The organism is Variovorax sp. GW821-FHT10D07 (assembly GCF_059415325.1).
Genome location: NZ_JBWKMZ010000004.1, coordinates 334,725 through 389,377, shown reverse-complemented (window position 1 = coordinate 389,377; position 54,653 = coordinate 334,725). Strand labels below are relative to the sequence as shown.

56 protein-coding genes (2 of these 56 cut by a window edge) are annotated in these 54,653 nt (G+C 70.7%); 27 read left to right on the top strand and 29 right to left on the bottom strand.

The features are described from left to right. From AC07PU_RS16265 to AC07PU_RS16245, 5 genes are all read right to left on the bottom strand, one after another. Nucleotides 1-46, bottom strand: partial view of a D-alanyl-D-alanine carboxypeptidase family protein gene (locus AC07PU_RS16265; RefSeq protein WP_093355333.1) — the 5' end (the start) only. Its footprint begins 1,124 nt before the window's first position; 46 of the gene's 1,170 nt are visible here — the first part of the coding sequence; its start codon is at nucleotides 44-46; its stop codon lies beyond the left edge, outside the window. A 45-nt stretch (nucleotides 47-91) separates the two neighbouring features. Next, a complete protein-coding gene (locus tag AC07PU_RS16260) occupies nucleotides 92-730 on the bottom strand; it encodes an alpha/beta hydrolase (protein WP_093355331.1) in 639 nt (212 codons plus the stop codon). A gap of 88 nt (nucleotides 731-818) precedes the next feature. Next, the gene (locus tag AC07PU_RS16255) at nucleotides 819-1,175 is read right to left on the bottom strand and encodes a (2Fe-2S) ferredoxin domain-containing protein (protein ID WP_495318788.1); all 357 of its coding nucleotides are present in this window, start codon (nucleotides 1,173-1,175) and stop codon (nucleotides 819-821) included. A 38-nt stretch (nucleotides 1,176-1,213) separates the two neighbouring features. Beyond that, nucleotides 1,214-2,332: a VanZ family protein gene (locus AC07PU_RS16250; protein ID WP_093355326.1), complete on the bottom strand. Its 1,119-nt coding sequence runs from the start codon at nucleotides 2,330-2,332 to the stop codon at nucleotides 1,214-1,216. Nucleotides 2,333-2,337: 5 nt separating this feature from the next. Then, entirely contained in the window at nucleotides 2,338-2,766 is a 429-nt protein-coding gene (locus tag AC07PU_RS16245; protein WP_093355324.1) for a CopD family protein, read from the bottom strand. 343 nt (nucleotides 2,767-3,109) lie between these two features. Between AC07PU_RS16245 and hemB the strand changes: the two genes are divergently transcribed. Together hemB and AC07PU_RS16235 are read left to right on the top strand one after the other, a co-directional pair. After that, the gene (gene hemB / locus AC07PU_RS16240) at nucleotides 3,110-4,126 is read left to right on the top strand and encodes a porphobilinogen synthase (RefSeq protein ID WP_208510573.1); all 1,017 of its coding nucleotides are present in this window, start codon (nucleotides 3,110-3,112) and stop codon (nucleotides 4,124-4,126) included. Nucleotides 4,127-4,185: 59 nt separating this feature from the next. Next, nucleotides 4,186-5,343, top strand: a complete 1,158-nt coding sequence (locus AC07PU_RS16235; protein ID WP_093355320.1) for a magnesium transporter CorA family protein — start codon at nucleotides 4,186-4,188, stop codon at nucleotides 5,341-5,343. Between the two features lie 100 nt (nucleotides 5,344-5,443). On the opposite strand, the gene AC07PU_RS16230 is transcribed toward AC07PU_RS16235, so the two are convergent. Both AC07PU_RS16230 and AC07PU_RS16225 read right to left on the bottom strand, forming a co-directional pair. After that, nucleotides 5,444-5,812: a DUF4148 domain-containing protein gene (locus AC07PU_RS16230; RefSeq protein ID WP_093355317.1), complete on the bottom strand. Its 369-nt coding sequence runs from the start codon at nucleotides 5,810-5,812 to the stop codon at nucleotides 5,444-5,446. A 230-nt stretch (nucleotides 5,813-6,042) separates the two neighbouring features. After that, entirely contained in the window at nucleotides 6,043-6,417 is a 375-nt protein-coding gene (locus AC07PU_RS16225; RefSeq protein WP_495318784.1) for an alpha/beta hydrolase, read from the bottom strand. Nucleotides 6,418-6,533: 116 nt separating this feature from the next. Here AC07PU_RS16225 and AC07PU_RS16220 point away from each other — a divergent pair, with 116 nt between their 5' ends. Beyond that, nucleotides 6,534-7,436 (top strand): LysR family transcriptional regulator, encoded by a 903-nt coding sequence (locus AC07PU_RS16220; RefSeq protein ID WP_093355315.1) that lies wholly within the window; start codon nucleotides 6,534-6,536, stop codon nucleotides 7,434-7,436. A gap of 42 nt (nucleotides 7,437-7,478) precedes the next feature. Here AC07PU_RS16220 and AC07PU_RS16215 read toward each other — a convergent pair whose 3' ends face one another. Both AC07PU_RS16215 and AC07PU_RS16210 read right to left on the bottom strand, forming a co-directional pair. Continuing rightward, nucleotides 7,479-8,162, bottom strand: a complete 684-nt coding sequence (locus AC07PU_RS16215) for a dienelactone hydrolase family protein (protein ID WP_495318783.1) — start codon at nucleotides 8,160-8,162, stop codon at nucleotides 7,479-7,481. Nucleotides 8,163-8,231: 69 nt separating this feature from the next. After that, a complete protein-coding gene (locus tag AC07PU_RS16210) occupies nucleotides 8,232-8,843 on the bottom strand; it encodes a 2-hydroxychromene-2-carboxylate isomerase (RefSeq protein WP_495318782.1) in 612 nt (203 codons plus the stop codon). Nucleotides 8,844-8,982: 139 nt separating this feature from the next. On the opposite strand from AC07PU_RS16210, the gene AC07PU_RS16205 reads away from it, so the two are divergent. Then, a complete protein-coding gene (locus tag AC07PU_RS16205; RefSeq protein WP_495318780.1) occupies nucleotides 8,983-9,732 on the top strand; it encodes an SDR family oxidoreductase in 750 nt (249 codons plus the stop codon). Next, a complete protein-coding gene (locus tag AC07PU_RS16200; RefSeq protein ID WP_093355304.1) occupies nucleotides 9,732-10,379 on the top strand; it encodes a MarC family protein in 648 nt (215 codons plus the stop codon). The genes AC07PU_RS16205 and AC07PU_RS16200 overlap by 1 nt, the downstream gene beginning before the upstream one ends. Nucleotides 10,380-10,400: 21 nt before the next feature. Here AC07PU_RS16200 and AC07PU_RS16195 read toward each other — a convergent pair whose 3' ends face one another. From AC07PU_RS16195 to purT, 10 genes are all read right to left on the bottom strand, one after another. Beyond that, a complete protein-coding gene (locus tag AC07PU_RS16195; RefSeq protein WP_495318778.1) occupies nucleotides 10,401-10,862 on the bottom strand; it encodes an EVE domain-containing protein in 462 nt (153 codons plus the stop codon). A gap of 64 nt (nucleotides 10,863-10,926) precedes the next feature. After that, a complete protein-coding gene (locus AC07PU_RS16190) occupies nucleotides 10,927-12,087 on the bottom strand; it encodes an ABC transporter substrate-binding protein (protein WP_296781548.1) in 1,161 nt (386 codons plus the stop codon). A gap of 61 nt (nucleotides 12,088-12,148) precedes the next feature. After that, the gene (locus AC07PU_RS16185) at nucleotides 12,149-14,032 is read right to left on the bottom strand and encodes an AMP-dependent synthetase/ligase (protein WP_495318776.1); all 1,884 of its coding nucleotides are present in this window, start codon (nucleotides 14,030-14,032) and stop codon (nucleotides 12,149-12,151) included. 5 nt (nucleotides 14,033-14,037) lie between these two features. After that, on the bottom strand, nucleotides 14,038-14,811 hold the full coding sequence (locus tag AC07PU_RS16180) for an ABC transporter ATP-binding protein (RefSeq protein WP_203203900.1): 774 nt from the start codon (nucleotides 14,809-14,811) through the stop codon (nucleotides 14,038-14,040). Beyond that, nucleotides 14,808-15,629, bottom strand: coding sequence for an ABC transporter ATP-binding protein (locus AC07PU_RS16175; RefSeq protein ID WP_093355292.1), 822 nt, complete (start codon nucleotides 15,627-15,629; stop codon nucleotides 14,808-14,810). The genes AC07PU_RS16180 and AC07PU_RS16175 overlap by 4 nt, the downstream gene beginning before the upstream one ends. Next, on the bottom strand, nucleotides 15,626-16,702 hold the full coding sequence (locus tag AC07PU_RS16170; RefSeq protein WP_093355289.1) for a branched-chain amino acid ABC transporter permease: 1,077 nt from the start codon (nucleotides 16,700-16,702) through the stop codon (nucleotides 15,626-15,628). The genes AC07PU_RS16175 and AC07PU_RS16170 overlap by 4 nt, the downstream gene beginning before the upstream one ends. 3 nt (nucleotides 16,703-16,705) lie before the next feature. Continuing rightward, complete coding sequence (locus tag AC07PU_RS16165; protein WP_203203897.1) at nucleotides 16,706-17,581, bottom strand: branched-chain amino acid ABC transporter permease; 876 nt, start codon at nucleotides 17,579-17,581, stop codon at nucleotides 16,706-16,708. 19 nt (nucleotides 17,582-17,600) lie between these two features. Then, entirely contained in the window at nucleotides 17,601-18,476 is an 876-nt protein-coding gene (locus AC07PU_RS16160) for a helix-turn-helix domain-containing protein (RefSeq protein ID WP_495318773.1), read from the bottom strand. 122 nt (nucleotides 18,477-18,598) lie between these two features. Beyond that, nucleotides 18,599-19,552 carry a LipP1 family hormone-sensitive lipase gene (gene lipP1, locus AC07PU_RS16155; protein ID WP_495318771.1) on the bottom strand — a complete coding sequence of 318 codons (954 nt, stop codon included), beginning with the start codon at nucleotides 19,550-19,552 and terminating at the stop codon, nucleotides 18,599-18,601. Between the two features lie 172 nt (nucleotides 19,553-19,724). After that, nucleotides 19,725-20,927: a formate-dependent phosphoribosylglycinamide formyltransferase gene (gene purT / locus AC07PU_RS16150; protein ID WP_495318769.1), complete on the bottom strand. Its 1,203-nt coding sequence runs from the start codon at nucleotides 20,925-20,927 to the stop codon at nucleotides 19,725-19,727. 179 nt (nucleotides 20,928-21,106) lie between these two features. Between purT and AC07PU_RS16145 the strand changes: the two genes are divergently transcribed. From AC07PU_RS16145 to AC07PU_RS16115, 7 genes are all read left to right on the top strand, one after another. After that, nucleotides 21,107-21,955 (top strand): 3-hydroxybutyryl-CoA dehydrogenase, encoded by an 849-nt coding sequence (locus AC07PU_RS16145; protein WP_490878080.1) that lies wholly within the window; start codon nucleotides 21,107-21,109, stop codon nucleotides 21,953-21,955. A 31-nt stretch (nucleotides 21,956-21,986) separates the two neighbouring features. Then, nucleotides 21,987-22,802 carry a crotonase/enoyl-CoA hydratase family protein gene (locus tag AC07PU_RS16140; protein ID WP_203203892.1) on the top strand — a complete coding sequence of 272 codons (816 nt, stop codon included), beginning with the start codon at nucleotides 21,987-21,989 and terminating at the stop codon, nucleotides 22,800-22,802. Nucleotides 22,803-22,840: 38 nt separating this feature from the next. Next, on the top strand, nucleotides 22,841-24,178 hold the full coding sequence (locus tag AC07PU_RS16135) for a serine hydrolase domain-containing protein (RefSeq protein ID WP_495318766.1): 1,338 nt from the start codon (nucleotides 22,841-22,843) through the stop codon (nucleotides 24,176-24,178). 95 nt (nucleotides 24,179-24,273) lie between these two features. After that, nucleotides 24,274-24,723 carry a MarR family winged helix-turn-helix transcriptional regulator gene (locus AC07PU_RS16130; RefSeq protein ID WP_057595125.1) on the top strand — a complete coding sequence of 150 codons (450 nt, stop codon included), beginning with the start codon at nucleotides 24,274-24,276 and terminating at the stop codon, nucleotides 24,721-24,723. Nucleotides 24,724-24,832: 109 nt separating this feature from the next. Beyond that, a complete protein-coding gene (locus AC07PU_RS16125; RefSeq protein ID WP_057595126.1) occupies nucleotides 24,833-25,258 on the top strand; it encodes an organic hydroperoxide resistance protein in 426 nt (141 codons plus the stop codon). A 205-nt stretch (nucleotides 25,259-25,463) separates the two neighbouring features. Continuing rightward, nucleotides 25,464-26,582 (top strand): DUF2855 family protein, encoded by a 1,119-nt coding sequence (locus AC07PU_RS16120; protein ID WP_208510565.1) that lies wholly within the window; start codon nucleotides 25,464-25,466, stop codon nucleotides 26,580-26,582. Between the two features lie 35 nt (nucleotides 26,583-26,617). Next, nucleotides 26,618-27,667, top strand: coding sequence for a serine/threonine protein kinase (locus AC07PU_RS16115; protein ID WP_495318762.1), 1,050 nt, complete (start codon nucleotides 26,618-26,620; stop codon nucleotides 27,665-27,667). Here the strand turns inward: AC07PU_RS16115 and AC07PU_RS16110 are convergent. The 3 genes from AC07PU_RS16110 to AC07PU_RS16100 all read right to left on the bottom strand — a co-directional run bounded on the left by AC07PU_RS16110 (nucleotide 27,658) and on the right by AC07PU_RS16100 (nucleotide 29,965). Further along, a complete protein-coding gene (locus AC07PU_RS16110) occupies nucleotides 27,658-28,053 on the bottom strand; it encodes a hypothetical protein (RefSeq protein ID WP_093355269.1) in 396 nt (131 codons plus the stop codon). The two genes, AC07PU_RS16115 and AC07PU_RS16110, sit on opposite strands and share 10 nt — an antisense overlap. A gap of 55 nt (nucleotides 28,054-28,108) precedes the next feature. Then, complete coding sequence (locus tag AC07PU_RS16105) at nucleotides 28,109-28,852, bottom strand: AP2 domain-containing protein (protein WP_495318760.1); 744 nt, start codon at nucleotides 28,850-28,852, stop codon at nucleotides 28,109-28,111. A 216-nt stretch (nucleotides 28,853-29,068) separates the two neighbouring features. Continuing rightward, nucleotides 29,069-29,965, bottom strand: a complete 897-nt coding sequence (locus AC07PU_RS16100; protein WP_093355264.1) for a LysR family transcriptional regulator — start codon at nucleotides 29,963-29,965, stop codon at nucleotides 29,069-29,071. Between the two features lie 90 nt (nucleotides 29,966-30,055). On the opposite strand from AC07PU_RS16100, the gene AC07PU_RS16095 reads away from it, so the two are divergent. The 3 genes from AC07PU_RS16095 (at nucleotide 30,056) to AC07PU_RS16085 (ending at nucleotide 34,027) form a co-directional block, all read left to right on the top strand. Next, complete coding sequence (locus AC07PU_RS16095) at nucleotides 30,056-31,744, top strand: acyl-CoA dehydrogenase family protein (RefSeq protein ID WP_495318758.1); 1,689 nt, start codon at nucleotides 30,056-30,058, stop codon at nucleotides 31,742-31,744. 43 nt (nucleotides 31,745-31,787) lie between these two features. After that, nucleotides 31,788-32,774 carry a Bug family tripartite tricarboxylate transporter substrate binding protein gene (locus AC07PU_RS16090; RefSeq protein WP_495318756.1) on the top strand — a complete coding sequence of 329 codons (987 nt, stop codon included), beginning with the start codon at nucleotides 31,788-31,790 and terminating at the stop codon, nucleotides 32,772-32,774. 104 nt (nucleotides 32,775-32,878) lie between these two features. Then, complete coding sequence (locus AC07PU_RS16085) at nucleotides 32,879-34,027, top strand: CaiB/BaiF CoA transferase family protein (RefSeq protein WP_495318754.1); 1,149 nt, start codon at nucleotides 32,879-32,881, stop codon at nucleotides 34,025-34,027. On the opposite strand, the gene AC07PU_RS16080 is transcribed toward AC07PU_RS16085, so the two are convergent. Further along, complete coding sequence (locus AC07PU_RS16080) at nucleotides 34,010-35,347, bottom strand: UDP-glucose dehydrogenase family protein (RefSeq protein ID WP_495318752.1); 1,338 nt, start codon at nucleotides 35,345-35,347, stop codon at nucleotides 34,010-34,012. The genes AC07PU_RS16085 and AC07PU_RS16080 overlap by 18 nt on opposite strands. Nucleotides 35,348-35,461: 114 nt before the next feature. Here AC07PU_RS16080 and AC07PU_RS16075 point away from each other — a divergent pair, with 114 nt between their 5' ends. The 4 genes from AC07PU_RS16075 to AC07PU_RS16060 are packed head-to-tail and all read left to right on the top strand — an operon-like array spanning nucleotide 35,462 to nucleotide 39,399. Next, a complete protein-coding gene (locus AC07PU_RS16075) occupies nucleotides 35,462-36,484 on the top strand; it encodes a glycosyltransferase family 2 protein (RefSeq protein ID WP_495318750.1) in 1,023 nt (340 codons plus the stop codon). An 11-nt stretch (nucleotides 36,485-36,495) separates the two neighbouring features. Beyond that, nucleotides 36,496-37,485 (top strand): hypothetical protein, encoded by a 990-nt coding sequence (locus tag AC07PU_RS16070; protein WP_495318748.1) that lies wholly within the window; start codon nucleotides 36,496-36,498, stop codon nucleotides 37,483-37,485. After that, complete coding sequence (locus AC07PU_RS16065; RefSeq protein WP_495318746.1) at nucleotides 37,475-38,239, top strand: hypothetical protein; 765 nt, start codon at nucleotides 37,475-37,477, stop codon at nucleotides 38,237-38,239. The genes AC07PU_RS16070 and AC07PU_RS16065 overlap by 11 nt, the downstream gene beginning before the upstream one ends. Nucleotides 38,240-38,253: 14 nt before the next feature. Further along, nucleotides 38,254-39,399: a glycosyltransferase family protein gene (locus tag AC07PU_RS16060; RefSeq protein ID WP_495318745.1), complete on the top strand. Its 1,146-nt coding sequence runs from the start codon at nucleotides 38,254-38,256 to the stop codon at nucleotides 39,397-39,399. Here AC07PU_RS16060 and AC07PU_RS16055 read toward each other — a convergent pair. The 4 genes from AC07PU_RS16055 to htpG all read right to left on the bottom strand — a co-directional run bounded on the left by AC07PU_RS16055 (nucleotide 39,375) and on the right by htpG (nucleotide 45,022). Then, the gene (locus AC07PU_RS16055; protein WP_495318743.1) at nucleotides 39,375-41,063 is read right to left on the bottom strand and encodes a hypothetical protein; all 1,689 of its coding nucleotides are present in this window, start codon (nucleotides 41,061-41,063) and stop codon (nucleotides 39,375-39,377) included. The two genes, AC07PU_RS16060 and AC07PU_RS16055, sit on opposite strands and share 25 nt — an antisense overlap. Nucleotides 41,064-41,260: 197 nt before the next feature. Further along, nucleotides 41,261-42,316 (bottom strand): Bug family tripartite tricarboxylate transporter substrate binding protein, encoded by a 1,056-nt coding sequence (locus AC07PU_RS16050; RefSeq protein WP_495318741.1) that lies wholly within the window; start codon nucleotides 42,314-42,316, stop codon nucleotides 41,261-41,263. A 4-nt stretch (nucleotides 42,317-42,320) separates the two neighbouring features. Next, a complete protein-coding gene (locus AC07PU_RS16045; protein ID WP_495318739.1) occupies nucleotides 42,321-42,989 on the bottom strand; it encodes a hypothetical protein in 669 nt (222 codons plus the stop codon). Then, the gene (gene htpG, locus AC07PU_RS16040) at nucleotides 42,986-45,022 is read right to left on the bottom strand and encodes a molecular chaperone HtpG (protein ID WP_495318737.1); all 2,037 of its coding nucleotides are present in this window, start codon (nucleotides 45,020-45,022) and stop codon (nucleotides 42,986-42,988) included. Before htpG ends, AC07PU_RS16045 begins: the two co-directional genes overlap by 4 nt. A gap of 278 nt (nucleotides 45,023-45,300) precedes the next feature. Here htpG and AC07PU_RS16035 point away from each other — a divergent pair, with 278 nt between their 5' ends. From AC07PU_RS16035 to AC07PU_RS16005, 7 genes are all read left to right on the top strand, one after another. Next, nucleotides 45,301-47,559: an SdrD B-like domain-containing protein gene (locus AC07PU_RS16035; RefSeq protein ID WP_495318735.1), complete on the top strand. Its 2,259-nt coding sequence runs from the start codon at nucleotides 45,301-45,303 to the stop codon at nucleotides 47,557-47,559. 94 nt (nucleotides 47,560-47,653) lie between these two features. Beyond that, nucleotides 47,654-48,241, top strand: a complete 588-nt coding sequence (locus tag AC07PU_RS16030; RefSeq protein ID WP_495318733.1) for a hypothetical protein — start codon at nucleotides 47,654-47,656, stop codon at nucleotides 48,239-48,241. An 80-nt stretch (nucleotides 48,242-48,321) separates the two neighbouring features. Further along, a complete protein-coding gene (locus tag AC07PU_RS16025; RefSeq protein ID WP_495318731.1) occupies nucleotides 48,322-48,864 on the top strand; it encodes a hypothetical protein in 543 nt (180 codons plus the stop codon). Between the two features lie 5 nt (nucleotides 48,865-48,869). Continuing rightward, the gene (locus AC07PU_RS16020) at nucleotides 48,870-49,352 is read left to right on the top strand and encodes a hypothetical protein (RefSeq protein ID WP_495318729.1); all 483 of its coding nucleotides are present in this window, start codon (nucleotides 48,870-48,872) and stop codon (nucleotides 49,350-49,352) included. Beyond that, nucleotides 49,349-50,179, top strand: coding sequence for a COG1470 family protein (locus AC07PU_RS16015; protein WP_495318727.1), 831 nt, complete (start codon nucleotides 49,349-49,351; stop codon nucleotides 50,177-50,179). The genes AC07PU_RS16020 and AC07PU_RS16015 overlap by 4 nt, the downstream gene beginning before the upstream one ends. Further along, entirely contained in the window at nucleotides 50,176-50,817 is a 642-nt protein-coding gene (locus tag AC07PU_RS16010; RefSeq protein WP_495318725.1) for a hypothetical protein, read from the top strand. The genes AC07PU_RS16015 and AC07PU_RS16010 overlap by 4 nt, the downstream gene beginning before the upstream one ends. 179 nt (nucleotides 50,818-50,996) lie before the next feature. Continuing rightward, on the top strand, nucleotides 50,997-51,509 hold the full coding sequence (locus AC07PU_RS16005; protein WP_495318723.1) for a DUF3761 domain-containing protein: 513 nt from the start codon (nucleotides 50,997-50,999) through the stop codon (nucleotides 51,507-51,509). A gap of 116 nt (nucleotides 51,510-51,625) precedes the next feature. Here the strand turns inward: AC07PU_RS16005 and AC07PU_RS16000 are convergent, their stop codons facing one another. Continuing rightward, nucleotides 51,626-52,666, bottom strand: coding sequence for an ABC transporter substrate-binding protein (locus tag AC07PU_RS16000; protein ID WP_495318721.1), 1,041 nt, complete (start codon nucleotides 52,664-52,666; stop codon nucleotides 51,626-51,628). Nucleotides 52,667-52,718: 52 nt separating this feature from the next. Then, nucleotides 52,719-53,627, bottom strand: a complete 909-nt coding sequence (locus AC07PU_RS15995; protein WP_495318719.1) for a LysR family transcriptional regulator — start codon at nucleotides 53,625-53,627, stop codon at nucleotides 52,719-52,721. A gap of 97 nt (nucleotides 53,628-53,724) precedes the next feature. On the opposite strand from AC07PU_RS15995, the gene AC07PU_RS15990 reads away from it, so the two are divergent. Continuing rightward, nucleotides 53,725-54,653, top strand: partial view of a zinc-dependent alcohol dehydrogenase family protein gene (locus AC07PU_RS15990; protein WP_495318717.1) — the 5' portion only. The gene runs 79 nt beyond the window's last position; only the first 929 of its 1,008 coding nucleotides appear in the window; it begins with the start codon at nucleotides 53,725-53,727; its stop codon lies off the right edge, out of view.

Sequence of the window (54,653 nt, the reverse complement as noted above, 5' to 3'; positions counted from 1 at the left end):
CGGCGGCGAGCAACAGCGCGCGGGCACCGTGGAAGAAACGATTCATGGGAGCAATGGGAAAGAAACGAAGACGTGCCTGCAAGCCAGGCTTTCAGGCGGCCGGGTTGTCTGCGCGCAGATGGCGCACGACCAGGCTCTTGAGCAGCGGCAATTGTCCGTGAAAGAAATGGCCGCCCCCGGGGACGACTGTGACAGGAAGTGACTGCGGCCGCGCCCAATCCATGACGGCCGACAGCGCCACCGTGTCGTCGGCCTCGCCGTGGACCACCAGCGTGCGCTCGTGGGCCTCGGGCGGCAGCACGGCCACCGTGTTGCGCGCGGCTGCCGTGCCGACCAGCACGATCTGGCGAACGTCGCGCGCGGCCCAGAGCTTCTCGACCGCGCCGCTTGCGACGAAGGCGCCGAAGGAGAAGCCGGCGATCGCCAGCGGACCCTCGGGCGCAAGCTGGCCGACCACATGGAGCATGTCCTCGAGCTCGCCACGGCCCTCGTCGTGCACGCCCTGGCTCGCGCCGACACCGCGGAAGTTGAAGCGCACCGCGGTCCAGCCGCAGGCGATGAAGGCACGCGCGAGGGTCTGCACCACCTTGTTGTCCATGGTGCCGCCGAACAGCGGATGGGGATGCGCGATGACGGCGATGCCGCGCGCGGCCTCGGCCGGCTGGTCGCGCTGCACCTCGATGACGCCGGCGGCGCCCTGGAGGCTGATCTTTTCGGTCTGGGAATTCATGAGGCTCGGAATGGAACGGGCCGGCAGGCCGACGGTGGAGGGGTTGCCTGCGGCGAGCACGGTACGAGCGCAGGCCCCGGCTGAAAGTTCAGCGCCCGACGTCGGGCGGCAGCAGCAGGCGCTCGACGATCTCGCCCTTCTTCAGGTGCGAGTCGACGATCTCGTCGATGTCGTCGGCATCAACGAAGGTGTACCAGACCGCCTCGGGATAGACCACGGCGACCGGTCCGCCGGCGCAGCGGTCGAGGCAGCCGGCCTTGTTGACGCGCACCTTGCCGGGCCCCGAGAGCCCCTCTTCCTTGACCCTGGCCTTGCAGCGGTCGAAGCCCTGCTGGGCGTTGTGCATGGAACAGGAATCCTCGCCGTTCTTGCGTTCGTTGAGGCAGAAGAAGATGTGGCGGCCGTAGTAGCCCGAAGGCACGGCGTGGCTGGCGGGGGTGAGCATCGGCGGATTCTAGGACCGCCGTCCGCGTGGCCGGCGCTTCAGGCTGCCGGCGGCCGGCTGCGCCGCGACAGCAGGAAGATCACGTAGGCCAGCACCCCGAACGGCCAGAGCCAGCCCAGCCACTGGGCCAGCCCGTGGAAGCGGATGAAACGCCCCTGCTCCCAGGTCGCGAGCGTCTGCGCGAAATAGGCGCTCTCGGGCGCCTGGTTCAACAGGCTCAGTTGGAGCACCAACGCCACCAGCAGCAGCGCGCCGCACAGACGGCGCGGCGCGAACAGCAGCAGCACGCCGGCGAACAGCGCCGCCGCCATGCCGACCTGCGCCGGCAGCTCGAGCCAGGCCCAGGCATGGTCGGGGCCGTAGCTCAGCGCCGCCGACAGCGCCGAGGCCGCCACGCCCGTCAGCAGGATCAACGGCAGCAGCACCGCGCGCTGCACCACGGTGCGCGCCACGAGATAGCCCAGCAGGCAGGGCACCAACGCGCCCAGCATCACGCACAGCAGCTCGACCGCCGGCACCAGCGGCTCGAGCTCGAACTGGCGCACCGGCAGCCAGTCGATGAACGGGGTGTCGAGCAGCCATTCGGAGATCGCCGCCTCGAGCCGCTCGAACACCTGGCCCAGCCCGAAGGTCACGGCGGCCGGGAACAGCAGCGCGAACGGCCACAGCGCCAGCAGCACCAGCGCGCCGCGGGCCTCGTCGACGAACCATTGCGCCCGGACCCGCCCCCAGTGGGCGACCGCGCCGAAGCGCTCGAGCGCCACCGCCAGCACCGCGCCCAGCAGCGCGCCGGCGCTGTTCAGGCCCAGGTCGACGTTCGAGGGAATGCGCGCCGGCAGGTAGCTCTGCAGCGTCTCCATCGCGAAGGACACGGCCACGCCCGCCAGCGTGGCGCGCAGCACGGCGCGGCCGATGCTCGAGGTGCTGCGGGTGCGCAGCACCGACAGCGCGCAGAGGAACCCGAAGGGCACGTAGCCCGCGACGTTGATCGCGAAGTCGAAGCCGGTCCAGTACTTGGGCCAGGGCGCCGACAGGTAGGCCCAGGGCGCGATGCCCTGGTCGCGCCAGTCGGAAAAGGGATAGAGACTGGCATAGACGATCAGCGCCGCATAGGCCAGCGCAAGGGGCAGCGCGGCGGACTTGTGCTGCGTCGCCACCGCCGTCAGAAGGGCTTGACCACGACCAGGATCACGATCGCCAGCAGCAGCAGCACCGGCAGCTCGTTGAACCAGCGGTACCAGCCGTGGTTGCGCCGGTTCTCGCCGGCGGCGAAGCGGCGCAGCAGCACCGCGCAGCCGTGGTGGTAGCCGATCGCCACCAGCACCAGCGCCAGCTTGGCGTGCATCCAGCCGTTGCCCGGGCCGCGCCCGATGCCATAGCCCAGCCACAGCCAGAGGCCGAAGCCCAGCGCCGGCACGGCCAGGAAGGTGGTGAAGCGCAGCAGCTTGCGCGCCATCAGCAGCAGGCGCTCGCGTTCGGCGAGCGACTCGGGCGGCACCATCGCGAGGTTGACGAAGATCCGGGGGAGGTAGAACAGGCCGGCGAACCAGCTGGCGATGAAGACGATGTGGAAGGACTTGACCCAGAGCATGGCGGTCAGTTTAGTGGCCGGCCCCCGCTGACTGCACCCGGTTTCATCGGCCCCCACGAAAGCGACGGACAAAAAAAAGCCCGACGTCTTCACGTCGGGCTGGGAAGCCCTTTTGCTGTCACACATCAAGGCACCCGCTCAGGGAGGAAAAGCGGGGGACGGCAAGCCGTCCGGGGCAGAATTTAACAAAGACGAAACAAGGTTTCAAGCGACCGGTGCGCTTTAATTAACAATCTAGGGTAAAAATTTATTACTTTGGTACTACTAATTTCCGTAGTTGTCGGACAACTGCCCCCATCCATGGCAAAAGTTCGGGAACTTTAGTTCGGGCACAATTTTCCGCATGAGCTCCACCCTTTCCTCCTTCGCCGCCTTCCCCGCCGGGCGCCCGCGCCGCCTTCGCCGCGACGCCTTCACGCGCAACCTGGTGCGGGAAAACGCCCTGACCACGCACGACCTGATCTACCCGGTGTTCGTGCAGGAAGGCAGCGGCCGGCGCGATGCGGTGGCCTCGATGCCCGGCGTGGAGCGCCTGAGCCTCGACCTGCTGCTGCCCGTGGCCGAGCAGTGCGTGGCGGCCGGCATCCCGGTGATGGCGCTGTTCCCGGTGATCGATGCGAGCCTCAAGACCCCGGCCGGCGACGAAGCCTTCAATCCCGACGGCCTGATCCCGCGCGTGGTGGCGGCGCTCAAGGCGCGCTTTCCCGAACTGGGCGTGATGACCGACGTCGCGCTCGACCCCTACACCAGCCACGGCCAGGACGGCCTGCTCGACGACAGCGGCTACATCCTCAACGACCCGACCGTCGAGGTGCTGGTGAAGCAGGCGCTCACACAGTCGCAGGCCGGCGTCGACATCGTGGCGCCCAGCGACATGATGGACGGGCGCATCGGCGCGATCCGCCAGGCGCTCGAGGCGCGCGGCGACGTGCACACGCGGATCATGGCCTACAGCGCCAAGTACGCGAGCGCCTTCTACGGCCCGTTCCGCGACGCGGTCGGCTCGGCCGCCAACCTCGGCAAGAGCAACAAGAAGGTCTACCAGATGGACCCGGGCAACAGCGACGAGGCGCTGCGCGAGGTGGCGATCGACATCGCCGAGGGCGCCGACATGGTGATGGTGAAGCCCGGCATGCCCTACCTGGACATCGTGCGCCGCGTGAAGGACGAGTTCCGCGTGCCGACCTTCGCCTACCAGGTCAGCGGCGAGTACGCGATGCTCAAGGCCGCGGCCCAGAACGGCTGGCTCGACCACGACGCCGTGGTGCTCGAGAGCCTGCTGGCCTTCAAGCGCGCGGGCGCCGACGGCATCCTCACCTACTTCGCGCTCGACGCTGCCCGCCTGCTACAAACTAAGTAGCACAATGGGTCCGTCCGGCCTTCGGTCCGGGCCATCTTGAGCAAGCACGGGGGCGCGCGATGCGAATCTTCGAAATCAACACCTCGCAGGTCAGCGAGCATGCCGCGCTGGCGCCGCTGGCCCTGCCCGGCTCCTGCAGCGCCGCCAGCTATCTCTGGATCTCGCTCACGCGCGACGAATTCCGCGCCTCGCTGCCCGAGGTGCAGCAGATCCTGCAGACGCTGTGCCAGACCCAGTTGGTCGACCTGCACGTGGCCGACCTGCTGAACGACCAGCTGCCCTCGCACAGCGACTACACCTCGCAGTACGACGTGCTGGTGTTCCGCCGGCTCGCGAGCGGCGGCAACGGCCAGCCGGCGCCCGCCACGCCACCGGCGGCCACGCCCGCGGCCCCCGCCCCGCGCCCGCGCGGCGGCCCGCCCGTGCTGCGCCGCATCGACACCCGCCCGGTCGGCTTCGCCGTGTTCGACCGCGTGCTGCTGTCGGTGCATCCCGAGGACGGGGCGGTGCGCGACGTCTTCGCCGCGCGCCTGCTGGCCGCCGCCGCGCCTGGCGACCGCGGCACGCCGGCGCTCGACGTGCGCGCGGTCACGAACCGCGTGCCCACCAGCCCGGCCGACCTGATGCTGCGCGTCATCAACCAGATCGTCGACGGCTACCTCGACCTGCGGCGCGAGCTCACGAAGCAGCTCGACCACTGGCAGGCCGAGCTCATCGACCCGCGCAGCCGCTTCACCAACTGGGGCGCGCTGATGGAGTCGCGCCAGTCGCTGCACCACCTCGACGAGATCTGCGAGGACCAGCGCGCCGCCATGCAGGACTGGCTCGACAACCTCGAGACCCTGCCGCCGCCCAAGGATGCGGCCGAGGGGCGCGAGCGCGAGCTGGTGATGATCCGCAGCCGCGACGTGCTCGAGCACATCGAGCGCGTGGTGCACCACGTGCGCCGGCTCGAGCAGAACGCCGAGACCGCGGTGCAGATGCATTTCAGCGTGCAGGGCCACCGGGCCAACGACATCATGCGGGTGCTGACGGTGCTCACCGCCGTGTTCCTGCCGCTGAACCTGATCGCCGGCATCTTCGGCATGAACTTCGAGTTCATTCCGCTGGTGCACAAGGCCGACGGCTTCTGGATCGCCATGGGCTCGATGCTCGCGATCGCGGTGCTGCTGGTGCTGATCTTCTGGCGCAAGCGCTACCTCGCGCGCACGCGCTGAACGAACGCGCATGAAAAAAAGCCACGCGGAGCGATCTCCGCGTGGCTTTTTCTTGTCCGGGTGCGAACGGCCCGAAGGCCGCCCGGTGCCGTGCGACAGCTTACTTGGCGGTGGCGCCGGAGCCTTGCTGGGCCTGGACGCGTGCGTCGAGCGGGTGTTGCATGGTCGAGATGACCTTGCTGTTCACGCGCGAACCCGAGGTCACGTTCTGGTCGGGAGCGGAAGCGGTGCGGATCGCTTCGGCTTCGACCAGGGCGCGGTCCTTCGACACGGCGACCGTTTCCGGGCCGCGCGAGCCGCGGGTCACGTTCTGGTTCGGAGCGGCGGCGGCGCGCACGGCTTCGGTGTTGACTTCGTCGCGGCTCTTGCTCGAGACGGCCTGGGTCACGCCTTCATAGGTTTCGGCTTGGGCGCCAACGGCGGCAAACAGGGTCAGTGCGGCGGCGGCGATGATGTGCGAGGTCTTCATTTCGGTTGTCCTTGATACGGTACGTCGGAGGGTTTAGCCACCAGGCGCGCACGGATCGGCTCGCCTGTGCGGCGAGTTTCAAGGCGAAACCCCTCGGGAAAACACCCGGTTCAGAGACACGGTGTTTCCGGTATTGAAACAATGTCAGGTCGACCGTTCAGTCATTAACCTGGGTGCGCGGCGGGCCATTCCGGCCTCGGCGAACACCGAAGCATTCAGCCGTCCGGGCCTCAGCGCGCGGTGCGCGGCGTGCCCGGCACGGCCTTGATCTGCGGCGGGATCTCGCTGTTGACGAAGGCGCGGCGGTCGAGGTTCAGGCTCGGGTCGTGCGAGGTCGCCACCGCCTCGGCGCGCACCGCCGCGCGGTCGCGCCCGCCGGTGCGCGGCGCGGCGAGCGGCGGCTCGGCCTCCACGTCGCCATACACATTGCCGGCGCGCGCGGCCGCGGCGGCTTCGGCGGCCAGCGCGGCGCGGTCGGTGCCAGGGCCCATCGGCCGGATCGGATCGAAGGCCTGGGCCGTTGCCGCGCCGGCCGGCAGCCACAGGGCCGCCAGCGCCAGCGTCCACGGCGCGAGGGCCGCATGAAGTCGAAAAGTGCGTGTCATCGAATGCATCCTCTGCCTGCTTGCGAGTCGCGCTGCGTCACGAAAGTGCCGCGCGGCCTCGCTAAGAAAAACCCCTGAGAATCGCGCCATCGCCCAGCGCTACCGGCACGACCTCCATGGACAGCCTCGACCTGATCAGAACCTTTCGCGAAGTCGCGTCGCACGGCAGCTTCTCGCAGGCCGCCAAGCGGCTCGACATGTCCAAGGCCACGGTCAGCAAGTATGTCGCCGAACTCGAAACCCGCTTCGGCGTGCGCCTGCTCAACCGCTCCACGCGCTCGGTGAGCCTGACCGACGCCGGCCAGCTGCTGCTGGAGCGCAGCACGCCGGTGCTCGAGATGGTCGAGCTCACGCAGGCCGAGCTGCAGGAGCGCGCGAGCCAGCCCGGCGGCCGCCTGCGCATCTCGGCGCCGCACGGCATGGGCAACGGCGAATTCCCGAACCTGCTGGCCGACTTCATGCGCTACTACCCCGACGTGCGCATCAGCCTGCAGCTGACCAACCGCACGGTCGATCTCGCCGAGGAAGGCATCGACGTCGACATCCGCAGCGGCCCGGTCGAGGACGCCAACCTGATCATGCGCAAGCTGCGGCTCATGAACATGGTGGTCTGCGCCTCGCCGGTCTACTGGAAGAAGCACGGCAAGCCCGAGCATCCGCGCGACCTGGCGGACCACGAGGCGCTCACCCATTCGCTGCTCGGCGCCCAGCCGGTCTGGCGCTTCGACGACGGCGGCGAGCCGCTCGACGTGCACGTCAAGAGCCGCATGGACTGCACCGAGGGCGCGCCGCTGATCCGCATCGCGATGCGCGGCTTCGGCGTGATCTACCTGCCCTCGATCCTGGTGCAGTCGCACATCGACCAGGGCGAGCTGGTGCCGGTGCTGCAGGACTATGCGCGCAAGGACATGTGGCTGTCGGCCGTCTACCTGCAGCGGCGCCACAACAGCGCCGCGCTGCGCGCGCTGCTCGACTTCCTCGAGACCCGCGTGGGCGACAAGCCCGGCCTCAAGAAATGAAAAAGCCCGGCGGCGCCGGGCTCCCATGCGAAGCGGATGCGCTCAGCCGATGTGCTGCGCGAAGAAGGTCAGCACGCGCTCGCGCGCCAGCTTCGATGCTTCGGCGTCGTACGAGCCGCGCTGGTCGCAGTTGAAGCCGTGGCCCACCGGGTACACGTGCACCTCGACCTCGGGATGGGCCTTCTTGAAGCTCTCGATGGTGTCGAGCGGAATCCAGTGGTCCTGGTTGCCGAAGTGAGCCTGCACCGGCACCTTGGGCTGGCGCGCGGTTTCCTCGGGCGAGGTCATGCCGCCACCGTAGTAGGGCGCGGCGGCCGCGAGGCCGGGCACCAGGGCGGCGGCGCGCCAGGTCAGCAGGCCGCCCCAGCAGTAGCCGACGATGCCGACCTTGCCGGCCTTGGCCGCGTAGGCCACGGCGGCCTCGATGTCCTGCAGCACGCCGGGCGCGGGCAGCGCCTCGACGGCCGTCTTCAGGCCGAAGCCCGTCTTCATGTCGTCCTCGCTGTAGCCGAGCTCGACGCCCGGCTTCACGCGGTGGAAGGTCGCGGGTGCGACGGCCAGGTAGCCCGCGGCCGCGTAGCCGTCGGCCACCGAGCGGATGTGCGAGTTGACGCCGAAGATCTCCTGCACCACGACGACGGCGCCGCGCGGCGTGCCGGCGGGTTCGGCCACGTAGGCGGGAAAGCTGAAGCCGTCCTTGGCGGTGAGATCGATGAATTGACCCATGATGTGTTGCTCCTTTGATGGCAATGGGAAGGATGGAGGGAATGCGTGTCCGGTGCGTGTCGGCGGCGTTCAGCCCGCCGCCCCGGGCCGCAGCGCGCGTTCGACGAAATCGAGCCGGTCCTGTCCCCAGAAGATCTCGCCGTCGATCACGTAGCTCGGCGCGCCGAAGACCTGGATGTCGATGGCTTCCTGCGTGTAGGCCTCGTACTGCTCCTGCACCGTCTGGCTCTGCGCCTGGTCGGCGCGCTTGGCCGGCAGGCCGCATTCGGCCACCAGCGCCTCGAGCACCTTGGGGTCGCCGATGTTGCGCTCCTGCGCCCACAGCGCGGCGAACACCGCCGCGCACATGCGCATCGCGGCCTCGGTGCCGTCGTTGAGGTCGACCGCGATGATCAGCCGCGCCGCGTCGTCGCCCGAGACCGGGAAGAACTTCGGCTTCGGATGCAGCGGGATGCCCAGGTGCTTCGAGAAGCGCGCCAGCTCGACCAGCCGGTAGGCCTGCCGCTGCGGCGCGCGCTTGCCCAGCGGCAGCCCGCCCGAGACCGGAAAGATGCTGCCCATGTCCACCGGACGCACGCGCACCGTGGCGCCGGCCGCCGCCGCGATCGCGGCGAAGCGGGCATGGCCCAGGTAGGTCCAGGGGCTTTGGGGGGGGAAGTAGTAGTCGATGGTCTTGCTCATGAATTCACCTCCGCGCACGAAGCGCCGCCGGAACATCCCGGTACTGCGGGTAAGGCCCGCAACTTGCGAGCCACCCTCGGTGATGTAATCCGGACCGACGGTTTTAACTGACGCGCAGCTTTTGTGCAGGAGATCGGAATTGAACCAGCAGGTGCTCTTGGTCACGGGGGGCGGACGCGGCATCGGCGCCGCCACCGCCTTGCTGGCGGCGCGGCGCGGCTATGCCGTGGCGGTCAACTACGCGAGCAACTCGCTCGCGGCCGACGAAGTCGTGCGCGCGATCCGCGCCGCGGGCGGCAAGGCGATCGCGGTGCAGGCCGATGTCGGCGATGAAGCGCAGGTGATGGCCATGTTCGAGCAGGTCGATGCCAAGCTCGGCCGGCTCACGGCGCTGGTCAACAGTGCCGGCGTGGTCGACGTGCGCGCGCGCGTCGACGAGATGAGCGCGGCGCGGCTGGAACGCATGTTCCGCATCAACGTGGTCGGCAGCTTCGTCTGCGCGCGCGAGGCGGTGCGCCGCATGAGCACGCGCCACGGCGGCGCGGGCGGCGTGATCGTCAATCTCTCGAGCGCCGCCTCGCGGCTGGGTTCGCCCGAGCAGTACGTGGACTACGCCGCGAGCAAGGGCGCGATCGACACCTTCACGCTCGGCCTGGCCAAGGAAGTGGCCGACGAGGGCATCCGCGTCAACGCGGTGCGCCCGGGCCTGATCGACACCGAGATCCACGCCTCGGGCGGCATGCCCGAGCGCGCCGCGCAGCTCGCGCCCTCGGTGCCGATGAAGCGCACCGGCAGCGCCGAGGAGGTGGCGAACGCGATCGTGTGGCTGCTGTCCGACGAGGCCAGCTACACCACCATGGCCCTGCTCGACGTCTCGGGAGGACGCTGATGAGCACCTCGATGGACCTGATCAAGCCGCTGGTCACGCTGGTGGCGATCGTCAACCCGCTGGCCATCGTGCCCTTCTTCATCCACTACACGCAGGGTTATTCCGACGCGCAGCGCCGCCGCACGGTGCGCATGTCGGCCTTCAGCGCCTTCGTGGTGATCGCGGTCAGCGCGCTGATCGGGCTGCAGCTCCTGTCCTTCTTCGGCATCTCGATCGCGAGCTTCCAGGTCGGCGGCGGCCTGCTGCTGCTGATGAGCTCGCTGTCGATGCTCAACGCGCAGCCGGCCGAGAGCAAGACCAACGTCGAGGAGTTGCGCGCCACCGAGGTCAAGGCCTCGATGGGCGCCTCGATCGCGGTGGTGCCGCTGACCATCCCGCTGCTCACCGGCCCGGCCACCATCTCCACCGTGGTGATCTACGCCGACAAGGCCAAGCACCTGTGGGAGCTCGCGGTCCTCGTGGGCTACGGCGTGGTGGTGGCACTGGCCACGGCCATCGCCTTCTCGCTCGCGCAGCCGATCGCGCGCGTGCTCGGCAAGACCGGCATCAACATCATGACCCGGCTCATGGGCCTGATCCTCGCGGCGCTGGCGGTCGAGGTGATGACCGACGGGCTGGGCAAGCTGTTCCCGATCCTCGCCAAGTAGCGCGACCGGGTGCGGGCCGGCTCAGCCCAGCATCTTCTCGATGACCTTCCAGTGCGCCGGCTCCACCGGCGTGATCGACAGCCGGTTGCCCTTGCGCAGGATCGTGAGTTCGGCCAGCTCGGGCTTCGCGCGCAGCTCGGGCAGCGCCAGGAGGCGCGTCTTGCGCAGCGCCTGCACGTCCACCAGCAGCCAGCGCGGATCGTCCTTTTTCGAGGCCGCGTCGTAGTACGGCGACTTCGGATCGAACTGCGTGGGATCGGGCTTGATCGCCGAGGCCACGCGCGCGAGGCCGGCGATGCCGGGCTCGGGGCAGCTCGAGTGATAGAACAGCACGCCGTCGCCGACCTTCATGCCGTCGCGCATGAAGTTGCGGGCCTGGTAGTTGCGCACGCCGGTCCACGCCACGGTGGCGTCGGGCGCGGCCAGCGCATCGTCGATCGAGACCTCGTCGGGCTCGGATTTCATCAGCCAATACTGGGGCATGGCGTTCTCGCGAGGATGGGATGCCGCGCAATATAGCCGCCCGCCCCGGCACCGGGGCCCGGCTTCAGGGCGCCACGTAGTCCGACACCACCACCCACTTGCCGTCCTTGATCTGCGACAGCCGCGACTGGTCGTTGCCCAGGCGCTTGGTGGCGGTGTAGGTGCTCTTCGGGCTGCCGAACATGTCGGGCTCGAAGGTGATGCTGTCCATGGCCTTGATGAAGCTGTCGGTCGTGAGGTTCGGGCCGGCCTTCTGCGCCGCCTTGATGAACGAGTCGACGATCACGTAGCCGTAGACCGAGAACACGGTCGGGTCCTCGTTGAACTTGGTCTTGTACTTGTTGGCCCAGAAGCGCAGCGGCTGCGACTGCTCGTCGGTGTAGGGGTTCTGCACCGTCATGGTCGCGTAGATACCGTCCATGGCCTTGCCGCCGAGCTTGTGGATCAGGTCGGTGTAGGCCGCGCTCGAGCCCAGGAAGGTCGGGTTGAAGCCGGTCTTGCGCGCCTCGCCCACGGTGCCGATGGTCTCGCGGATGATGGTGCCGAGCACCACCAGGTCGCAGTTGGCGGCCTTCATCTTCGCGACCTGCGAGCTGAAGTCGGTGGCGCCGCGCTTGAACGAGGTCTTCTCGGCCAGCTCCATGTTCACGGCCTTGAGGCCGGCCTCGGCGCCGCGCTGCACCTCGAGGCCGAACTCGTCGTCCTGGTAAATGGTGCAGACCTTCTTCGCGCCCTTGTCCTTCACCATCTTCGGCAGCGCCAGGCGGATCTGGTCGTAGTAGGTGGCGGCGAACGAGTACTTGAGGCGGTTGAGCGGCTCGTACATCTCGCGCGCCGCGGTGATCGGCATGTAGTTGACGACGTTCTTGTCGAACTGCACCGGCATCGCCGCCATGTTCTGCGCCGTGCCGATATGGCCGGCCATGATGAAGATCTTCTCCTGGTTCACCAGCTTCTGCGCCGCCAGCACGGCCTTCTTCGGGTCGTAGCCCGAGTCCTCGACGTAGAGCTTGAGCTTGCGGCCGTTGATGTCGCCCTGCTCGTTGAGCTCGTCCACGCGCAGCTGCATGCCGTTGCGCGCCTGCTTGCCGAAGCCGGCGAGCGGCCCCGAGAGGTCCTGGATCGTGCCGATGCGGATCTCGTCCTTGGTCACGCCCTGCTGCGCGGACGCGAGCGTCGCGGCCAGGCCCAGCACGGCCAGCATCGTCGGTGTCTTGAGCTTCATGCGCTTGTCTCCTCGGGTTGGCGAAAAAATCGGGTGGCGATCGGGACGTTCTTCAATGCGCTCAGCGGTACATGGCCTCGATGCGCGGCGCGTACTTGGTCTGCACCAGCTTGCGCTTGAGCTTCATGGTCGGCGTCAGCTCCTCGTCCTCGGCGCTCAGTTGCGTCTCGAGCAGGAAGAACTTCTTGATCTGCTCCACGCGCGCGAACTTCGCATTGACGCGGTCGATCTCGCCCTGGATCAGGTCGAGCACCTCCTGCGTGCGCGTGAGGCTTTCGTAGTTGCTGAACGGCACGTCGTTGTCCTGCGCGAATTTCTCGACGTTCTCCTGGTCGATCATCACGATCACCGTCAGGTAGGGCCTCTTGTCGCCGATCACCACCGCGTCGGTGACGTAGGGGCTGAACTTGAGTTCGTTCTCGAGTTCGCTCGGCGTGATGTTCTTGCCACCTGCCGTGATGATGATGTCCTTCATGCGGTCGGTGATGCGGAAATACCCTTCCGCGTCGACCGTGCCGACGTCGCCGGTATGCAGCCAGCCCTCGGCGTCGAGGGTCTCGGCGGTCTTCTCGGGCAGGTTCAGGTAGCCCATGAAGACGTTCGGGCCGCGCACCAGGATCTCGCCGGTCTGCGGATCGAGGCGCACCTCGTTGTAGCCGGCCGCCGGGCCGATCGAGCCCGGCATGATGCGCGTGACCGGCACGCCGGTGGAGGCGCCGCACGACTCCGTCATGCCCCAGACCTCGAGCATCGGCACGCCGAGCGCGAGGTACCAGCGCACCAGCTCGGGCGAGATCGGCGCGGCACCGGTCACGAGGAAGCGCGCGCGGTGGATGCCGATCAGCTTGCGCACGTTGTCGAGCGCGAGCCAGCGCGCCAGGCGGAACTTCAGGCGCAGCCCCGCGCCGACCGGCCGGCCCTCGAGCACCCGCTGCGCGATCTGCTGGCCCACGCCGATGCTCCAGCCGTAGGCCGCCTGCTGCAGCCGGCTGGCTTCCTTGAGCGCGATCATCACGCCCGAGTAGAACTTCTCCCACACGCGCGGCACGGCCGTGAACACCGTGGGCGCGATCTCGCGCACGTTCTCGGGCACGGTCTCGGGGTTCTCGACGAAGTTGAGGATCGAGCCGGTGTACATCGCGAAGTACTCGCCGCCCATGCGCTCGGCGATGTGGCACAGCGGCAGGAAGCACATGCGCTCGTCGCTCTCGTCCTGCGCCAGCAGCGTGTTGTAGCCGCGCATGGTGTAGACCAGCCCGCCGTGGCTGTGCATCGCGCCCTTGGGCTTGCCGGTGGTGCCCGAGGTGTAGACCAGGATCGCGAGGTCCTCGGCGCGGCAGGCGGCCACGCGCTGCTCGAGCGCCCGCGGATGCGCGGCCAGGTGCGCGCGCCCCAGGGCACGCAGTGCCTCCAGGCTCAGCACGTCTGGGTCGTCGAGCTCGCGCAGGCCCTCCATGTCGAACACCACCACCTTGCGCAACAGCGGCAGCGCGGCGCGCACTTCGAGCGCCTTGTCGAGCTGCTCGTCGTCCTCGACGAACAGCACCGTGGTGCGCGAGTCCTCGCACAGGTACTGGACCTGCGAGGCCGCGTCGGTCGGGTAGATGCCGTTGGAGACGCCGCCGCAGCTGAGCACCGCCACGTCGGCCAGCACCCATTCGATGACGGTGTTCGACAGCACCGAGGCGCACTCGCCGGCCGCGAAGCCCAGCGCCATCAGGCCGCCCGCGATCTCGCGCACCGCCTCGGCGGTCTGGCCCCAGGTCCAGCTGCGCCAGATGCCGAATTCCTTCTGCCGCATCCAGACCTTGTCGCGGCGCAACTCGACCGCTTTCCAGAACACGGCCGGGATGGTGTCGCCCGGCACCACCACCTCGGTGCGGGGCTGCAGGTGCGCGAGGTCCCAGAGGCCGGCCGGCGCGCGCAGTGCGAGGGTGCTGCTCATCGGTGCTACCTCCAGGTCTTCTTTTTCTTCCAGCGCCGCTCGCCGCGCACGCCCTCGTCCTTCACGCCGAGGTAGAACTCCTTGATGTCCTCCTTCTCGCGCAGCCGCTCGCAGCTGTCCTCCATCACGATGCGGCCGTTCTCGAGCACGTAGCCGTGGTCGGCCGCGTTGAGCGCCATGTTGGCGTTCTGCTCCACCAGCAGGATGGTGGTGCCGCGCTCGCGGTTGATGCGCACCACGATCTCGAAGATCTCCTTGGTGAGCTTGGGGCTCAGGCCCAGGCTGGGCTCGTCGAGCAGGATCAGCTGCGGCGCCGCCATGATGGCGCGCGAGATCGCGAGCATCTGCTGCTGGCCGCCCGAGAGCAGGCCGGCGTCCTGCGTGGCGCGCTCGCGCAGGATCGGGAAGTAGCCGAACACGGTCTCGATGTCGCGCGCCACGCCGTCGCGGTCCTGGCGCGTGTAGGCGCCCATCAGCAGGTTGTCGCGCACCGACAGCAGCGGGAACACCTCGCGGCCCTCGGGCACGTGGCTCAGGCCCTGCTGCACGATGTGGGCCGGGTCCTTGGCCGTGATGTCGCGGCCCTGGAACTCGATGCTGCCCTTGCGCGGATCGATGATCCCCGAGATGGTCTTGAGGATGGTGGTCTTGCCGGCACCGTTGGAGCCCAGCACGGTCGCGATCTCGCCCTGGCGCACCTGGAGGCTCACGCCGCGGATGGCCTTGATCGGGCCGTAGGCGCTCTCGACGTTGAGCAACTGAAGAACCACGTCGCTCATGCTCGAACCCTCCGCAGGCTGCTCACGTCGTCGACCGTGCCGAGGTAGGCCTCCACCACGCGCGCATCAGCCTGCACCTCGCGCGGCGAGCCCGTGGCCAGCACCTCGCCCTGGTTCATCGCGAGCACGCGGTCCGACACCTTCGACACCAGCGACATGTCGTGCTCCACCATCAGCACCGACACACCGAGCTCGTGCTGGATGTCCTGGATCCAGAACGCCATGTCGGCCGTCTCCTCGACGTTGAGGCCCGACGAGGGCTCGTCGAGCAGCAGCAGCTTGGGTTCGGTGCACAGCGCGCGCGCCAGCTCCACCACCTTGCGCACGCCGTAGGGCAGCCCCGCCACCATCGCGTCGCGGTGGTGCTGCAGGTCGAGCAGCTCGATCACCTGCTCGACCTTCTCGCGCGCCTCGATCTCGGCGCGCCGCGTGGCCGGCGTGAAGAACAGCTCGCGCCAGAAGCCGCTGCGCCGGTGCGTGTGGCGGCCGATCAGCAGGTTGTGCAGCACCGTCGCATGCTCGAACAGCTCGATGTTCTGGAAGGTGCGCGCGATGCCGAGCGCCGCGATCGCGTGCGGCGCCTGGCTGGTCAGCGCCACCGCGCCGCCGGCCTCGCCATGCCAGGTGATCTGGCCCGAGGTCGGCGTGTAGATGCGGCTGATCAGGTTGAACACCGTGGTCTTGCCCGCGCCGTTGGGCCCGATCAGCGTGAACACCTCGCCGCGCCGCACGTCGAAGCTGACCTTGTTGACCGCGAGCACGCCGCCGAAGCGCACGCTCAGGTCCTGGGCCGAGAGAAGGATGTCGCCGCCGCTCATCTCAGGCGATCCGACTTGGTGAAGGACTTCTGCCGCTTGAACAGGCCCTTGCGGTAGAACGGAAACAGCTGCAGATAGGTGCGCACCTTGAGCCAGCGCCCGTACAGGCCCAGCGGCTCGAACAGCACGAACACGATCAGCACCACCCCGTAGACGAAGCCCTGCAGGCCCGGCGCCTGGCCGATCACCGCGGGCAGCCAGTCCTTGCCCATCGAGATCAGCTGCGGCATCGCGATCAGGAAGATCGCGCCGAGGAAGGCGCCGTGCACCGAGCCGAGCCCGCCGATCACCACCATCAGCAGCAGGTCGATCGACTGCAGGATGTTGAACTGGTCGGGCGAGATGAAGCTCAGCTTGTGCGCATAGAGCGCGCCGCCGAGCCCCGCGAGCGCGGCCGAGATCGCGAACGACATCGTCTTGTAGCGCGCGAGATGGATGCCCATGCTCTGCGCCGAGATCTCCGAATCGCGGATCGCCACGAAGGCGCGGCCGGTCGGCGAACGCAGCAGGTTCAGGATGCCCAGCGTGCTGAGCACCGCCACCACCAGGCACAGGAAGTAGAAGCCGTCGCCCGAGCCCAGCGACCAGCCGAAGAGCTGCGGCGACTTCACGTGCAGCCCCGCGTTGCCGCCGGTCACGCTCTCCCAGCGCGCGAACACCTCCTCGACGATGAAGCCGAACGAGAGCGTCGCGATGCCCAGGTAGATGCCCTTCACGCGCAGCGCCGGCAGCGCCACCACCACGCCCACGCCGGCCGACAGCGCCGCGGCCGCGACCAGCGCGAGCGGGAACGGCACGCCGAGGTTGGTCAGCACGCCCTGCGTATAGGCACCGGTGCCGAGGAAGGCCGCGTGGCCGATCGAGAACTGGCCCGTGAAGCCCGCGAGCAGCATCAGGCCCAGGCCGACGATGCCGTAGATCAGCACGAAGGTCAGCTGCGCGAGCCAGTACTCGTCGATGACCCAGGGCGCGGCCAGCAGGAAGACGCACAAGAGGCCATACCAGAAGACCTGGCCGCCATGCTTGGCGAGCCTGATGTCCTGGTCGTAGGAGGTCTTGAAGATGTAGCGCATGGGTCAGACCTTCTTGCGCAGCTTCTCGCCGAACAGGCCGTTCGGTTTGATCATCAGCATCAGCAGCACCACGATGTACGGCGCCGTGTCCTTGAAGCCGTCGGGCAGGTAGAAGCCCGCGAACGACTCGACGATGCCGATCACCAGCCCGCCGACGATCGCGCCCGGCAGGCTGCCGAAGCCGCCGACCACGGCCGCCGGAAAGGCCTTGAGCCCGATGAAGCCCATGTTGGCGTGCACGAAGGTGATCGGCGCGAGCAGCATGCCGGCGATGGCCGCGACCGCGGCCGCCAGCCCCCACACCAGCCCGTTGAGCCGCTTGACCGGAATGCCCATGTAGTAGGCCGCGAGCTGGTTCTGCGACGAGGCCTGCATCGCGATGCCGAGCTTGCTGTAGCGGAACATCGCGAACAGCAGGCCGCAGAGGATCGCGGTGGCGACGATGATCACGAGCTGCTCGAGGTTCACCACCAGCTCGCCGAGCTTCCAGATCCGGTCCTTGTAGGGCACGGCCAGCGCGTGGGTCTCGGTGCCGATGCCCGGCACCATGGTGACCAGGCCGCGCGCCACGTAGGCGATGCCGATGGTGAGCATCACGATCGAGAACTGCGGCTGGCCGAGGATCGGGCGGATCACCACCAGCTCGAGCAGCACGCCGAAGGCCGCCATCGCCACGATGGCGAGCACGGCCGCGAGCCAGAACGGCATGCCGAACAGCGACATGCCCGCGAACGCGGCGAAGGCGCCGAGCATCATCAGGTCGCCCTGCGCGAAGCTCACCGTCTCGGTGGCCTTGTAGATCAGCACGAAGCCGAGCGCGATCAGGCCGTAGATGCAGCCTTGCGCGATGCCCGACAGCAGGAGCTGGAGGATCTGCACGACGGGAACCTCCTTGGCCTTACTGGCGCAGGTGACGGAAGGGAGACGTGAAGGGGCGGTAGGCCGCGCCGGCCGCGTCGTGCAGCGCGAGGCGCCGCGAGCCGGCCAGGATGTCGCTGGGCTTCAGGCCGTAGACCTGGCGGATCGAATGGCTGAAATGGGTGGAGTCGGGATAGCCGGCCTCGAGCGCGATGTCGGTCAGGGTGGCGGTCTGGCGCACGTAGCGCAGCAGGCTGCGCGCGCGCTTCCAGGCGCGGAAGGCACGGAAGGCCATGCCGGTCTCCTGCTTGAACAGGTGCAGGAAGCGCGAGAACGAGAGGTGCACCGAGGCCGCGCATTCCTCGGCCGAGGTGGCGGCCGCGGGGTCGGCGTTGATCGCGTCGATGACCTTGCGGATGCGCGCATCGAGCGCGCGCGGCGCGAGCGGCGCGCCGAAGAACTGGCGGTCGAAGTCCAGGCCGTCGAAGCGCTGGCCGCGCGCCGAGGCGGCGAGCAGTTGGGCATGGCTCTCGCGCACGCGCTGCACGAAGGCCGGCGCCTGCACCGGGCCGCAGTGCTGCAGCCACGCGGGCATGCCGGCGGGGTCGACCGACTCGGATTCGATCAGCAGGTTGAGGATCAGCGGATGCGCGCTCTCGATCTCGTGCGGCACCTGCGGCGGCACCACCAGCAGCTCGCCGCTCTGCCAGGCACCGCCACCCACGCGCAGGCGATTGGGCGGCGCGCCCGCGGGCGAGACATAGACGCCATGGCCGCCCATGGTGCGCTCGGCGGCACGGCCCAGCAGGCCGGCGTAGAACACGCGCTGCGTGGTGAGCCACATCAGGCGTTCGCCCTGGCCGCGACCCTCGCGGGCACCGCCTTGCGTCGACGGCGCCATCCTCGTTCCCTGCATGGTGTCTGTCTCCTGCATTCGGGGGCCTGGACCAGGGCACGGGCCCTGGGTCGGCGTCGTTGTGGGGCTGATCGTAGCGGGGCCCGCGCGCAGCGCGGGGCCCATTTGCGCGGGGACTTTCCCTAGGCCTGCGGCCGTGGCGCCGCGAACGCGCGACGCAACTCGGTGGCGCAAAGCGCGACCGCGGTGTTGGCCTCGTCGAGCACCTTGCCCATGGTCACGAAGCCATGGATCTGGCGCTCGAAGCAGACGTAGTTCGCGCTGTTGCCGGCCGCGGTCAGCGCCTCGGCATAGGCCAGGCCTTCGTCGCGCAGCGGGTCGTAGCCGGCCGTGAGCACCAGCGCCGGCGGCAGCCGCGAAAGGTCGTCGTGCAGCAGCGGCGAAGCGCGCCAGTCGAGGTCGTGCTTCGCATCGGTGATGTAGTGGTCGTGGAAGTAGGTCATCGTGTCGCGCGTCAGCAGGTAGCCCTGGCCGTTGGCCTGGTGCGACGGATGGCCGCGGCGCATGTCGGTGGCCGGGTAGATCAGCAGCTGGAACACGAGCGGCAGGTCGGCGCTCTCGCGCGCGGCGATCGCCACCACCGCCGCGAGGTTGCCGCCGGCACTGTCGCCGCCCACCGCCATGCGGCTCGCGTCCACGCCCAGCGCCGCGGCCTCGCGCCGCACCCAGCGCGTGGCGGCCAGCACGTCGTCGACCGCGGCCGGGAAGCGGTGCTCGGGCGCCATGCGGTAGTCGACCGCGACCACCGCGCAGCCGGCGCCGTTGGCCAGTTCGCGGCACAGCACGTCGTGCGTGTCGAGATCGCCGATGACCCAGCCGCCGCCGTGGTAGTACACCAGCACCGGCAGCGGGCCGGCGCCCGAGGCCAGCGGCCGGTAGACGCGCACGGGAACAGGGCCGTGCGGGCCGTCGGCCGCGAGGTCGCGCACCTCGGCCACTTCGGCCGGCAGCGGCTGGGTGGCGGCGCGGCGCTCGCGGTAGAAGGCGCGCGCGTCGGCGGGCGACAGCGTGTGGGTCGGCGGGATGCCGCGCGCCTCGATGAAGTCGAGCAGCGCGCGGGCCTGGGGATGCAGCATGGTGTCTCCGGTGGATCGATCGATCGACCCAGTGTGGAGCGCGGCGCGCGCGGACGGAATCCGCATGCACCCGCATCCCTCCCGGGCCGGCGTCTTTCGTCAGCCCCGGCACCTTGCCTGCGCCTGCGCGGCGCGGCTTGCGAAAACTGGCTACGGCCGTCGGCCGAAGCGATCAGGCCTGGCGCGGCTTCACGCGCGAGGCCGCTTCCTTGGCGTTGGCGCGCGCGGTCTCCACGTCGGCGGCATGCGCCAGCGCCACGCCCATGCGGCGCTTGACGAAGCTCTCGGGCTTGCCGAACAGGCGCAGGTCCACGCCCGGCACCTGCAGCGCCTCGGCCACGCCGTCGAAGACGATGCCCTGGGCATCGACGCCGCCGTAGATCACCGCGCTGGCGCCCGGGCTCTTGAGCGTGGTGTCCACCGGCAGGCCGAGGATCGCGCGCGCATGCAGCTCGAACTCGTTCTGCCATTGCGTGGCCATGGTGACCATGCCGGTGTCGTGCGGGCGCGGGCTGACCTCGCTGAACCAGACCTGGTCGCCCTTGACGAACAGCTCGACGCCGAACAGGCCCTGGCCGCCGAGGTCGGCCGTGACCGCCTCGGCGATCTGCTGCGCCTTCTGCAGCGCGGCGGGTGCCATCGGGTGCGGCTGCCAGCTCTCGACGTAGTCGCCGCTGACCTGCACGTGGCCGATGGGCTCGCAGAACCGGGTGCTCACGGCGCCGCCGGCATCCTTGGCGCGCACCGTCAGCAGCGTGATCTCGTAGTCGAAGTCGATGAAGCCCTCGACGATCACACGGCCATGGCTCACGCGGCCGCCGGCCATGGCGTAGTCCCAGGCCTTCTGCACATCGGCCGGGCCGTCGATCTTGCTCTGGCCCTTGCCCGAGCTGCTCATCACGGGCTTCACGATGCAGGGGTAGCCGATGCCGCCGTCGATCGCGGCCTGCAGCTCGGCGAGCGAGTCGCAGAACTTGTAGGGGCTGGTGGGCACGCCCAGGGTCTCGGCGGCCAGGCGGCGGATGCCTTCGCGGTCCATCGTGAGGCGGGCGGCGCGGGCCGTGGGGATCACGCGCACCGTGCCCGCGTCCTCGAGCTGCTGCAGCATCGGCGTGGCGATGGCCTCGATCTCGGGCACCACGAGCTGCGGCTTCTCGGCCTCGATCAGCGCCTGCAGCTGCGCGGGGTCGCTCATGACGATGGTGCGCGCATGGTGGGCCACCTGCTGGCCGGGTGCGTTCTCGTAGCGGTCGACGGCGATGGTCTCGACGCCCAGGCGCTGCAGGGCGATCAGCACCTCCTTGCCGAGTTCGCCGGAGCCGAGGAGCATCACGCGGGTTGCCGAGGGGGAGAGGGGGGTGCCGAGGGTGGTCATGGCGGCTTCTGTCGGTTCGGGAGGGAAGAAAAAGAGGGGAAAAGCGCGAGCGCGCACTGTAAGCCACCCGTGTCGCCCGCGGCAACGACGCGCCGGCGGGGCTGATCCACAATGGACGGCACGGCGGCTGGCCCGCCTTCTCTTTTCTTCCCCTTTCGTTTTCTCAAGGAGCATTTCTCATGGCGATTCAGACCGTCGGCATCATCGGCGCCGGCACGATGGGCAACGGCATTGCGCAGGCCTGTGCGGTGGCGGGCGTCAAGGTGGTGATGATCGACGTCGCGCAGGCGGCGGTCGACAAGGGCCTGGCCACCGTCTCGGGCAGCCTCGACCGGCTGATCAAGAAGGAAAAGCTCACGGCCGAGCAGAAGGACGCCGCGCTGGCGCTGATCCAGGGCTCGACCAACTACGACGACCTCAAGGGCGCGCAGCTCGTGATCGAGGCCGCGACCGAGAACCACGCGCTCAAGCTCAAGATCCTCAAGCAGGTCGACGAGCTCGTGGGGCCCGAGGTCATCATCGCCTCGAACACCTCCTCGATCTCGATCACGCAGCTGGCCGCAGCCACCTCGCGCGCCGACCGCTTCATCGGCATGCACTTCTTCAACCCGGTGCCGATGATGGCGCTGGTCGAGCTGATCCGCGGCTACCTCACGAGCGACGCCACCCACGACACGGTGAAGGAACTGGCCGAGCGCCTGGGCAAGTCGCCGATCACGGTGAAGAACGCACCGGGCTTCGTGGTCAACCGCATCCTGGTGCCGATGATCAACGAGGCCTTCTTCGTGCTGTCCGAGGGCATCGCGACCGCCGAGGACATCGACGCCGGCATGAAGCTGGGCTGCAACCAGCCGATCGGCCCGCTGGCGCTGGCCGACATGATCGGCCTGGACGTCTGCCTCGCGGTGATGGAGGTCTACCTCGACCAGTTCGGCGACTCCAAGTACCGCCCCTGCCCGCTGCTGAAGGAAATGGTGGCCGCCGGCCAACTGGGCCGCAAGACCGGCCGCGGCGTCTACACCTACTGACGCGCCGAAGAACGAGGAGACAGGGAACGCCATGACCGCCACGCCCACCACCCCGCCGACCGAAGGCTGCATCGACACCCAGGTGCTCGACCACGTGCTGCTGATCGGCATCAACCGGCCCGCCAAGCGCAACGGCTGGACGCCGCCGATGTTCCGCCAGCTCGCCGAGGCCTACACGCGCCTGGACGACGACCCGAACCTGCGCGTGGGCGTGCTGCATGCCTTCGGCGACCACTTCACGGCCGGCCTCGACCTGCCCGCGGTGGCCGACTACATGAAGCGCGGCGAGAAGGCGATCCCGCAGGGCCTGGTGGAGCCGCACGACTTCGGTCTCGAGGGCTACCGCCGGCGCACCAAGCCGATGGTGGTGGCGGTCAAGGGCATCTGCTTCACGGTGGGCATCGAGCTGATGCTCGGCGCCGACATCGTGGTGGCGGCCGACAACTGCCGCTTCTCGCAGATGGAGGTGCAGCGCGGCATCATGGCCACGGGCGGCGCCACCTTGCGCATGGCCGAGCGCGCCGGCCTCGGCAACGCGATGCTGCACCTGCTGACGGCCGACGAGTTCGGCAGCGCCGAGGCCTATCGGCTGAACTTCGTGCAGAAGGTCGTGCCCGCGGGCCAGGAGCTCGACGAGGCGCTCGCGATCGCGCAGCGCATCGCCGCGCAGGCGCCGCTCGCGGTGGTGGCCACGCGCCTCAACGTGCTCAAGGCGATCGAGCACGGGCCGCTGGCCGCCGTCGGCGAGTTCATCGAGACGCAGAAGCGGCTGTCGAACAGCGAGGACGCGGCCGAGGGCGTGCGCTCCTTCATCGAGCGCCGGCCCGCGCGCTTCAGCGGGCGCTGACGAACGCCCCGTCCCTCCCCTCTTCTTCCATCCTCACCATGACCCTGCGACTGCGCGCGGCCCTGGCCGCGCTGACCCTCTCCGCCGTGAACACCTCCCTCCACGCCCAGGCACCCGCCGCGCCCGCGGCCCTGCCCGATCCCGCGGCCACCTCCGTCGACGCGCTCGGCTGGATGCGCGGCTTTCCGCCGCCGCCCGACAAGCAGATCACCTTCGAGAACCCCGCGGGCAACGCCTTCCCGCGCAACCGCTGGACCTTCTCGCACGTGCGCGAGGTCGTGCCCACCGCCAACGTGTGGCGCGGCAGCGGCGCCGCGAGCCCGCTGCCGGCCGCCACGGGCGTGACGCCCGAGCAGATCGAGGGCATCCGCTTCAAGTCGCTGTCGGGCGAGGACAGCACGGTCGCCCAGATGATCGCCAACACCTACACCGACGGCATCCTGGTGCTGCACCGCGGCCAGGTGGTGTACGAGAAGTACTTCGGCGCGCTCACGCCCGAGCGGCCGCACCTCGCGATGTCGGTCACCAAGTCCTTCGTCGGCACGCTCGCGGCCATCCTCGCCGACGAGGGCAAGCTCGACCCCGCGGCGCCCGTGACCAAATACGTGCCCGAGCTCAAGGACAGCGCCTACGGCGACGCCACCGTGCGCCAGGTGATGGACATGACCATCGGCGTGCGCTACTCCGAGAACTACGCCGATCCCAAGGCCGAGATCTGGGACTACTCGCGCGCCGGCGGCTTCATCCCGCGCGCGCCCGGCTACAGCGGCCCGAAGACCTTCTACGAGTTCCTCGCGCTGCAGAAGAAGGAAGGCGCGCACGACGAGGCCTTCGGCTACAAGACCATCAATGCCGAGGCGCTGGCCTGGATCCTGCGTCGCGCCAGCAACCAGTCGCTGGCCGAGCTGTTGAGCGAGAAGATCTGGCGCCGCATCGGCGCCGAGCAGGACGCCTACTTCATGGTCGACAGCATCGGCACCGAGTCGGGCGGCGGCGGCCTCAACACCACGCTGCGCGACCTCGCGCGCTTCGGCGAAACCCTGCGCAACGGCGGCCGCGCGCCCAACGGGCAGCAGGTGTTCCCGAAGGCGGTGGTCGACGATATCCGCCGCGGCGGCGACACCGCCAAGTTCGCGAAGGCCGGCTACGGCCTGCTGCCGGGCTGGTCGTACCGCAACATGTGGTGGGTGTCGAACAACGCGCACGGCGCCTACATGGCGCGCGGCATCCACGGCCAGAGCATCTACGTGGATCCGGCGGCGCAGATGGTGATCGTGCGCTATGCGGCGCATCCGGTGGCGGCGAACGCGGGCAACGATCCGCTGACGCTGCCGGGCTTCGCCGCGGTGGCCGATGCGCTGATGAAGCGCCCCTGAGTTTTCCTGCCCTCTCCCGCCGGGAGAGGGCACCAGAAAACCCTGTCGCACAAAATACTTTGCACACAATTTAATTGAGTGCCATAATTCGGCCCATGCCTTCCCTCACGCAAGACGAACTCCTGAAGCTGGACAACCAGCTCTGCTTCGCCATGTACTCCGCCTCGCTGGCCATGACCCGCCTGTACAAGCCCCTGCTCGACAAGCTCGGTCTCACCTACCCGCAGTACCTGGTGATGCTCGCCCTGTGGGAAAAAGACGGCCCCATGGTCTCCGAACTCGGCGAGCGCGTCTCGCTCGACTCGGGCACGCTCACCCCGCTGCTCAAGCGCCTCGAGGCCAACGGCTTCGTGGCCCGCGTGCGCGACGTGGCCGACGAGCGCCGCGTGCACATCACGCTCACGGCCGCGGGCCGCCGCCTCAAGGCGCGCGCGGGCCATGTGCCCGAATGCCTGCTCGCGGCCTCCGAATGCTCGGTGCCCGAGCTCGTGGACCTCACCCACCAGATTCAAGCGCTGCGCGACCGCATCCGCAAGGCCGCCTGAGCAAGCAAGCCATTTCAATCACTACAACAGGTTTCTCCCGCCGCGTGCCATTCCGGACCACGACGGCTTTCTTCAACCACCGTTCCACTTCGACCAAGGAAACATCACCATGACCACCAAGCTCGACAAAGTGCTCTACACCGCCCAGGCCCACACCACGGGCGGCCGCGACGGCGCCGGCAAATCCAGCGACGGCGCGATCGACGTCCAGCTGAGCTCGCCCGGTTCAGGCAAGCCCGGCACCAACCCCGAGCAGCTGTTCGCGGTCGGCTACGCCGCCTGCTTCATCGGCGCGATGAAGGCCGTGGGCCCGAAGATCGGCGTCAAGGTGCCGGACGACGTGGCGATCGACTCCAGCGTCTCCCTCGGCCCGACGAATGGCGGCGCCGCCTACGGCATCGCGGTCAAGCTCGCGATCACGCTGCCCGGCCTCGACGCCGAACAGAAGCAGAAGCTGGTCGACACGGCCCACCAGGTCTGCCCGTACTCGAACGCCACGCGCGGCAACATCGACGTCGAACTGACGATCGCCTGAGCCCCCGCGCTCCACGACGAAGCCCCGCGCCGCGGGGCTTTTTTGCGTGCGCGCGCTTGTCCCGCGTGCGACGCGCGCGACGCCGGCGCGATGGCGCCTTTCACGAAGCTTGGCTAACGTGGCGTGCACTCACCGGTGCGTCGCGACGCACCCCTTGCCACCCCAGCGGCCGGAACGCCGCGCAGCCACGGAGCTTCGACACGCCATGAGCACCACCCTCAGCCTGCAGATCCGCAAGAGCCAACTGGGCGACACCCGCCTCGACGACAGCACCGACACGCCACTGGCCGACGGCCAGGTGCGCGTGCGCATCGACAGCTTCGCGCTGACCTCGAACAACATCACCTATGCCGCCTTCGGCGACGCCATGAGCTACTGGCGCTTCTTCCCCACCGGCGACGAGGCCTGGGGCAACATCCCCGTGTGGGGCTTCGCGAGCGTGGTGCAGTCGCTGCATCCGGGCGTGGCCGTGGGCGAACGCCTCTACGGCTACTGGCCCATGGCCACCGGCGCGGTGCTGAGCCCGACGCGGCTGTCGCCCGAGCGCTTCGCCGACGGTGCCGCGCACCGCGCCGAGCTGCCGGTGGTCTACAACCAGTACTTCCGCTGCAATGCCGACCCGCTCTACACCGCCGACAGCGAGGACACGCAGGCGCTGCTGCGCCCGCTGTTCATCACCTCCTGGCTGATCGACGACTTCATGGCCGACAACGACTTCTTCGGCGCGCGCACCATGCTGCTGTCGAGCGCCTCGAGCAAGACGGCCTACGGCACCGCGTTCCAGCTGCACCAGCGCGAAGGCATCGAGGTGGTCGGCCTGACCTCGGCCGGCAACGTCGGCTACTGCGAGAGCCTGGGCTGTTACCACCGCGTGCTGCGCTACGACGCGCTCGACGAATTGCCCGCCGACACGCCCTGCGTCTACATCGACTTCGCGGGCAACGGCGCCCTGCGCGAGGCGATCCATGCGCGCTTCACCGGCCTGCGCTACAGCTGCGCGATCGGCGGCACGCATGTCGACGAACTGGCCTCCAAGGGCGCCACCCGCGAGCTCGCGGGCCCGCGCGCCACGCTGTTCTTCGCGCCCGCGCAGATCAAGAAGCGCACCGCCGAATGGAGCGCCGAGGAATTCAGCCGCCGCATGGTGGCGGCCTGGCAGGCCTTCACCGCGCGCGCGACCGATGCCGCCAGCCCCTGGCTGCGCGCCGAACACCACCGCGGCGGCGCGGCCGCGCAGGCGGCCTATGCCCAGGTGCTGGCCGGCAAGGGCGATCCGCGCACCGGCCACATCCTGTCGCTGCACGCGCACCCCGGCGGCCTCTGAAAAGCGCGCGGGGTGCGGGCGACGACAATCGCCGCATGATTCCCGATTCCCCCGCGGCGCCCGCCGGCCACCCTGCCCATCCCTACGAGAGCCTCACGCCCGACGTGGTGCTCGACGCGCTCGCGGGCCTCGGCCTGCACGGCGACGGCCGGCTCACCGGGCTCAACTCCTACGAGAACCGGGTCTACCAGGTGCACCTCGAGGACCCGCAGCCGCACCCGGCCGTGGTGGTCAAGTTCTACCGGCCCGGCCGCTGGAGCGAGGCCGAGATCCTCGAGGAACATGCCTTCTCGCTCGAACTCGCCGCGGCCGAGGTCCCCGCCGTGCCGCCGCTGGCCTTCGGCGGCGCCACCTTGCACCGCCATGCCGGCTTCGCCTTCAGCGTGAGCCCCTACCGCGGCGGCCGCGCGCCCGAGCTCGACGACTTCGAGGTGCTCGAATGGGTCGGGCGCTTTCTCGCGCGCATCCACACCGTGGGCGCCGCGCGCCCCTTCGAGGCGCGGCCCGCGCTCGACCTGCAGAACTTCGGCACCGCCTCGCGCGACTGGTTGCTGGCGAACGACAAGCTGCCGCTCGACGTGCAGCGCGACTGGGCGAAGGCCTGCAACGAGGCGCTCGAGATGATCGCCGCGACCCCACTTTCAGGCTCGGCCGCCGCCGGCGACGGCCCGCGCAAGCTGCGGCTGCATGGCGACGTGCACCCCGGCAACATCCTCTGGACCCCGACCGACCGCCCCCACGGCGGCCCGCACTTCGTCGACCTCGACGACGCGCGCACCGGCTTCGCGGTGCAGGACCTGTGGATGCTGCTGTCGGGCGAGCGCGCCCAGCGCACCGCGCAGCTCTCGGGCCTGCTCGACGGCTACGAGCAGTTCCGCGAATTCGACCGCCGCGAGCTCGCGCTGATCGAGCCGCTGCGCACGCTGCGCCTGATCCACTACAGCGCCTGGCTCGCGCGGCGCTGGGAAGACCCGATCTTCCCGATCAACTTTCCCTGGTTCGGCAGCAGCGACTACTGGAAGGGCCAGGTCCAGATGCTGCAGGACCAGTGCGAGGCGATGGCCGAGGACCCGATCTACGCCTGAACGGCCGGCGCCGACAGCCGGCGGATCTCCTCGCGCACGATCTCGCGGTGGTGGTGCGAGGGCGAGAGGCCGATGAACTGCGTGTACTTCTCGAGCGCGGCCGCCACGTTGCCCGCGTCCTCGAGGTCCAGCGCCTCGAGCATCAGCTGGGTGAACAGCCGGTTGGCGTCGGCCTCGCGGCGCGAGGCCACGAGCGTGCGCGGCTGCAGCTCGGGCTGCTCGGCATAGATCCGGCGCTGCACCTCGATCAGCTCGACCATCGCGCGGCCGATGCGGTGCACCTGCTCGGTGGCCGGCTCGAGGCCGCAGGCCCGCACATCGGCCGCGGCCTGGTCGAGCAGGTGCGAGGCCACGCGCAGCAGCCGGTTCAACGATTTGAGGCTCATGGCAGCACCGCCCCGGCCGTGCCCGCGGGCCCGGCCTTGCACGCACGCGCCGCCATCAGGACGCCAGCTCCGCGCCGTCGAGCTGCCGCTTGAGCGCGAGCTGCGTCTCGCGCTCGGCGATCGCGAGGCGCTTGGCCGCCTGCTCGCCATGGGTCTTCACCGAGAAGGCCTTGCTGACGGTGCCGCGCCCGGCGATGAAGGTGATCGCCATCCAGTAGCCCGGATGGTCGGGCCGCGGCGACTTGAACTGCACGCCGCTGGTGCCGCTCGAGTTGTTGCGGCGCACGATCTCCGCGCGCGAGAGCCGCGGCGTGCGCGTGCGCGGCGCGGCATCGGTCTCGCGGCGGATCGCCTCCTCGGCCGGGTGCACGTGCGCCAGGCCGGTCATCTGCGCGAGCTGGCGCGCGCGCTCGGCCAGCGCCGCCGCGTGGGCCGCGCGATCGGCGCCGTCGACCGAGAAATAGGTCTGCAGGATCTGGTCCTCGGCGATGTAGGTCTTGGCGAGCCAGGCGCGCACGCGGCCGTCGGGCGCGACGCGGCTGTAGACGCCGGGCGCACCGGTGCTGTTGTTGGCGCGCGGCTGCTCGGCGCGCGCGCGGCGCGCGATCGGCGGGTGCTGCCGCACGATGGCGTCGCGCCAGTCCTGCGCATGCAGCAACGCCTGTTCGGCGCCACCGTAGCTCGCCCGGCCGAACTGCCGGTAGTGGCGGGTTCCGTTGCGCATGACGGAGACCTCGTAGCCCCAGGGCCGGGTGAAGATGCCGTACATGGCGGCGGAATTGGGGATACCTTTGGGCATGCTGGCGTCGACACGGCCGTGTCGTTGATCTGAACCCCCTGGCGACACCCCTTTTGCATGCTCTTGAAGGCCCGGGCCACGGCGAGGTTGACGGGAATACTAAAGCCTTCGCAAGGCCTTGGGCATCACCGGTTCCGGTAGCCCGGCGCGGTGCGGGGTCGATGCCCCGCATGGTCACGGCCCTGCCACGAAGACGGTGCAGAACGGCGTGCGCGTTCAGCGCTTCGCGCTCTCGCGCAGGCTCTTCGCGAGCCCGTCGAGCAGCCGCTGCACCAGCATGTTCGGCGGCCCCGCGCGCCACACGCCGTAGGCCTCCGACGGCGTGACCTCGCGATCGAGCGGACGGAACACCGCGCCGCTGAGCGCCGAGTGCCGCATCGCCTGCGGCACCAGCGCCACGCCCATGCCCTGCGACACCAGCGAGACCACCGCGAGCCAGTGCCGCACCTCGTGCCGCACCTCGGGATGGAAGCCCGCGTCGGCGCAGATCGAGAGGATGCGCTCGTGGTAGTCGGGCGAGGCCTCGCGCGAGAACAGCACGAAGGGTTCGCCGCGGAGCTCGGCCGGCGCGAGCGCGCGCCGCCGCGCCAGCGCATGGCCCGCGGGCAGGCAGCAGACGAAGGGCTCGGTCAGCAGCAGCCGGTGCTGCAGCTCGGGCGGCATGCGCGCGGTGTGGACGAAGCCGAGGTCGAGCCGGTCGTGCATCAGCTCGGTGATCTGCACGCCCGAGTTGAGTTCGGCCAGCGTGATGCGCACCGCCGGATGCTTGGCCTGGAACGCGCGCAGCGCCTGCGGCAGGCCGCGGTAGAGCATCGCGCCGACGAAGCCGATGCGCAGCCGCCCGGCCGAGCCCTGCGCGATGTCGCGCGCCTCGAGCGCGGCCTCCTCGGCCTGCTGCAGCAGCCGGCGCGCCGACACGCGCAGCGCGTCGCCCGCGGGCGTGAGCCGCACCTCCTTGCTGTTGCGCTCGAACAGGCGCGCGCCCACCGTGTCCTCGAGCTGGCGGATCGCCACCGACAGCGGCGGCTGCGAGATCGAGAGCCGGCGTGCCGCGCGCCCGAAGTGCAGCTCTTCGGCGAGCACGGAGAAATAGCGCAGGTGACGCAGTTCCATGAATAGGCAAATCGAATCGAGCAAGACCCAAACGATATTAGACACGGATCGTCACGGCTTGAACAATGGCGCGAATCCAGGAGACAAGCCATGCCCGAGACGCCCGCCGCGCCTGCAGCGCCCGCCGTTCACCCCATTCCCGACCGCCACGGCCAGAACCTCTACAGCGTCGACACCGAGCTGCAGTCGCTGCTCGCGCTCTACCTGCCCGAGGACCTGCTGCGCCACCTGCGGCCGCACTTCGAGCGCCTCGGCGGCCTCGCGGGCGGCAGGCTCGACGAGCTGGCCGGCACCGCCGACCGCAACCCGCCCACCTTGAAGCAGCGCACGCGCACCGGGCTCGACGAGCAGCAGGTGATCAAGCATCCGGCCTACGTCGAGATGGAGCGCCTCGCGCTCAGCGAATTCGGGCTGGCCGCGATCTCGCACCGCGACGAGACGCTGGGCTGGAAAGGCCGCATGCCGCCGCTCGTGAAATACGCGCTGACCTACCTGTTCGTGCAGGCCGAGTTCGGCCTGTGCTGCCCGGTCTCGATGACCGATTCGCTCACGCGCACGCTCAAGAAGTTCGGCGCGCCCGCGCTGGTGCAGAAGTACCTGCCGCGCCTGACCTCGCTCGACTTCGACGAACTCGCGCAGGGCGCGATGTTCATGACCGAGCAGGCCGCGGGCTCCGACATCGCCGCCACCGCCACGCTGGCGCGGCGCGAGGCCGACGGCAGCTGGCGCCTCACGGGCGACAAGTGGTTCTGCTCGAACCCCGACGCCGATTTCGCGATGGTGCTCGCGCGCGCCGAGGACGGCGTGGCCGGCATGAAGGGCGTGTCGCTGTTCCTGCTGCCGCGCCGGCTCGACGACGGCCGCCTCAACCACTACCGGATCATCCGGCTCAAGGACAAGCTCGGCACGCGCTCGATGGCCAGCGGCGAGATCCGGCTCGAGGGCGCGCTCGCCTTCCTGGTCGGCGAGGAGGGCCGCGGCTTCGTGCAGATGGCCGACATGGTCAACAACTCGCGGCTGTCGAACGGCGTGCGTGCCGCCGGCCTGATGCGCCGCGCGGTGGCCGAGGCCGAGTACATCGCCGCCGAGCGCCAGGCCTTCGGCCGCACGCTCGACCAGATGCCGCTGATGCAGCGCCAGCTCGACAAGCTGCGCGTGCCCGCCGAGCAGGCGCGCACCATGGTCTGCCAGACCGCGCTGGCGCTGGCGCGCTCCGACGCCGGCGAAGCCGAGGCCTACGCGCTGCTGCGCATCCTCACGCCGCTCATCAAGTTCCGCGCCTGCCGCGATGCGCGCAAGGTCACGGGCGATGCGATGGAGGTGCGCGGCGGCTGCGGCTACATCGAGGAATGGAGCGATCCGCGGCTGGTGCGCGATGCCCACCTGGGCTCGATCTGGGAGGGCACCAGCAACATCGTCGCGCTCGACGTGATCCGCGCCGTCAAGCGCGAGGGCTCGCTGCCGGTGCTGCGCGCCCATTGCGAAAAGCTGATCGCCGAAGCCGAACCGGCCCCGGCCTTCGCCCAGGCGCTGCGCGATGCGCTGGCGCGCGCCGCCGCGCTGGCCGAGACGGCCGCGCGCGAAGGCGGCGACGTGCTCGCGCGCCAGGCCGCCTCGGCGCTCTACCACTGCACCAGCGCGAGCGCGATGGCCTGGGAGGCCGCGCGCACCGGCTCGGCCGCGCGGCTGCGCTGGTCGCAGCTCGCGCTGCTGCACCGCGTGCTGCCGCGCGATCCGCTCGCGCCCGATGCGCTGCCCGCCGGCTGGGCCACGGCCTGAGCCCCGTCCCCCGGACACCCGAACAAAGAACGGAGACCTCCTCTTGAAACACCTCGCTTCCCTCCTCGCGCTGGCCACCGCCTGCGCCGGCCTGCTGGCCGCGGCCCCCGCCGCGCAGGCCGACACCGCCTTCCCTTCCAAGCCGATGACGCTGGTCGTGCCCTTCCCGCCCGGCGGTCCCACCGATGCGATGGCGCGCACGCTCGCGGCCGAGATGAAGGACCGCATGGGCCAGCCGATGATCGTGGAGAACCGCGCCGGCGCGGGCGGCAACATCGGCGCCGAGTACGTAGCGCGCGCCGAGGCCGACGGCCATGTGCTGCTGTTCGGCACCTCGGGCCCGCTCGCGATCAACGCCAGCCTCTACCGCAAGATCAACTACGACCCGGTGAAGAGCTTCGCGCCCGTGATCCAGGTCGGCTATCTGCCGAACATCCTGGTGGTGAATCCCGCGCTGCCGGTGAAGACCGTGCCCGAGCTCGTCGCCTACGCCAAGGCCAACCCCGGCAAGCTCAGCTATGCCTCCTCGGGCAACGGTGCCTCCTCGCACCTCGCGGGCGTGCTGTTCAACTCGATCGCCGGCACCGACTTCCAGCACATCCCCTACAAGGGCACCGGCCCCGCGCTCAACGACCTGCTGGGCGGCCAGGTCAGCATGACCTTCACCGACATCCTCACCGCGCTGCCCTACGTCAAGGCCGGCAAGCTGCGCGCGCTGGGCGTGGCCACCCTCGCGCGCTCGCAGGCGCTGCCCGAGGTGCCGACGATCTCGGAGCAGGGCTACAAGGGCTACGACGTGAGCGTGTTCTTCGGCATCGTCGCGCCCGCGGGCACGCCGGCCGATCGCGTGGCGAAGCTCAACCATGCCTTCGCCGAAGTGCTGAGCTCGCCCAAGGTCAAGCAGATGTTCGCGGCCCAGGGCCTCGAGGCCAGCGCCGACACCTCGCCGCCGAAGCTCGGCCAGTTCATCGCGAGCGAGTCGGCGAAGTGGAAGGACGTGGTCAAGAAGTCGGGGGCGCAGCTCGATTGATGCTGGCATCCGGGGCGCGATCACGCCGACGGGGGACATTCGCGGAGGGGAGTACCCGATGTCCTTCGCACGCGCCCCGAACGACAAGACAACAGGAACAACAAATGACTCAAGGCGCACTCGCGGGCATCCGCGTGCTCGACATCTCCCGCATCCTCGGCGGCCCCTACTGCGGCCAGATCCTCGGCGACCATGGTGCCGACGTGCTCAAGATCGAGCCGCCGCAGGGCGACGACACGCGCACCTGGGGTCCGCCGTTCAAGGATGGCGTGGCTTCCTACTACCACGGCCTCAACCGCAACAAGCGCGTGCAGCACCTCGACTTCTCGACCGAGGAAGGCCGCGCCGCCCTGCTCGCGCTGGTGGCCGAGGCCGACGTGCTGATCGAGAACTTCAAGACCGGCACCATGGAACGCTGGGGCATCGGCTACGAGACCCTGTCGCAGCGCTTTCCGCGCCTGGTCTGGTGCCGCGTCTCGGGCTTCGGCGCCGACGGCCCGCTCGGTGCGCTGCCCGGCTACGACGCCGCCGTGCAGGCCATGACCGGCATCATGAGCGTCAACGGCGAGGCCGAGGGCGGGCCGCTGCGCGTGGGCCTGCCCGTGGTCGACATGGTGACCGGCCTCAATGCCGTCATCGGCGTGCTGCTCGCGCTGCAGGAACGCCAGCGCAGCGGACGCGGCCAGTTCGTCGAGGCCGCGCTCTACGACAGCGGCATCTCGCTCTTGCATCCACACGCCGCCAACTGGTTCATGGACGGCAGCGCGCCGCGCCGCACCGGCAACGCCCATCCCAACATCTATCCCTACGACGCCCTCGCCACCGGCACCGACCCCGTATTCGTCGCCGTCGGCAACGACCGCCAGTTCGCGAGCCTGTGCGGCTGCATCGGCCTGCCCGCGCTGGCCACCGATCCGCGCTTCGCCACCGCGGGTGCGCGCTCGGTGAACCGCGACGCGCTCAAGCAGCAGCTAGAGACCGCCATGGCCGCCTTCGACGGCCGCGTGCTGGTCGAGCAGCTCATGGCCGCGGGCGTGCCGGCCGCGCCCGTGCTGCCCGTGGCCGCCGCGCTCGAGCATCCGCACACGGCGCACCGCGGCATGGTGGTCGAACTGGAAGGTGGCTATCGCGGCATCGGCGCGCCCGTGAAGCTGGGCCGCACGCCCGCGAGCTACCGGCATGCGCCGCTGACGCCGGGCGATGCCTTCCTGCCGCGCGCGGACGACGAGGCGACCTCAACCGCGGCGCACTGAGCGCCCGCGGCCGATGCCGTAGCAGGCGATGCCGGCCGCCTCGACCTCGGCCGGGTCGTAGAGATTGCGCCCATCGAACACGGCACGCGCCGACAGCCGCACGGCCATGCGCGCGAAATCGGGCCGGCGGTAGGCCGCCCATTCGGTGACGAGCACGAGCGCATCGGCACCATCGAGCGCGGCCTCGGGCGCATCGCACCAGGCGATGCCTTCGCGCTCGCCGAGCAGCGCACGCGCATTCGGCATCGCGGCCGGATCGTGCAGCCGCAGGCGCGCGCCGGCGGCCAGCAGCCGCTCGATCAGCACCAGGCTCGGTGCATCGCGCATGTCGTCGGTGTCGGGCTTGAAGGCCAGGCCCCACACGGCCAGCGTGCGCCCCGCGAGCGTGGCGCCGAAATGGCCGGCGACGAGTTCGAAGAGCCGCGACTTCTGCGCCTCGTTCACCGCCGCCACCGCGGGCAGCAGCCGCAGCGCGGCGCCCTCGCCCCCATGCTGCAGCGCGCGCAGGTCCTTCGCGAGGCAGGAGCCGCCATAGCCCGCGCCGGCCTGCAGGAAGGCCGGACCGATGCGCGCATCGGCGCCGATCGCGCGGCGTACGCTCTCGATGTCGGCGCCCGCCTGCTCGGCCACGCGCGCCATCTCGTTCATGAAGCTGATGCGGGTAGCGAGCATCGCGTTGGCGGCGTACTTCGCGAGCTCGGCCGAGCGGCGGTCCATCACCAGCCACTGGCGCGCGGGGTCGCGCACGAAAGGCCCATAGAGCTCGGCCAGCAGCGCGATCGCGTCGGCATCTGTAGCCCCGACCACGATGCGGTCGGGCGCGCGGCTGTCGCGCACCGCCGAGCCTTCGCGCAGGAACTCGGGGTTGACCGCCACCGCGATCCGGTGCGTGGCACCGCGTCGCGCCAGCGCGTCCTGCACCACCGCCTCGACCCGGTCGGCCGTGCCCGCCGGCAAGGTCGACTTGCAGACCAGCAGGCCGTCGCGGTCGCGGTGGTGCCCCACGGCGCGCGCCACCTCGAACACCGCCTCGAGGTCGACCACGCCCTCGGCATCGGCCGGCGCATTCACCACGATGAAGAGGATGTCGCCATGCCGCGCGGCCTCGCCGGCATCGTCCGTGAAGCGCAGCCGGCCGGCCGCCGTCTCCTGCGCCACCAGCGCGCCGAGCCCCGGTTCGTGCAGCGGCATGCGGCCCGCGCGCAGGCCCGCGATGCGCGGCGCGTCGGTGTCGGCGCACAGCACCGCGTGCCCGGCCTCGGCCATGCAGGCCGCGAAGCTCAGGCCCACGTAGCCCGCGCCGAAGACCGCGAGCTTCAAGACAGCGGCCCCGCGGCGGGCCGCGCCCATGCGCGATGGCACTGGCAACCGCGAGGGTTGTGCGATAAAAGCGGCATGCATGCCTTCCCAACGACGTCCGGACAGGAAAAATCGATGATGCCCGATCAAGTGGCGGCGCGCACCGCGCTGGTCCTCGAGACCAACAACCTGCGCGGCGGCGCCGATGCGCAGGCCAGGACCGCCGCCAGCCTGCAGCGGCTGATCGCGCTGCTCGCGCGCCAGAAGCAGCCGCTGTCCACGCTGGCCCAGGTGGTCATCACGCACGACGGCCTCGATGCCGCCACCTGCGAGGAAGTGCAACGCCTGGCCGGACGGCCCGTCGACTTCGTGCGCATCGACGCCAGCACCGGCTACTACGACGCCAAGAACACCGGCTTCGCGGCCACCGATGCGGCGCGCTGCGACTGGGTGGTGTTCGCCGATGCCGACTGCCTGCCCGACGAAGACTGGCTGCGCGAGCTGCTCGCGCCCTTCGCGCGCGCCGACGCGCCGGCCGTGGTGGCGGGCCGCACCAGCTACGCGGCCAACGTGGTGGGCACCGCGCTCACCACCATCGACTTCATGTACTTCCCGAACGAGCACGCGGGCGCGACGAGCAACTTCTACGCGAACAACGTGGCGTTCCGGCGCGAGGTCTTCGACACCCACAGCTACCAGGCGCTCGAGGGCGTGTACCGCGCCCACTGCCAGGTGCTCGGCATGCGGCTGCGCGCGGCCGACATCCCGCTGCACTACGCGGCGCGCGCCCACACCGAGCACCGCCTGCCCGACACGCGGCGCGAGGCGCTCAAGCTGCGCTGGATGCGCGGGCAGGACACCTGTTCGCTCACGCCGCACCTGCTGCGCAGCTACGTGTCGCCGCGCTGGCAATGGCTCGCGAAGAGCGGTCCGATCGGTCCGCTGTGCGTGCTCGTCACGCGGCTGGGCTTCAGCCTGCGCGCGCTCAACCGGCAGGACTTGCCGCCGCTGCGCGGCGCGCGCTGGGCGCTCGGCGTGCTGCTGATCCTGGGCTTCTCGGCCGTCGACATGCTCGGTGCCTTCGCGCGCGGCATCGGCCTGCACACCACGGGCCCCGCGCATGCCGATGCGCAGGCGCTCTCCTACCACCGTCCCTGAGGCCCGCGACCATGGCACGCCTGCTCGTTCTCGCCGCCCTCGCGCTGCTCGCTCCCGGACTCGCGGCCTCGGCCGAGTTCTCGGGCCGCGGCGTCTTCGCCTTCGCCTCGGGCAGCGGCTGCCCCATCGCCGCCGGCACCAGCGAGAACTGCAACCGGCTCGCGCTCGACGACGAAGACACCCGCGCCACGCTCGACGAGGCCACGCACACGCTGCGCTTCGCCAATGGCCGCAGCTACGACGGCAAGCGCATCGTGGGCGACGTGGTGTTGCAGGGCTCGGGCCGCACGGCCGACGGCCAGCGCGTGCCGCTGAGCTTCCATGCGCTGCTGAGCCGCTCGGGCAACGACTGGTCGTTCAGCAGCCATGCGCATGCGCCGGTGCGCGGCGAGTTCTCCGAGATCCGCATCGATCCCTGGCAGCTCGTGGTCGGCGAGACCGGCGGCGAGCGCGTGCTGTTCAGCAGCGCGCAGGTCATGGAGGCGCTCGCCAAGCCGTCGCTGACGGCGCGCCTGGCCGACGAGCTGGTGCAGGTGCGCGACAACCGCGAGAGCGCCGCGCGCGACGCCGACATCACGGTCGGGCTCGGCGTGTCGAAGGCCGTCAAGTGGGTGGCGCGCACGCGCTTCGTCACGACGCGCAACCGGCCGCTGGCCGAGGCGATGCGCGAGGGCAACTGGTCGCTCGAGCTGCAGGCCCTGAGCGGACAGATTCCGCGCCAGGTGGTGCAGCGCGACCTGTTCCTCTACGGACTCGAATCGCAGGCCCTGCTGCAACCGCTGCTGCAGCGCGGCTTCCGCAAGAACGAGAAGCTCACGATCGGCACCACCGGCGGCAAGGGCTTCGTGCGCTACGACGGGCAGCAGCGCGAGTTCGCGGGCGCCGACGCCACGGCGCGCGGCTTCCTGCAGGGCAGCTTCCTGGGGCTGGTGCTCGGCTGGCAGCAACAGCAGTTGCAGCCCGTGGCGCTCGATGCGAAGGCCGGGCCGAATGGCCGCTGAGCTGTACGCGCGGGCCGAGGTCGACGCCGAGGCCCCGGGCTTCGAGAGCCTCGTGCCGCCGCGGCTGCGCGGCTGGCCCGCGCTGCAAGCCGCGCTGGTGCACCGCGTGAAGCGCGCCGCGCTGCGCCAGCTGCATGCCAGCCGCGCGGGCGAGGCATTGCTGCTGCGCCTCTACCTCGTGGGCGAGGAATCGTCGGAACAGGCGCTGCAGCGCGAACTGCGCGCCGCCGCGCCCGACTGGCTAGAACGCCAGCTCGACCAGCACCTGGCCGACGAGCAATTGCATGCGCGGCTGTTCGCCGAGGCCATCGCCGAACGCGGCGGCCGCGCACAAGCCGGCGCCCTCGATGGCGAGCAGCCGCGGCCCGACTGGTTCAGCCGGCGCAAGCTCGCGCGCTGGCAGGCGCTGATCCGCCGCCATGCGCCGCACTTCGCGCACGGCGGCCTGGTGCCGGCCTATGCGATCGGCCTCGCGGCCGAGCAGATGGCCTCGCGCATCCTCGAGCGCCACTGCGCGCTGATCGGGCCCGCGCATGCGCTGCATCCGCTGCTCGCGCGCGTGTGGGCCGACGAGCAGCGCCACGTGCGCCTGTGCAGCCACACGCTGCAGCGCTGCGTGGCGCCGCACGAGCGCGCGCGGCTCGCGCAACTGATGGACGAGGTGCGCGCCATCGAGCGCGGCTTCGGCATCACGGGCGCGCTCGGCATGTGGTGCGCGGGCGCGGCGCTGCGGCTGGTGCCGCACGTGGCTTGAGCGTCGGCTGAGCCATGCCGCGCATCCTCTACCTCGCGACCGCCGACGCGCGCGGCCACCTGATGCGCTCGCAGCTGCTCACGCACGCGCTGCGCGCGGCCGGCGCGCAGGTGCAGGTGCTGACCACCTCCGACGAGGGCGCGCTCTTCCTCGCGGGCTTCGGCATCGACGCGCCCGTGCTCTCGCGCCACTACGCGGTGCAGTTCGACGCGCGGCAGAACATGCTGCGGCGCGAGACCGACCGCAACGTGGCGCACTACGTGTTCCGGCCCGGCCGCATGCTGCGCGACATCGTGCGGCTGCACGGCCGGCTGCGCGAGGCCGACCTGGTGGTCAACGACTCCTTCCATCCCGCGCTGCTGTTCATGGGCGCGCTGCCGCCGTGGCGGCACAAGGTGGTGCACGTGTACGGCGCGAGCCTGCGGCGCGCGCTCGAAGGCAATTTCAGCGGCCGGCTGCCGGGCTGGACGGCACGCGCCTTCGGCCGCATCGTGGCCTGGCAGATCGGGCGCAGCCGCGCGCGCATCGCGCACGATTTCGCGCAGGAGGCACCGGCGCACGATGGCCGCGGCACGCACCGGCTCGCGACGCCGGTGGCGGTGGCCTCGAGCGAGGACGTTGCGGCCGTAGCCCCGCGGGCCGCGGTCTACCTCAACCCGCACTTCAAGGACACGGCGCTGGCCGACAGCCTCGAGCACGGCCTGGCCGCCGCGGGCCTGGGCGCGCATTGCGTGGGCGAAGGCTATGCCGGGCGTGCCGGCTGGCAGCCACAGGACGCGCACTGGATCGACACCGCGGCGCGCAGCGCCTTCATCGTCTCGGCCCCGGGCATGGCGGCGCTGTCGGTGGCCCAGGTCTACCGCAAGCCGATCCTGCTGCTGCAGACCGACCAGCCCGAACAGGCGAGCAATGCCGAACGCGCCGCGCAGCTCGGGCTGCGGCATCGCGTGGTGGTGTGGCGCGGCGACGCGGCCGCGTTCGCGCGCGACGTGACGGCCGCGGCGCGCGAGCTGGGCGCGAGCACCGAGGCCACGGCCGCGCAGGGCCGCGAGGCGGCGCTCGAACGGCTGCAGCCCTGGAGCCTGCTGCTGCTGCGCCTCGCGACGCAACCGGCCGCGGCCGGTGCCGACGCGGCCTATCCGGCCGCGCGCCTGGACTGAAGCACCACGCGCAGCATCCGGTCGAGCGCGCGCTCGGGCGCTGCCGTCGTGGTGTCGGGCTGCGGCAGCGCCGCGACATCGCCCGTGCCCGCCGGGCTCATCGACACGCGCAGCTTGCGCAAGGTGAAGCCCGAGCGCACGACCGGCTCGTCCACGCCCTCGGCCACCTCCGCATCGGCCGCCTCGCCCACGAAGAACTGCAGCACCAGGCACTTGCGCTGCGGCGAGGGCACGAGCTCGAACACCAGGCTGCGCCGCCACGCGCCCGAGGTGCGCTGGCCCGGCAGCATGGCGCCGTCGAGCAGCGCGACCACGCGCGTGCTCTGCGCCTCGCAGCGGTAGTCGATGCGCACGCGCAGCCGCTGCGCCGGCGCCTGGCCCGGGGCCTGCAGCGGATGCGCGAACACGGCCGCGGGCGGCAGCGGGATCACCAGGCAGGCCAGCGAGCCCTCGCTCCAGGTGTCGACGTCGTCGGGCGCCGACCAGCCATGGGCCAGCCAGGCCGTGGCCGGATTGCCGGTGCGAAAGGCGTAGTCACGGCCGAGCACGAGCTCGGGCAGCGCCTGCAGGCCCGGGTCGCGGTCGTCGAAGCCCCAGCGCGTGGAGAAGGCGCGCTCGATCGCATCCGCGGGCCATGCGCCGGCGCCGGCCGGCGGGGCCGTGGCCTCCTCGCCGGGCGCGCAGCAGGCGTCGAGCATGAAGTCCAGCGCGCCGAGCTCGGGCCCCACCGGCAGCCAGGGCGAGCAGGCCGCGGGCAGGCACTCGGGCGCATTGCGGTCGGCGCGGATCAGCGCGCGCACGGGCTGCAGGAAGTAGCGCGCCTCGGTCAGCACGCTCGAGGACAGCCCCGCGACGAAGCGCAGGTTCCCGGCCGACAGCAGCGCATAGGTGTTCTCGCGCGTCCAGGCGACGTTGGGAATGGCGCGCGCGATCGGCGCGAGGTCGTGCAGAGCGGGCTCGTAGGGATGGGGCTTCACGACCAGCAGGTCGACCTCCTGCGCCAGCGTGCGCAGCGCGCCGATCACGGCGGACGGATGCTGGCTGCGCCCGCCGCTCACCAGCGAGAGGTCGACCAGGCTCTGGCCGAAGAACAGGCCCACGCGCAGCCGCGGATCGAACAGCGCGCCCGCGCCGCGGCGCGCGAAACAGCCGCGGATGGCGGCCGCGTGGTTCCAGAACAGCTCCTCGTCGATGGCGCGCGCCTCGAGCGCGGCGCGGATGCGCGCGTCGTTGGTGCGCGCGCAAAAGTGCAGGTGCTCGGTGAAGCGGCGCGGGTCGATCTCGATGTCGAGGTAGCTCGCGCCGCTGCGGTCGATGCAGTGCTGCAGCGCCGGCGTCAGGCCCCAGCCGATCACCAGGCAGCCCGGGCCGAAGGCCGGCAGGCCCTCGAGCCCGCGCAGCGGCGCGAGGTCGGCGACGCAGGCGCGGGCCCAGCCGGCCGGCGTGGCCGGCAGGCCCAGCAGCGCCATCGCGCGCGCCACGTCGATCGTGCCGCCATGCGAGCGCGGCGCGATCTCGCGCATCGGCAGGCCGAGCCGGCCCAGCGCCGAGCCGAAGAAGCCCTGCAGGAAGCGCCGGTTGGCGGGGAAGTAGTGCAGCCCGTTGTCGGGCGAGCGGAAGAAGTCGTCGACGAAGAGGACCTGGTGGAACCGGCGTGCTGGCATGGCGATGGGCGGTCGGTGCCGGAGGCCCTGCGGGCCGCCTCGCCGGCCGGTGGCTGAGGGGGAGCCGCCAATCTAGAAGTGCACTCTTAGCGTTCGGTGAGCCCCGCGCCAAGCGCGCGCAAAGTTCGTGCAAAGCAAACGTGAAGCGCGTGCCGTGTGTGAACGGCAGGCAAAGTGCCGGCGCCGCAAGGCGGCGCTCAGTCCAGCGTCAGGTTGAGCCCGCGGATCAGGTCGTCCCAGCGCTCGGACTCCTGATGCAACAGGGTGGCGAACTGCGCGGGCGTGCCGCCCACCGGTTCGACGCCATAGGCCGCGAGCTTGCGGTGCACCGCGGGGTTGTGGATGGCGCTCGCGATCGCCTGCTGCAGCCGCGCCACGATCTCGGGCGGCGTGCGCGCCGGCGCCACCACGCCCACCAGCGCGGCGGCCTCGACGCCGTCGATGCCGAGTTCCGCGAAGGTCGGCACCTCGGGCAATTGCGGCAGCCGCACGCGGTCGGCGATCGCGAGCGCGCGCACGCGGCCGCTGCGGATGAAGCCCAGGCACGCGGCGAGGTCGCACATCATGGCCTGCAGCTGGCCGCCGGCCACGTCGGCCACCGCGTTGGCGGCGCCGCGGTAGGGCACGTGCAGCATGCGCAGCCGGGCCTGGCGCTGCAGCAGCTCCATCGCGAGGTGGTGCGGGCTGCCGGTGCCGGCCGAGGCGTAGCTGATCTTGCCGGGATAGGCGCGCGCGTCCTCGAGGAAGGCGCGCGCGTCGCGCACGCCGCTGGCCGGCCCGACCAGCAGCACCAGCGGGAAGCGGCCCATCAGCGTGACCGGCGCGAAGTCGCGCTGCGGGTTGTAGCCGAGGTTGCGGTAGAGCACGGGGTTGAACACCAGCGTGCCGTTGTCGGCCGACAACACGCTGTAGCCGTCGGCCGGCGCGCGCAGGACCTCGGCGGCGCCGAGCGAGGTGTTGCCACCAGTGCGGTTCTCGACCACCACCGGCTGGCCGGTGTCGATCGCGAGCTGGTTGCCGACGATGCGCGTGAGGAAGTCGGAGCCGCCGCCCGCCGGGTAGGGCACGATCCAGCGGATCGGCCGATTGGGAAATTCGCGCTGGGCCCGCGCGGGTGGAGCGCCGAGCAGCAGCGCGCCGGCCAGGCCGGCGGCGCCCGCGAGCCAGGCGCGGCGATCGCGCGAGGCGGTGGCCGGCGCGGCCGATGGATCCGCCTGCGCCGATGCCACCGTTGCCACGCGTGCCGTCGCCATCGTCTCAGGGCGCGATCGGATTGCCCGGCGAGCCGAGCGCGTTGATGCCGACGCGCGCGGGCGCCGTGGCCTCGGGCGTGCGGTAGGTGACCTGCACGGGCGTCGGGGCGGCGACCGGCACGGCCTCGCGCGTGGAATCGTTCCTGCGCACCAGCACACCCGGCGCGCGGGCCTTGTTGACGCGCGGCGCGGCCGACACCGGCGTGGCGGCGGGCGCCGCGACGGGCAATGCGGCGGGTGCCGGCGCGGGTGGCGCACCGCCCGTGGGCGGCAAATCGGCCGCGACGCCGAAGCCTCCCGCGCTGCCGCCGACACCGGCGCCGACGCTGGTCACCGGACCCGGCTGCATCGCATTGGGCTTGCCCGCGTTGGGATCGTGCAGCACCACGCTCTGGCCCACGCCGGCACCGACCGGGCCGACGCCCAGGCCCATGCCGACCGAGCCCGCGACCGCGCCGCTGTTGCTGACCGCGACGCCCGCGCCGAGCGGGCCGAAGCCGGTGTTGAGGCCGACCGAGAAGTTGCCGTCCTTGGTGGCGCCGAGCCCCAGCGAGAGGCCCGGCACGATCGGGATGCCGATCTGGTAGTGGGAGCAGCCGCTCACCAGCAGCGCGAGCAGCACGCCGGCCGGAAGGCCGGCGGCCGCGATGCGGGTGCGCGGCCGCGTGTTCACACCAGGAGCGCGTTCACGCGCCGCACGTAGGCCGCGGGATCGGCCGGCAGGCCGCCCTCGGCGAGCAGCGCCTGGTCGAACAGGATGTTCGCGAGGTCGTCGAAGTGGGCCGAGCCCTCGAGCTTCTTGACCAGCGCGTGCTCGGCATTGACCTCGAGCACCGGCTTGAGCTCGGGCGCGGGCTGGCCGGCCTGCTTGAGCATGCGCGCGAGCTGCGTGCTCATGCCGCCGTCCTGCACCACGAGGCAGGCGGGCGAGTCGACCAGGCGCGTGGTGACGCGCACGTCCTCGGCCTTGTCCTTGAGCGCTTCCTTGAGCTTCTCGAGCAGCGGCTTGAACGACTCGGCGGCCTCCTCGGCGGCCTTCTTCTCGTCCTCGTCCTGCAGCTTGCCGAGGTCGACCGCGCCCTTGGCCACGCTCTGCAGCGGCGTGCCGTCGAACTCGTTGAGGTAGTTGAGCGCCCACTCGTCGACGCGGTCGGTCATCAGCAGCACCTCGATGCCCTTCTTCTTGAAGACCTCGAGCTGCGGGCTGTTCTTGGCGGCGGCCAGCGTGTCGGCCGTGATGTAGTAGATCGCGTCCTGGCCGTCCTTCATGCGCGCCTTGTAGTCGGCGAAGCTCACGCTCACGGCATCGGTGGTGGTGGAGGCGTAGCGCAGCAGCTTGGCGATGCGGTCGCGGTTGCCGAAGTCCTCGCCCAGGCCTTCCTTGAGCACGGCGCCGAACTCGGCGTAGAACTTGGCGTACTTGCCCGCGTCGTCGGCCGCCGCGGCGGCGGTCTCGGCGGCGGTGGGCGCGTTCTTGTCGACCACGTCCGTCACGGCCTCGGTCGGCTCGGGCGTGGGCACCGATTCGCCCGAGCCCACGTCGATGCGGCCCTCGCCGCTCTCGGGGCCGGTCTTCTGCTTCTTGGCCAGGTCCTCGAGCATGCCGAGCACGCGCTTGGTGCTGCCTTCGCGGATCGCCTTCACGTCGCGGCTTTCCTGCAGCAGCTCGCGGCTCACGTTGAGCGGCAGGTCGGCCGAGTCGATCACGCCCTTGACGAAGCGCAGGTAGCTGGGCATCAGCGCCTCGGCGTCGTCCATGATGAAGACGCGCTTCACGTAGAGCTTGACGCCCGCGCTCTTCTCGCGGTTCCAGAGGTCGAACGGCGCCTTGGCGGGGATGTAGAGCAGCTGCGTGTACTCGGTGCTGCCCTCGACACGGTTGTGGCTCCAGGCCAGCGGCGCCTCGAAGTCGTGGCTGATGCTCTTGTAGAACTCCTCGTACTGCTCGGTCGTGACGTCCTTCTTGGGACGGCTCCACAGCGCGTTGGCCTTGTTGACCGTTTCCCATTCGCCGGTCTTCACCATGTCGCCGGGCTGGTCGTTCTCGCCTTCCTTCCACTCCTCCTTCTCCATGAGGATCGGCAGCGAGATGTGGTCGGAGTACTTGCCGACGATCTGCTTGATCTTCCAGGCGTTGAGGTATTCGTCGGCATCCTCGCGCAGGTGCAGCGTGATGCTGGTGCCGCGCTCGGCACGCGTGATGTCGGCCACCTCGAAGTCGCCGGCGCCGCCGCTGGCCCAGCGCACGCCCTGTTCGGCGGGCAGGCCCGCGCGGCGCGATTCGACGGTGATGCGGTCGGCCACGATGAAGCCCGAGTAGAAGCCCACGCCGAACTGGCCGATGAGCTGCGCGTCGGCCTTCTGGTCGCCGCTGAGCTTGCTCACGAAGTCCTTGGTGCCGCTCTTGGCGATGGTGCCGAGGTTGTCGATCGCCTCCTGGCGCGACAGGCCGATGCCCTTGTCGGTGATGGTGAGGGTGCGCGCGGCCTTGTCGAAGCTGATGCGCACGTCGAGATCGGACTGGCCTTCGTAGAGCTCGGGACGGTCGATGGCCTCGAAGCGCAGCTTGTCGCAGGCGTCCGATGCATTCGAGATCAGCTCGCGCAGGAAGATTTCCTTGTTGGAGTACAGCGCATGCGTGACGAGGTGCAGCAGTTGCGCGACTTCGGCCTGGAACGGGAGTTTGGTGTTGGAGGAATCAGCCATTGGAAAAGGAAAGGTCGGATCGAAAAAATTCTAAGGCGGCGCGGCGGTCCGGGCTCGGCCCGGACGCAGCTTTTCTACCTGGGGCAAACGGTTTTAAAAATCAACGCTCGCTACCGAGATTTCAAGCACTCCATCACGGTTTACTACGAAAAATTCGGCAACGCCCCTGAAGCCCTCGTTTTTGGTCAGCAAAAGTTACCAAAAACCACAATCATCGCCTCCGCTGCGCACGCAGTGATTCAACTCAACCGGGGCCCTCGGGGCCCAAAGGGACGGCGATGTTGTTGGATGACGAGGGAGTTGCCGTGGCCTGCCGCTGGCTCGGCCGGAATGCCGTGGCGCCGCGGGGCCGCCCGGGCGTCGGCTGCCTGGCGGCGCTGGCCTGCCTCGCCGCGGAGGCGCAGACCGCGCCACCCGCCGCAGCCACCGAGGCCCGCATCCAGCCGATGGACCGGGCCCAGGCGCAGCAGGCGCGGCTGAAGGCCCTCGTCGAAGCCGCGCCGGTGCCCTACCAGGACCGGTTCATGAGCGCCGACGAGGCCGGCGCCGCGTCCGCCGACGACAGCGCCGCGCCGTCCGCGCAACCCGAAGGCTTTCGCGCCTGGATGACCGAGAGCCGCATCGGCTTCGGCGCTGCGACGAGTTCCGGCGCCGGGCGGCGGCGCGCGATGGAGTTCGGCCAGCGCATCGAGTACCGCCGCGAGACGCTCAACCACGGCGAGTTCCTGCTGCAGGCCGACGGCCGCCGCTGGAACGGCGACCGCCAGGCCCAGGGCGGCATCGGCGTGCTGGGCTACGCCGAGGACGCGGGCAGCGGCCGCCTCACGCTGCGCAACCTCGCCTTTCCGCTGACGCCCCGGACCTTCGCCGACAGCGCGCTGGGCGACATCCACAGCGAGCTGACCGAGGGCCTGGCGCGCAATTACCGGCTCTCGCTCGGCAGCACCACGGTGCGCGGGGCCTCGCTGCGCGTGTTCGACGCCGACAGCGACTGGCGCGCGGGCTTCGGCATGCGCGGCAGCCTCCGGGGCGGGCCGTATCCGGGATTCGAGCAGAGCCAGGGCACGCTCGGCTGGCTCGGCCTGACGCAGCGCGTGGGCGGGAACGGCTTCGTCGCCACGCAACTGAACCGGGCACGCGACCTTCCGGCCTGGACCCTCGACCCGTTCACGGGCCAGGGCGTCGGATCGCGCCATGTCGAGAGCTGGGCCGGCGCGCTGGGCTGGGGCCGCGAGGTGGAGCGCGACGGCGACTTCAAGGTCCGCGCCACGCTGATCGGCAGCCGCACGCGCTCGCCGACGCCGGGCGTCGCCGTCGGCGATTCGCGCGGGCTGTTCGTCGAGGCGAGCGCGCGCCTGGGGCCCTACCGCCACGAACTCGGCGCCTACACGGCCCGGCCGAATCTCTTCTTCGGCGACCATCTCGTGGCCGACGGCACGCGCGGCGCCTACTGGCGCGTGGACCGCGGCGGCAGCCGCCTGCACTGGGGCGGCGGACTCGAGCACGAGCGCACGCAGGGCGACGCCGCCTTCGGGTTCGCGGGTTCCAGCCGCAGCGGCGCGAACGGCAGCTTCCTGTACCAGTTCGACCGCCACGCCTCGGTCGGCGGCAGCCTGAGCCTGCAGCGCACGCGCTACGACAGCAGCGCGGACACCGCCGCCGGCAGCGACTCGCGCAGCCTCTACGCCAGCGTCTTCCACCAGGCACGCTTTTTCGGCGGCCTGCGCAGCCGCTTCAGCCTGACCGTGCGGCGCAACGAGCTGATCGTGCTCGGCGACCAGGCCGCCACCGGCCACGAATGGCAGTGGGAGCAGGACTGGATCGGCGCGGGCCGCGAGACGCTGCGCCCCGAACTCACGACCACGCTCGGCTATGCGCGCGACCGCAGCGGCGGCGTGCCACGCAACTACCCCACGGCCGGCGTGCAGTTCCTGTGCTGGCTCGACAGCGGCTTCCACCTCGGCGGCAACCTGCGCTACACCTCGCAAAGCGGCGGCCTGCACACCAGCCGCGGGCTGTCGGGCTCGCTCACGGCCGAGAAGGCGCTCGCCGGGGGCTGGCGCATCGGCTTCGCGGCCTACTTCAACCAGGCGCGCGCCGCCGTGGCGCCCACCACGAGCCTGGGCCCGCAGCTCTACCGCAGCAACGACCGCAGCGCCTACGTCTACCTGCGCTGGGAGGGCAGCGCGGGCACGCCCTTCCAGACCGCCGGCGTGCGCGACGGCGATGCGGGCGCCGGTGCAGGCAGCGTCGCCGGGCATGTGTTCTTCGACGCCAACCGCGACGGCGCGCGGCAGCCCGACGAAGGCGGCGCCGCCCACGTGGAGGTCCAGCTCGACGGCCGCTACCGCACCACCACCGACCGCGACGGCCGCTTCGAATTTCCGCTCGTGACGACCGGTCGCCACCGGCTGAGCCTGACGCTCGACAGCGTGCCGCTGCCCTGGGGCGCGGCCGGCGACGGCGGCGTGGCGCTCGGCGTTCCGCTGCGCGGCCGGGCCGTTGCCGAGATTCCCCTGACCAAGGTGGGCGAATGAGCAGCGCGCCCCTGCGGTCTTCTCCTGCCCGCTGCTGCTCTTCTTTCTTCATCCATCGAGGCCCCTCATGAACCCCAGCGCCCTCCCCCACCGCATGCTCGCCCTTTCCGTGGCGGCCCTCTGCCTCGCCGCCGGTGGCGAGGCCATCGCCGAGAGCCAGTACGGCGCGGGCACCGGCACCATCACGGCCCAGGCCAAGGTCAACCTCAGCGTGACGGTGCCCAAGCTCATCCTGCTGCGCGTGGGCGCGGCCAACGCCGCCGTCGACACGCTGCGATGGAGCTCGGCGCTGGAGATCCCCGCCGTTCCCACGCCGGCGCTGGCCGCCGCCACCAACACCGGCGTGGACTGGAACGGCGCGGCACCGGCCGCGACCGTTGCCGCCGCGGCCGGCGCCGACACGCTCACCGTCTACGCCTGGACCAATGCCGGCACCGGCACCATCCACTGCGCGCTCGGCGCCTGGAACGCCACGGGCGGCCCGGCCGACGCCGACTTCACCGTGACCGCCGAGGGCACGCTGCCGCACCCGGGCGCGAACCTGGGCGCCTGCGCCTCGACCGCGTTCCCGTCCAACACGGTGGCCACGGGCACCTGGACCTACGCGCTCGGCGGCACGCCGGCCGGCTGGCGCGCCAACACGTACACCAACACCATCACCTACACCGCGCAAGGCATCTGATGCGGCCCCGCCCGGCCCCGGCTCCGCTCGCCGCCGCGCTGCTGGCCGCGGGCCTCGCCCTACCCGCGGAGGCCGTCGTCATGACGGTGACGGACGTCGGCCTGGTCTATGCCATCTCGGTACGCGTGGGCGCGGTGAGCGGCGTCGACACGGTGGCGTTCAACGTCGCCGGCGACAACGTCGGCCTGGCGCCGGCGCCGGTGACGGGCTCGCCGGTCATCGAGGTGTGGGTCACGCCGTTCCGGCCCGCGAATTCGTCGTCCACGGCGCGGCCGGTGACGCTGCGGGTCGACTCGACGCCCGGCCTGGCCTGCCAGTCGGGCGGCTGCGGCGCCACCCTCATCCCGTTCAGCCAGATCGGCTGGACCGCCAGCAACAACGGCGCCGCCACCACGGGCGACATCCAGAGCGGCCGCTTCGACGGCAGCGCCAACCAGCAGATCGCGAGCTTCAATGCCAACGCGACCTTCTGTTCGGCCCCGGTGCTGCTGCTGTGCCTGGGCTACACCTACCGCTCGAACGCGATCAGCGCGACGCGGATGCAGTTCAGCTACGACAACGACGTCGTCTATCCCGCGGGCAACTACCGGGGCACCGTGCGCTTCACGGCGTCGATGGAGTGAAGCGCATGCGGGCAGCGATCGTCCCGTTCGCCGCGCTGCTGCTGCTGTCGCTGGCGCTGCCGGCCGGCGCGGGCGTTGCACGTCTGGACGACTCGAGCTCGCCGCGCGCCCAGGTCGGCACCGACTTCCGCCGCGCGCAACCGGTCGACGGCATCCGCTTCGACCTGCCTTTCGGACGCATCGACTACCGGCTCGCGACCGCGCCCTACATCGGCCGGCGCGCGCGCATCTTCTACGTGATCCCGGCCGCCATCCCCGGCCTGCGCTCCCCCGCGGGCATGCAGCTGCAATGGCGCAGCCATGGCGCCTTCGCGAGTGCCAGCGGCCGGCCGGGCGACCGCGTGCCGGTCTGGATCGGCACCGTCGCCACCGCCTGGATGACCGAGAGCTTCGAGCTCACGCTGCGCCTCGATCCGCGCGAACTGCGGCTGCCGCCGGGGGCTTCGCTGCGCTTCGAATCGATCTTCGAAATCGAGACCCTGCCATGACCCAGCCTTGTCCCACCCGCGCGCTGCGGCGACGCGCCGCCACCTTCGTCCTGCTGCTGGCCGGCGCCGGCGGCGCGGTGGCCGCGCCGTTCGAGATCGCGGTCTCGCCCTCGCGCTTCGAGCTGTCGGGCCGCGGCGGCACGCGCCTGGGCCAGTCGCTGGAGCTCCACAACCTCGCGCCGGTCGCGACCGAGGTGACGGTGCGCACCATCGACTGGCACTACTCGGCCGAGGGCCAGATCAGCTACCACGACGACCTGCAGCCCGGCAGCTGCCGGCCCTGGGTGGCGCTCGAGCGGCGCAGCGTGCAGCTGCCCGCGCGCGGCAGCCGGGCCTACCGCTTCCAGATCGAGCCGCCGGCGGGTTCGCCGCGCGGCGAATGCCGCTTCATGATCGCGATCGAAGGCAGCGAGCCCGCGCAGCAGGCGCTGATCCAGGGCGGCGGCGCCAGCCTGAGCCTGCCGGTGACGGGGCGCATCGCGGTGGCCGTGTACCTCGCGCTCGACGGCGCCGAGCCCCGGCTCGACCTGCAGCGGATCGCCAGCAGCGACAGCGGCGGCCAGCGCCGCATCGCCGTGACCGTGGCCAACACCGGCGACGCGCACGGCCGCCTCGAAGGCAGCCTGGACGCCGTCGACAGCCGGGGCCGCGCCTTCGCGCTGGTGCCCGAGGGCACGCCGATCCTGCCGGGCCAGACTCGCACGCTGGCGCTGATGCCCCAGGCCGAAGACGGCCGCGCCGCGCCGCAGCCCGCCTATCCGGTGAAGGCCGAGGGCACGCTGGACTGGGCGCAGGGCAGCTTCAAGGTGGAGGCGGCGTTCGAGTGACGGCACGCCTCGCCTTGCGCGGCACGGTCGCAGCGGCATGCCTGGCGCTCATGGCGGCCGCGCGGGCCGAGACGGCCACCTCGGCGTCCGGCTTCAACGTGCCGCGCAGCGCGACGGCCAGGCTGGACTTCAGCCTCTCGATCCAGAAGTTCCTGTTCTTCGGCGTCGGCGCCAGTCCCTGGCCGGCGCAGAGCAATGCCGTGGGCACCGTGCGCTTCGTGCTCGCGCCGTCGATCCCGCCGGCGGGCATCGCGCCCGTGGCCGGCAGCCGCCAGCCGTTGGACTGGCCCGGCGGCGCGCCGGTCTTCGCCGTCACGGCCTCGGACCACGTGCTGCCCGTCGAGGTGCGCAGCAACGCCGGCCCCATCGCCATCCGCGCCGAGGCGAGCACGCCGTTGTCCAACGGCAGCCACACCATCCCGATGTCGGAGATCACCATCGCCTCGAGCAACCCCGGCCTGCCCGCGCCGCCGGTGCCCGCCAGCGGCATCGGCGGCGCCGCGCTCGTCGCGGGCACGGGCTTCTCGAGCCTCGTCACGCTGCAGAAAGCCAGCTGGACCTTCGGCTATGCCAACAGCGCCAGCCGCAGCGCGGGCAGCTACACCGGCGTGCTCCGGTTCACGGCCAGCACGCCCTGAGCGCGGGCACGGCGTGCCACGCACGAACGCGTCACGGGCCGCCTCCGCAATCCCGCCGGCACTCGCCAGGGGACGGTGACTTTTGCCGCCGGCCCGCCCTGAATCTCGCGCAAGTCAGCTTCCGCTGGGATTGCCCTCCAAAGCTGCGCATCTGCCTTTCAACACCTCAGGAGCTTTGCATGAACAAGAACCCCAGGAAGATGCTGTGGATCGCCGCCTGCCTCGGGCTGGCCGCCTTTGCCGCCCAGGCGCAAGTGCCGACCGACGCGCCAGCCGGCACCACCGTGCAATGCAAGGACGGCAGCTATGCCTCGCCCGACACCAAGTCCGGCGCCTGCCGTGGCCACAAGGGCATCAAGACCTGGTTCGGCAAGGCAGCCGATGCGAAGGCTGCACCAGCAGCCGCCGCTGCCGCCGCACCCGCCGTGGAAACCCAGTCGGCCAGCGTCGACAAGACCGGCGTGGCCCCGAGCACGGGCACCGCGACCAAGACGCCCGGCTCGCCCGACGTCACGAAGATGGCCGCCGCACCCGGTGGAGGCCCCGGCATGGTGTGGGCCAACGACACGACCAAGGTCTACCACTGCGTGGGCGACCGCTACTACGGCAAGACCAAGAAGGGCGAGTACCTGAGCGAAGCCGATGCGAAGGCCAAGGGCATGCACGCCTCGCACAACAAGGCCTGTGGATAGGCTCTCCCCCAGGCTTCGCGCACTTCGTGTCGCTACGCCAACCCCCTTCCGGGGGCAACACCTGAGGCCCGGCGAAGCCGGTTCCTCGGTGTTTCGCGAAGGGAGCCGGGAATCGCCTACCTCGGCAGGGATTCGACTTCCTTCGTCCAGCGGTCGATCAGCCGCTTGCGCTCGGCCGCCTGGCCGTACTTCTGGAAGTCGTACTTGATGAGCTTCACGCCGTCCATCGAGGGAATGCGCGGATCGGGCTTGAAGGTCTTGTTGGCCGGCGACTGCAGGCTGCCGGCCTTGGCGCCGATGGACTGGCCCGCGGGGCTCATGAGCCAGTCGTAGTAGCGCTTCGCGTTCTCCTTGTTGCGCGCGCCCTTCACCAGCGCGATGCCGCCGATCTCGTAGCCCGTGCCTTCGCAGGGCGCGGCGGTCTTGACCGGAAAGCCGTCGTGGCGCCAGCGCTCGAAGCCGAAGATGAAGCTCACGCCGACCGCGACCTCGCCCTTGGCCACGTTGGGCGCCTGGGCCTGGCCGCTGCGGGTGTAGCTGGTGACGTTGCGGTGCAGTTTCTTGAGGTAGTCGAAGGCGGCGTCCTCGCCCATCTGCTGCACCAGGCCCGCGATGATGGTGTAGGCCGTGCCGCTGGTGGCGGGGTGCGAGATCTCGATCTCGCCCTTGTAGCCGGGCTTCACGAGGTCGGCCCAGCACTGCGGCTCGGGCAGCTTCTTTTTCTTCAGCAGCTCGGTGTTGAAGCCGAAACCCATCGCGCTGGTGTAGAAGCCGCCGACCATGTTCTGCGACAACGCGTACTGGCGCACGGCCCAGTCGTGCAGGTCGTTGATGTAGGCCGGGCGGTAGGGCTCGAGCAGGCCCTGCTCGGCCGCCTGCAGGAAGGGATCGCCGGTGCCGCCCCACCAGATGTCGGTCTTCGGGTTGGCCGCTTCGGCACGCAGCTGCGCGCCGATCTCGCCCGTGCCCTTGTGGGCCTGCAGCACCTTGATGCCGGTCTCGCGCGTGAAGGCGGCGGCCGCGGCCTCGCACCAGCCGGCGTCGGTGCTGCACAGCGCGTTGACCGTGCCCTGTGCTGCCGCGTGCGGCGCCAAGGCCAGCAGGGCGGCGGCCGCGCCGAGCGCGGCAAATGTGCGGGTGAAGGCGAGCAAGTGCATGTGGTCTCCTGGGGCTCAGGATAGCGTCGGCGCGCGCGGGCGCCGACAGGGTTCAGTCGGTTGCCAGCAGCGGCGGAAGATGCTCGGCCAGCCAGTCGATCACCACGCGCGTCTTCAGCGGCAGGTAGCGGCTGCGCGCGCGGATCACGTGCAGCGCGAAGCCGAAGGGCCGCGGCTCGTCGAACACGCGCACCAGGGTGCCGGCCGCCAGCGCCTCGGCCGCGAGCCAGGCCGGCAGCCGCGCGAGCCCCATGCCGCCGATGGCGGCCTCGAGCAGCACCTCGGCGCTGTCGCAGCGCAGCCGCGCGGGCAGCAGCACCTCGGCGACGCGATCGCCGGCATGGAAGCGCCAGGCCGAGGCCGCGCCGTCGCGCGCATAGAGCACCGCCTCGTGCGGCGGCTTCAGGTCCTCGATGCCTTTGGGACGGCCGCGCTCGGCCAGGTAGGCCGGCGCGGCGCACAGCACCATCCACTGCATGCCCACGAGCCGCGCGATCAGCGCCGTGCTGTCGCCGAGATCGCCGCTGCGGATCGCGAGATCGAGCCCCTCCTCCGCGAGGTCGACGAGGCGGTCGCTGAAGCCGAGTTCGAGCGAGAGCTGCGGATGCCGGCGCGCCAGCGCCAGCAGCAGCGGCCCGATCTTGAGCCGCCCGAGCATGGCCGGCATGCTGACCCGCACCACGCCCGAGGCCGTGCTGCGCGCCGCATCGGCCAGCGCCTCGGCGGCCTCGAGCTCGGCCAGCGCGTTGCGGCAGCGCTCGTAGTAGCCATGGCCCTCCTGCGTGAGGCTCTGGCTGCGCGTGGTGCGCAGGAACAGCCGCGTGTGCAGCCGCGCCTCGAGCCGCGCGATGCTCTTGGCGACCGCGGAGCGCGTGACGTGCAGGCGCTGCGCGGCGAGCGCGAAGCTGCCGGCCTCGACAGCGGCGACGAATTCCTCGATGCCTTGCAGGCGCGGGCTCATTGACGAATTTCAGGCAACAAATTTCGGAAAATTATCCACCACCGACGCCTTTAGAGCGTCAATAGCATCAGGCCTTCTTCTTTTCGCGGAGGCCTTCATGCCCGAAACCACCCTGCGCCGCTGGCAACTCCCCGCCTACGGCCGCGCCCATCTCGAACAGGTTCAGGCAGCGCTGCCCGAGCCGGGCCCCGGCCAGATCCTGGTGCGCGTCGGCGCGGTCGCGCTCAACTACCGCGACCTGCTGATGACGGAGGACGGCATGGGCATGCCGCTCGCGCTGCCGTTCACGCCGGGCTCGGACATGGCGGGCACGGTCGAGGCCGTCGGCGACGGCGTGCGCCGCTTCGCGCCCGGCGACCGCGTGATCAACACCTTCTGGAACGGCTGGATCGACCACCACTGGCCCGCCCATGCCGTGCCCGCGGGCGGCCCCGGCCCGGGCATGCTGGCCTCGCACGTGCTCATCGACGCCGAGGCGGCCGTGGCCGCGCCCGCCACGCTCTCGCTGGCCGAGGCCAGCACCCTGCCCTGCGCCGGGCTCACGGCCTGGTTCGCGCTGGCCGAGCTCGGCGCGCTGCGCGCGGGCCAGACGGTGCTGATCCACGGCACCGGCGGCGTGGCGCTGTTCGGGCTGCAGATCGCGCGGCTGCATGGGGCGCAGGCCATCGTGATCTCGGGCAGCGCCGACAAGCACGAGGCCGCGCGCGCCCTCGGCGCCAGCCACGTGCTGGCGCGCGACAGCGACTGGCCCGCCGAGGTGCGGCGCCTGACCGGCGGGCGCGGCGCCGAGCATGTGCTCGAACTCGCGAGCGGGCCCAACCTCGACCGCTCGCTGCAGGCCTGCGCGCAGGGCGCGCGGGTGTCGGTCATCGGCATGCTCGAGGGCACGACGCTCGACGCCTCCTTCTACGGCCTGGTGCTCGGCCGTGTCACGGTGCAGGGCATCGGCGTGGGCCACCGGCGCGCGCTCGAGGAGCTCGTGCGCGCCGTCGACGCCAACGGCCTGCGCCCCGCGATCGCCGCCAG

Coding starts and splice junctions, on each gene's coding strand:
- AC07PU_RS16260 (WP_093355331.1), bottom strand. CDS start 730: ATGAATTCCCAGACCGAAAAGATCAGCCTCCAGGGCGCCGCCGGCGTC.
- AC07PU_RS16255 (WP_495318788.1), bottom strand. CDS start 1,175: ATGCTCACCCCCGCCAGCCACGCCGTGCCTTCGGGCTACTACGGCCGC.
- AC07PU_RS16245 (WP_093355324.1), bottom strand. CDS start 2,766: ATGCTCTGGGTCAAGTCCTTCCACATCGTCTTCATCGCCAGCTGGTTC.
- hemB (WP_208510573.1), top strand. CDS start 3,110: ATGAGCTCCACCCTTTCCTCCTTCGCCGCCTTCCCCGCCGGGCGCCCG.
- AC07PU_RS16235 (WP_093355320.1), top strand. CDS start 4,186: ATGCGAATCTTCGAAATCAACACCTCGCAGGTCAGCGAGCATGCCGCG.
- AC07PU_RS16230 (WP_093355317.1), bottom strand. CDS start 5,812: ATGAAGACCTCGCACATCATCGCCGCCGCCGCACTGACCCTGTTTGCC.
- AC07PU_RS16225 (WP_495318784.1), bottom strand. CDS start 6,417: ATGACACGCACTTTTCGACTTCATGCGGCCCTCGCGCCGTGGACGCTG.
- AC07PU_RS16220 (WP_093355315.1), top strand. CDS start 6,534: ATGGACAGCCTCGACCTGATCAGAACCTTTCGCGAAGTCGCGTCGCAC.
- AC07PU_RS16215 (WP_495318783.1), bottom strand. CDS start 8,162: ATGGGTCAATTCATCGATCTCACCGCCAAGGACGGCTTCAGCTTTCCC.
- AC07PU_RS16210 (WP_495318782.1), bottom strand. CDS start 8,843: ATGAGCAAGACCATCGACTACTACTTCCCCCCCCAAAGCCCCTGGACC.
- AC07PU_RS16200 (WP_093355304.1), top strand. CDS start 9,732: ATGAGCACCTCGATGGACCTGATCAAGCCGCTGGTCACGCTGGTGGCG.
- AC07PU_RS16195 (WP_495318778.1), bottom strand. CDS start 10,862: ATGCCCCAGTATTGGCTGATGAAATCCGAGCCCGACGAGGTCTCGATC.
- AC07PU_RS16190 (WP_296781548.1), bottom strand. CDS start 12,087: ATGAAGCTCAAGACACCGACGATGCTGGCCGTGCTGGGCCTGGCCGCG.
- AC07PU_RS16185 (WP_495318776.1), bottom strand. CDS start 14,032: ATGAGCAGCACCCTCGCACTGCGCGCGCCGGCCGGCCTCTGGGACCTC.
- AC07PU_RS16180 (WP_203203900.1), bottom strand. CDS start 14,811: ATGAGCGACGTGGTTCTTCAGTTGCTCAACGTCGAGAGCGCCTACGGC.
- AC07PU_RS16175 (WP_093355292.1), bottom strand. CDS start 15,629: ATGAGCGGCGGCGACATCCTTCTCTCGGCCCAGGACCTGAGCGTGCGC.
- AC07PU_RS16170 (WP_093355289.1), bottom strand. CDS start 16,702: ATGCGCTACATCTTCAAGACCTCCTACGACCAGGACATCAGGCTCGCC.
- AC07PU_RS16160 (WP_495318773.1), bottom strand. CDS start 18,476: ATGCAGGGAACGAGGATGGCGCCGTCGACGCAAGGCGGTGCCCGCGAG.
- lipP1 (WP_495318771.1), bottom strand. CDS start 19,552: ATGCTGCATCCCCAGGCCCGCGCGCTGCTCGACTTCATCGAGGCGCGC.
- purT (WP_495318769.1), bottom strand. CDS start 20,927: ATGACCACCCTCGGCACCCCCCTCTCCCCCTCGGCAACCCGCGTGATG.
- AC07PU_RS16145 (WP_490878080.1), top strand. CDS start 21,107: ATGGCGATTCAGACCGTCGGCATCATCGGCGCCGGCACGATGGGCAAC.
- AC07PU_RS16140 (WP_203203892.1), top strand. CDS start 21,987: ATGACCGCCACGCCCACCACCCCGCCGACCGAAGGCTGCATCGACACC.
- AC07PU_RS16135 (WP_495318766.1), top strand. CDS start 22,841: ATGACCCTGCGACTGCGCGCGGCCCTGGCCGCGCTGACCCTCTCCGCC.
- AC07PU_RS16130 (WP_057595125.1), top strand. CDS start 24,274: ATGCCTTCCCTCACGCAAGACGAACTCCTGAAGCTGGACAACCAGCTC.
- AC07PU_RS16125 (WP_057595126.1), top strand. CDS start 24,833: ATGACCACCAAGCTCGACAAAGTGCTCTACACCGCCCAGGCCCACACC.
- AC07PU_RS16120 (WP_208510565.1), top strand. CDS start 25,464: ATGAGCACCACCCTCAGCCTGCAGATCCGCAAGAGCCAACTGGGCGAC.
- AC07PU_RS16115 (WP_495318762.1), top strand. CDS start 26,618: ATGATTCCCGATTCCCCCGCGGCGCCCGCCGGCCACCCTGCCCATCCC.
- AC07PU_RS16110 (WP_093355269.1), bottom strand. CDS start 28,053: ATGAGCCTCAAATCGTTGAACCGGCTGCTGCGCGTGGCCTCGCACCTG.
- AC07PU_RS16105 (WP_495318760.1), bottom strand. CDS start 28,852: ATGCCCAAAGGTATCCCCAATTCCGCCGCCATGTACGGCATCTTCACC.
- AC07PU_RS16100 (WP_093355264.1), bottom strand. CDS start 29,965: ATGGAACTGCGTCACCTGCGCTATTTCTCCGTGCTCGCCGAAGAGCTG.
- AC07PU_RS16095 (WP_495318758.1), top strand. CDS start 30,056: ATGCCCGAGACGCCCGCCGCGCCTGCAGCGCCCGCCGTTCACCCCATT.
- AC07PU_RS16085 (WP_495318754.1), top strand. CDS start 32,879: ATGACTCAAGGCGCACTCGCGGGCATCCGCGTGCTCGACATCTCCCGC.
- AC07PU_RS16075 (WP_495318750.1), top strand. CDS start 35,462: ATGATGCCCGATCAAGTGGCGGCGCGCACCGCGCTGGTCCTCGAGACC.
- AC07PU_RS16070 (WP_495318748.1), top strand. CDS start 36,496: ATGGCACGCCTGCTCGTTCTCGCCGCCCTCGCGCTGCTCGCTCCCGGA.
- AC07PU_RS16065 (WP_495318746.1), top strand. CDS start 37,475: ATGGCCGCTGAGCTGTACGCGCGGGCCGAGGTCGACGCCGAGGCCCCG.
- AC07PU_RS16060 (WP_495318745.1), top strand. CDS start 38,254: ATGCCGCGCATCCTCTACCTCGCGACCGCCGACGCGCGCGGCCACCTG.
- AC07PU_RS16055 (WP_495318743.1), bottom strand. CDS start 41,063: ATGCCAGCACGCCGGTTCCACCAGGTCCTCTTCGTCGACGACTTCTTC.
- AC07PU_RS16050 (WP_495318741.1), bottom strand. CDS start 42,316: ATGGCGACGGCACGCGTGGCAACGGTGGCATCGGCGCAGGCGGATCCA.
- htpG (WP_495318737.1), bottom strand. CDS start 45,022: ATGGCTGATTCCTCCAACACCAAACTCCCGTTCCAGGCCGAAGTCGCG.
- AC07PU_RS16035 (WP_495318735.1), top strand. CDS start 45,301: ATGTTGTTGGATGACGAGGGAGTTGCCGTGGCCTGCCGCTGGCTCGGC.
- AC07PU_RS16030 (WP_495318733.1), top strand. CDS start 47,654: ATGCTCGCCCTTTCCGTGGCGGCCCTCTGCCTCGCCGCCGGTGGCGAG.
- AC07PU_RS16025 (WP_495318731.1), top strand. CDS start 48,322: ATGACGGTGACGGACGTCGGCCTGGTCTATGCCATCTCGGTACGCGTG.
- AC07PU_RS16020 (WP_495318729.1), top strand. CDS start 48,870: ATGCGGGCAGCGATCGTCCCGTTCGCCGCGCTGCTGCTGCTGTCGCTG.
- AC07PU_RS16015 (WP_495318727.1), top strand. CDS start 49,349: ATGACCCAGCCTTGTCCCACCCGCGCGCTGCGGCGACGCGCCGCCACC.
- AC07PU_RS16005 (WP_495318723.1), top strand. CDS start 50,997: ATGAACAAGAACCCCAGGAAGATGCTGTGGATCGCCGCCTGCCTCGGG.
- AC07PU_RS16000 (WP_495318721.1), bottom strand. CDS start 52,666: ATGCACTTGCTCGCCTTCACCCGCACATTTGCCGCGCTCGGCGCGGCC.
- AC07PU_RS15995 (WP_495318719.1), bottom strand. CDS start 53,627: ATGAGCCCGCGCCTGCAAGGCATCGAGGAATTCGTCGCCGCTGTCGAG.